At 61.7% G+C, this 57,671-nt stretch carries 38 protein-coding genes (2 of these 38 cut by a window edge); 16 read left to right on the forward strand and 22 right to left on the reverse strand.

The features are described 5' to 3' along the window. Together PSDT_RS05985 and PSDT_RS05990 are read right to left on the reverse strand one after the other, a co-directional pair. Window positions 1–604, reverse strand: the 5' portion of a protein-coding gene (locus PSDT_RS05985; protein ID WP_006288838.1) for a hypothetical protein. It extends 353 nt beyond the left edge of the window; the window shows 604 of its 957 coding nt (coding positions 1–604); it begins with the start codon at window positions 602–604; the stop codon falls past the left edge of the window. 76 nt (window positions 605–680) lie between these two features. Continuing rightward, window positions 681–1,700: an HhH-GPD family protein gene (locus PSDT_RS05990; protein ID WP_006288836.1), complete on the reverse strand. Its 1,020-nt coding sequence runs from the start codon at window positions 1,698–1,700 to the stop codon at window positions 681–683. Between PSDT_RS05990 and PSDT_RS05995 the strand changes: the two genes are divergently transcribed. From PSDT_RS05995 to PSDT_RS06015, 5 genes are all read left to right on the forward strand, one after another. Then, complete coding sequence (locus tag PSDT_RS05995; RefSeq protein ID WP_006288837.1) at window positions 1,651–2,346, forward strand: tRNA (cytidine(34)-2'-O)-methyltransferase; 696 nt, start codon at window positions 1,651–1,653, stop codon at window positions 2,344–2,346. The genes PSDT_RS05990 and PSDT_RS05995 overlap by 50 nt on opposite strands. 95 nt (window positions 2,347–2,441) lie before the next feature. Next, the gene (locus PSDT_RS06000) at window positions 2,442–2,714 is read left to right on the forward strand and encodes an ACT domain-containing protein (RefSeq protein ID WP_006288834.1); all 273 of its coding nucleotides are present in this window, start codon (window positions 2,442–2,444) and stop codon (window positions 2,712–2,714) included. Window positions 2,715–2,726: 12 nt separating this feature from the next. Further along, window positions 2,727–4,091, forward strand: a complete 1,365-nt coding sequence (locus PSDT_RS06005; protein WP_006288833.1) for a PFL family protein — start codon at window positions 2,727–2,729, stop codon at window positions 4,089–4,091. Between the two features lie 117 nt (window positions 4,092–4,208). Beyond that, a complete protein-coding gene (locus PSDT_RS06010; RefSeq protein WP_081442119.1) occupies window positions 4,209–5,639 on the forward strand; it encodes an amidohydrolase family protein in 1,431 nt (476 codons plus the stop codon). 118 nt (window positions 5,640–5,757) lie between these two features. After that, window positions 5,758–7,185: a metal-dependent hydrolase family protein gene (locus tag PSDT_RS06015; RefSeq protein WP_006290212.1), complete on the forward strand. Its 1,428-nt coding sequence runs from the start codon at window positions 5,758–5,760 to the stop codon at window positions 7,183–7,185. Window positions 7,186–7,243: 58 nt separating this feature from the next. Here the strand turns inward: PSDT_RS06015 and galK are convergent, their stop codons facing one another. The 4 genes from galK to PSDT_RS06035 form a co-directional block, all read right to left on the reverse strand. After that, the gene (gene galK / locus PSDT_RS06020) at window positions 7,244–8,515 is read right to left on the reverse strand and encodes a galactokinase (protein WP_006288830.1); all 1,272 of its coding nucleotides are present in this window, start codon (window positions 8,513–8,515) and stop codon (window positions 7,244–7,246) included. A 137-nt stretch (window positions 8,516–8,652) separates the two neighbouring features. Beyond that, a complete protein-coding gene (galT, locus tag PSDT_RS06025; protein WP_006288829.1) occupies window positions 8,653–9,906 on the reverse strand; it encodes a galactose-1-phosphate uridylyltransferase in 1,254 nt (417 codons plus the stop codon). 173 nt (window positions 9,907–10,079) lie between these two features. Then, a complete protein-coding gene (locus PSDT_RS06030; RefSeq protein ID WP_006290211.1) occupies window positions 10,080–10,874 on the reverse strand; it encodes a DeoR/GlpR family DNA-binding transcription regulator in 795 nt (264 codons plus the stop codon). 45 nt (window positions 10,875–10,919) lie between these two features. Further along, window positions 10,920–11,729, reverse strand: coding sequence for a polyprenol monophosphomannose synthase (locus tag PSDT_RS06035; protein WP_048349457.1), 810 nt, complete (start codon window positions 11,727–11,729; stop codon window positions 10,920–10,922). A gap of 203 nt (window positions 11,730–11,932) precedes the next feature. On the opposite strand from PSDT_RS06035, the gene PSDT_RS06040 reads away from it, so the two are divergent. The 4 genes from PSDT_RS06040 (at window position 11,933) to murI (ending at window position 16,801) form a co-directional block, all read left to right on the forward strand. Further along, the gene (locus PSDT_RS06040) at window positions 11,933–12,652 is read left to right on the forward strand and encodes a Crp/Fnr family transcriptional regulator (protein ID WP_006288826.1); all 720 of its coding nucleotides are present in this window, start codon (window positions 11,933–11,935) and stop codon (window positions 12,650–12,652) included. Window positions 12,653–12,748: 96 nt separating this feature from the next. Continuing rightward, the gene (locus tag PSDT_RS06045; protein ID WP_006288825.1) at window positions 12,749–14,863 is read left to right on the forward strand and encodes a transglycosylase domain-containing protein; all 2,115 of its coding nucleotides are present in this window, start codon (window positions 12,749–12,751) and stop codon (window positions 14,861–14,863) included. Between the two features lie 205 nt (window positions 14,864–15,068). Then, window positions 15,069–15,956 carry a patatin-like phospholipase family protein gene (locus PSDT_RS06050; protein WP_006290209.1) on the forward strand — a complete coding sequence of 296 codons (888 nt, stop codon included), beginning with the start codon at window positions 15,069–15,071 and terminating at the stop codon, window positions 15,954–15,956. A 23-nt stretch (window positions 15,957–15,979) separates the two neighbouring features. Further along, window positions 15,980–16,801, forward strand: coding sequence for a glutamate racemase (murI, locus tag PSDT_RS06055; RefSeq protein ID WP_006288823.1), 822 nt, complete (start codon window positions 15,980–15,982; stop codon window positions 16,799–16,801). A gap of 94 nt (window positions 16,802–16,895) precedes the next feature. On the opposite strand, the gene PSDT_RS06060 is transcribed toward murI, so the two are convergent. Continuing rightward, the gene (locus PSDT_RS06060) at window positions 16,896–17,267 is read right to left on the reverse strand and encodes a DUF488 domain-containing protein (protein WP_006288822.1); all 372 of its coding nucleotides are present in this window, start codon (window positions 17,265–17,267) and stop codon (window positions 16,896–16,898) included. A 257-nt stretch (window positions 17,268–17,524) separates the two neighbouring features. Between PSDT_RS06060 and PSDT_RS08655 the strand changes: the two genes are divergently transcribed. From PSDT_RS08655 to PSDT_RS08665, 3 genes are read left to right on the forward strand one after another with little or no spacing between them, the layout of a single operon-like run. Continuing rightward, on the forward strand, window positions 17,525–17,869 hold the full coding sequence (locus tag PSDT_RS08655; protein WP_006290205.1) for an MFS transporter: 345 nt from the start codon (window positions 17,525–17,527) through the stop codon (window positions 17,867–17,869). A 23-nt stretch (window positions 17,870–17,892) separates the two neighbouring features. Beyond that, a complete protein-coding gene (locus PSDT_RS08660; RefSeq protein WP_006290203.1) occupies window positions 17,893–18,246 on the forward strand; it encodes an MFS transporter in 354 nt (117 codons plus the stop codon). Then, window positions 18,239–19,054 (forward strand): MFS transporter, encoded by an 816-nt coding sequence (locus PSDT_RS08665; protein ID WP_006290201.1) that lies wholly within the window; start codon window positions 18,239–18,241, stop codon window positions 19,052–19,054. Before PSDT_RS08660 ends, PSDT_RS08665 begins: the two co-directional genes overlap by 8 nt. A gap of 757 nt (window positions 19,055–19,811) precedes the next feature. On the opposite strand, the gene ileS is transcribed toward PSDT_RS08665, so the two are convergent. Beyond that, window positions 19,812–23,168 carry an isoleucine--tRNA ligase gene (gene ileS, locus PSDT_RS06070; RefSeq protein ID WP_006288820.1) on the reverse strand — a complete coding sequence of 1,119 codons (3,357 nt, stop codon included), beginning with the start codon at window positions 23,166–23,168 and terminating at the stop codon, window positions 19,812–19,814. A 308-nt stretch (window positions 23,169–23,476) separates the two neighbouring features. Between ileS and brnQ the strand changes: the two genes are divergently transcribed. Then, entirely contained in the window at window positions 23,477–24,877 is a 1,401-nt protein-coding gene (gene brnQ, locus PSDT_RS06075) for a branched-chain amino acid transport system II carrier protein (protein ID WP_006288819.1), read from the forward strand. Between the two features lie 13 nt (window positions 24,878–24,890). Here the strand turns inward: brnQ and PSDT_RS06080 are convergent, their stop codons facing one another. Continuing rightward, window positions 24,891–27,770 (reverse strand): SCO7613 C-terminal domain-containing membrane protein, encoded by a 2,880-nt coding sequence (locus tag PSDT_RS06080; protein WP_036737377.1) that lies wholly within the window; start codon window positions 27,768–27,770, stop codon window positions 24,891–24,893. 386 nt (window positions 27,771–28,156) lie between these two features. Further along, window positions 28,157–29,863 carry a DUF2130 domain-containing protein gene (locus tag PSDT_RS06085; RefSeq protein ID WP_006288817.1) on the reverse strand — a complete coding sequence of 569 codons (1,707 nt, stop codon included), beginning with the start codon at window positions 29,861–29,863 and terminating at the stop codon, window positions 28,157–28,159. A 212-nt stretch (window positions 29,864–30,075) separates the two neighbouring features. Here PSDT_RS06085 and PSDT_RS06090 point away from each other — a divergent pair, with 212 nt between their 5' ends. Together PSDT_RS06090 and PSDT_RS06095 are read left to right on the forward strand one after the other, a co-directional pair. Beyond that, the gene (locus tag PSDT_RS06090) at window positions 30,076–30,978 is read left to right on the forward strand and encodes a hypothetical protein (RefSeq protein WP_006290188.1); all 903 of its coding nucleotides are present in this window, start codon (window positions 30,076–30,078) and stop codon (window positions 30,976–30,978) included. Window positions 30,979–31,044: 66 nt separating this feature from the next. Further along, a complete protein-coding gene (locus PSDT_RS06095) occupies window positions 31,045–33,057 on the forward strand; it encodes an aryl-sulfate sulfotransferase (RefSeq protein ID WP_006288815.1) in 2,013 nt (670 codons plus the stop codon). Window positions 33,058–33,156: 99 nt separating this feature from the next. Here the strand turns inward: PSDT_RS06095 and PSDT_RS06100 are convergent, their stop codons facing one another. The 9 genes from PSDT_RS06100 to PSDT_RS06140 all read right to left on the reverse strand — a co-directional run bounded on the left by PSDT_RS06100 (window position 33,157) and on the right by PSDT_RS06140 (window position 53,552). Continuing rightward, on the reverse strand, window positions 33,157–33,861 hold the full coding sequence (locus PSDT_RS06100; protein ID WP_006288814.1) for a peptide deformylase: 705 nt from the start codon (window positions 33,859–33,861) through the stop codon (window positions 33,157–33,159). 120 nt (window positions 33,862–33,981) lie between these two features. Beyond that, entirely contained in the window at window positions 33,982–35,376 is a 1,395-nt protein-coding gene (gene glmM / locus PSDT_RS06105; RefSeq protein WP_006288813.1) for a phosphoglucosamine mutase, read from the reverse strand. Window positions 35,377–35,460: 84 nt separating this feature from the next. After that, complete coding sequence (gene pepN / locus PSDT_RS06110; RefSeq protein ID WP_006288812.1) at window positions 35,461–38,097, reverse strand: aminopeptidase N; 2,637 nt, start codon at window positions 38,095–38,097, stop codon at window positions 35,461–35,463. Window positions 38,098–38,207: 110 nt separating this feature from the next. Next, complete coding sequence (locus PSDT_RS06115) at window positions 38,208–40,061, reverse strand: ribonuclease J (RefSeq protein WP_006288811.1); 1,854 nt, start codon at window positions 40,059–40,061, stop codon at window positions 38,208–38,210. 93 nt (window positions 40,062–40,154) lie between these two features. Next, window positions 40,155–41,501 (reverse strand): MFS transporter, encoded by a 1,347-nt coding sequence (locus PSDT_RS06120; protein WP_223293543.1) that lies wholly within the window; start codon window positions 41,499–41,501, stop codon window positions 40,155–40,157. 180 nt (window positions 41,502–41,681) lie between these two features. Next, on the reverse strand, window positions 41,682–42,488 hold the full coding sequence (locus PSDT_RS06125) for a GNAT family N-acetyltransferase (protein ID WP_006290185.1): 807 nt from the start codon (window positions 42,486–42,488) through the stop codon (window positions 41,682–41,684). Window positions 42,489–42,568: 80 nt separating this feature from the next. Beyond that, a complete protein-coding gene (locus PSDT_RS06130; protein ID WP_006288808.1) occupies window positions 42,569–43,609 on the reverse strand; it encodes an aldo/keto reductase in 1,041 nt (346 codons plus the stop codon). Window positions 43,610–43,697: 88 nt separating this feature from the next. Beyond that, window positions 43,698–48,722 carry an ATP-dependent DNA helicase gene (locus tag PSDT_RS06135; protein ID WP_006288807.1) on the reverse strand — a complete coding sequence of 1,675 codons (5,025 nt, stop codon included), beginning with the start codon at window positions 48,720–48,722 and terminating at the stop codon, window positions 43,698–43,700. Between the two features lie 12 nt (window positions 48,723–48,734). Further along, window positions 48,735–53,552 carry a PD-(D/E)XK nuclease family protein gene (locus PSDT_RS06140; protein ID WP_006288806.1) on the reverse strand — a complete coding sequence of 1,606 codons (4,818 nt, stop codon included), beginning with the start codon at window positions 53,550–53,552 and terminating at the stop codon, window positions 48,735–48,737. A gap of 311 nt (window positions 53,553–53,863) precedes the next feature. Between PSDT_RS06140 and PSDT_RS06145 the strand changes: the two genes are divergently transcribed. Further along, window positions 53,864–55,291: a PucR family transcriptional regulator gene (locus PSDT_RS06145; protein ID WP_006290183.1), complete on the forward strand. Its 1,428-nt coding sequence runs from the start codon at window positions 53,864–53,866 to the stop codon at window positions 55,289–55,291. A 12-nt stretch (window positions 55,292–55,303) separates the two neighbouring features. On the opposite strand, the gene gmk is transcribed toward PSDT_RS06145, so the two are convergent. The 3 genes from gmk to nusB all read right to left on the reverse strand — a co-directional run. Then, window positions 55,304–55,918: a guanylate kinase gene (gene gmk, locus PSDT_RS06150; protein WP_231859824.1), complete on the reverse strand. Its 615-nt coding sequence runs from the start codon at window positions 55,916–55,918 to the stop codon at window positions 55,304–55,306. Between the two features lie 85 nt (window positions 55,919–56,003). After that, the gene (gene pyrF, locus PSDT_RS06155) at window positions 56,004–56,969 is read right to left on the reverse strand and encodes an orotidine-5'-phosphate decarboxylase (RefSeq protein WP_006288803.1); all 966 of its coding nucleotides are present in this window, start codon (window positions 56,967–56,969) and stop codon (window positions 56,004–56,006) included. Window positions 56,970–57,119: 150 nt separating this feature from the next. Then, window positions 57,120–57,671: the 3' portion of a transcription antitermination factor NusB gene (nusB, locus tag PSDT_RS06160; RefSeq protein ID WP_006288802.1), read on the reverse strand. The gene runs 78 nt beyond the window's last position; the window shows 552 of its 630 coding nt (coding positions 79–630); its start codon lies off the right edge, out of view — the gene reads right to left on this strand; the stop codon is at window positions 57,120–57,122.

Consider the following 57,671-nt stretch of genomic DNA (forward strand, 5'->3'; position numbering starts at 1 on the left):
GGAGCATGCGGGCTTGGCTGTCGCATACATCGGTCCGGTAAACGACGGTGTCCCCCGAACTGATGACCAGGATGCGCGAGCCGTCGCTGGCGTCGATCAGGCAGTCCTTGGACCCTTTATGTGTCAGGTTCGCCCTGAAAACAAGGGTCTTGCCCGCCTCCACCGTGGTCGGGTCCGCGGTCAGGCCCAGGTCAAGGTTCTCGCTGGTGCAGTCGGGGATGCCGGAAAGCTTGCTTTTCTCCGACCGGGAGCTGGATTCGGCTTGTTGCCCCTTCCCCGCTTGTCCCCCTTGGGCTTGATTGCCCTGTTGGGAGGCTTTCCCCGATGGAGAAGCCGAAGCGGACGTCGTGGAGCCGGCCCCGGCCCCCGGACGGGCCTTCCCTTGGGAGCGGCGGGCCAGGCCGATAGCCAGGCCGACGATGAGGGCGACGGCCAGCAGGAGGATCAGGAGGGCGATCAAACGGCGACGCAGGTAGACCTTGCGCATGGTCGCCTTACCGCTCTTTTCCCTCGAGACACCCCGAGCGGACCGGGGGCTTGCCTTCCCGCGCCGGTCAGCCGAATCGGAGTCGAACGAAGAGGGTCTGTCTTTCCACTGAGCCATGGGACCAGTCTAACCTTCCGAAAAGAAAATGACCACGACGGCGCGAACGGCATATAAAGAAACGGACGAAAGAAGCTCAGACAGGCAGGCTGAGGGACTGATCCTGACCAATGACGATGAGGCCATCCTGATCCAGACCGATGACGCACTCGTCCAACTGCCCCTGGTCCTTCCACAAAGACCTGACTTGATCCGGCCCCAGCCGGTGATCGGGCGCCCGCCGCAAAGCGTCGATGATGATTCCCCTCACTTGCCGGTTGGTCCCGACGAAGGACTGCTTCGGCCTGGTCCTTGTGGACCCGAGGCCGGGACGGCCGACGGCCAGGAAGAGGCACTTCTCCTTGAGTGGGCATTGGTCGCAAGCGGGCTGGGAAGCGGTGCAAATCAAGGCCCCCAGCTCCATCACGGCCTGATTCCATCTGACCGACTGAGCGCGGTCGGCAGGCAGGAGGCTTTGGGCCAGGTCCCTCTCCCCCTTGGTCGTGGACCCGCCCCGGGATTCCTGGCCGGTGAAGGCCCGCACCAGGACGCGGCGAATGTTGGTATCCAGGACGACGACCCTGTCCCCATAGGCGAAAGAGAGGATGGCGGAGGCGGTGTAATCGCCGATGCCCGGCAAGGCGACCAAAGACTGGTAATCGTCCGGCAAGCGACCACCGAACTCCTGGCTGACCACCTGAGCGCATTCCTTCAGACGCAAAGCCCGCCGGGGGTAGCCCAACCGTCCCCAAGCGGCGATCAGGTCCCCGGTCGAGGCCTGGGCCAGGTCTTGCGGGGTCGGCCATAGGCCCATCCATTGGCGCCAGTAAGGAAGGACCCGGCTCATAGGGGTCTGCTGGCTCATCACTTCCGACAGGAGCACCCCCCAAGGGCTGGTCCGGCCGAAGCGCCAGGGGAAGTCCCGGGCCGCACTCCGCCACCAGGAAGACAGGCGGGAGAAGGCCCAGGCGGCTTCGTCGCCAGCCCCATCCCCTTTCCCGGTAGCCCTGAATCCTTGGTTCATCCGCTTTGGCGCCCTGTCGTTCATGCTCTTTATTGTTGCAAATATGAGCGATAATTCCTCCCAGAGCATCCCCACCAAGGCCTCCCGGAACACCCCTGCCGCCCCTTCCCCGCAGGACCCGGCCTCCCGGGTGCAATCAATGTTCGAATACGGCTACCGGAAGTCCTCCTACGGGCCGGACGAACTGGTCACCGACGCTCACGGCAACCCCATCTCCGTGACCGAAGCCATGCTTCAGCCGCAGGAGGCCCGGCTCCAGCAGACCTCCACCCCTCACCTGTGCTTCTGCTCCCCCAGGATCCCGGGCAACACGGGCTCAGCCATACGCCTGTGCGCCATCACCGGGTCCGTTCTCCATCTGGTGGAACCTTTGGGCTTCAACCTCAAAGACACCAAGCTGCGCCGGGCCGGCTTGGATTACCATGACATGACCCACGTGGTCATCCACCCGGATTTCGACAACCTGATCGAATCCATGCCCGACTCCCGCATCATCTCCTTCACCGCCCAGGCCACCACCCTTTACACGGAAGTCGAATACAGACCGACGGACATCCTCCTTTTCGGCCCCGAGCCAGGGGACATCCCCGACCCCATGGATATCATGGCCGGGCCTCATATCTACCAGCAGGTCCGCTTCCCCATGCGCCCCAGCCTGCGCAGCCTGAACCTGGCCAATTGCGCCTCCATCGCCCTCTATGAGGCCTGGCGGCAGATGGGCTTCCAAGGCGGAGTCTGACCTTCGAAACGGGTGGCGGAACCCGTAGAAGCGCTTCGGTACAATGGGCCACAAACATCAATGCCTGTATCGGCTTAAGGCTACGCAGGAGTACCATGCGCAAGGCAGTCATCACCGTCGTCGGTAAAGACGCTACCGGCATCATCGCCCGGGTCTGCATGGCTTTGGCAGGCAAAAAGGTGAACATCCTGGAGATTTCCCAGACCATCATCGACGGCTTCTTCAACATGATCATGATCGTGGATTATGCGGCCATGGAGGACGATTTCAGCGACATGGTCAGCCTTCTGGACTCTTTGGGCGAGGAGATCGGCGTTTCCATCCGCTGCCAGCGGGAGGAGATCTTCACCTCCATGCACCGGATTTAAGGAAGGCCAGCCATGACCGACAGTTTGGAAATCGACGAGACCATCTCCATGATCACCCAGGAGAAACTGGATGTGCGGACCATCACCATGGGCATCAGCCTTTTGGACTGCGTCAGCGACAACCTGGGGACTTTGAGGGACAAGATCCTCCGGAAGATCACCACCAAGGCCAAAGACCTGGTGGCGGTGGGCCGCCAGCTGGAAGTGGAATTCGGCATCCCCATCGTCAACAAACGGATCTCGGTCACCCCCATCTCCTTGGTGGCGGCCGGGGCGGCCAAGTCAATCGACGATTACGCGGCCATCTGCCGGACTTTGGACCAGGCCGCCGAGGAAACCGAGGTCAACTTCTTAGGCGGCTACTCGGCCCTGGTCTCCAAGTCCATGACTCCTGCCGACGAACTGCTCATCCGCTCCCTCCCCCAAGCCCTCTCCTCCACGGAAAGGGTGTGCGCTTCAGTCAATGTGGGCTCCACCAAGACCGGGATCGACATGGATGCGGTGGAGCTTCTGGGCCATGTGATCAAAAAGGTTTCAGTGGCCACGGCCGATCATGACAGTTTCGGCGACGCCAAGCTGGTCGTCTTCTGCAACGCCCCGGACGACAATCCCTTCATGGCCGGGGCCTTCCACGGGGTGACCGAGGGGGACGCGGTCATCAACGTGGGGGTGTCCGGGCCGGGGGTGGTCTCCCATGCTTTGGACCAGGCCCAGGGCAAGGATTTCGAGTTCCTTTGCGAGAGCATCAAGAAGACGGCTTTCAAGGTCACCCGGGTCGGCCAGCTGGTGGCCCAGGAGGCTTCGGCCCGCTTGGGGGCCCCCTTCGGAATCATCGACCTGTCCCTGGCCCCCACCCCGGCCCCAGGCGATTCCGTGGGCGAGATCCTGGAGAAGATCGGCCTGGCCCAGATGGGCGGGCCTGGTACCACGGCCGCCCTGGCCCTGCTCAACGACCAGGTGAAGAAGGGCGGGATCATGGCCTCGTCCTACGTCGGCGGCCTGTCCGGAGCCTTCATCCCCGTCTCGGAGGACAAAAACATGATCGAGGCGGCCGAGAAAGGCAACCTGACCATCGAAAAGCTGGAAGCCATGACCTGCGTCTGTTCCGTCGGTCTTGACATGATCGCCATCCCCGGGGACACGGCCGATTCCACCATTTCCGGAATCATCGCCGACGAGGCCGCCATCGGCATGGTCAATCAGAAGACCACGGCCGTGCGCATCATCCCAGTCATCGGCAAAGAGGTCGGAGACCAAGCCGAATTCGGCGGCTTATTGGGGCGGGCCCCCATCATGCCGGTCAACCAGACCGATTGCTCCGCTTTCGTCTCCCGCGGCGGACGGATTCCAGCGCCTATACGCAGTTTTAAGAACTAGATATACATATTTTTGAGAACCTTCGTGAGAATATTCTTGCCTCGCTCTAAGATGGTCCCCCACAGGGTGATTCGCCTTGACGACGAGTCCCCCAAGGGTCAATCTGAAAGGAACATCATGACAGAAGAGAAAACACAAGACCAGCGGACGGAAGGATTCGTCCAGGATGAGATCGACCCCGACCTGGTGGCCCAACAAGGTCCTTTCGCCCTCAACCACGCCCGGATCGTCCGCGCTTTCGCCGGAGAAGGCGGCCTGGGGCAGCAGGAGGGAGCGGTGGACGAGGACCAGACGGTCCTGGTCGACCCCGAAGGAAAGATCGAAGCCGTTTTCCCCTCATCCGAACAGGACAGGGTCTCCCGCATCCCGGCCGACTACCGCCAGGTGGACGTCCGAGGGCGATGCCTCATGCCCGGCCTGATTAACGTCCATGTCCATCTTTTCAACACAGGAGAAAGCCTCCCCTCCAGTTCCATGACCAAAGAGGCCCAGGCCGAGCAGAAGGCCTTCATGGACTCCCCCGAAGGCCATCAGATGCTGCGGTCCATGACCCGCAAGATGGCCCGCGAGCTTCTGCTGTCCGGCGTGACCAGCTTCCGGTCCGTCGGCGACGTGGCCTTCGACACGGTCGACCTGCGCGAAGACGTGGAGGCCGGCAAGGCCCTGGGAGGCCACATCTTGGCTTCCGGCCCCATGATCGCCGCCCCCAACGGCCATGGAGCCCCCCTGCTTTCCATGGAATGCTTTGACGCAGACAGCACCCGGGCCAACATCAACAGGCTGGTGAACCAGGGGGTGAACGCGGTCAAGATCGCTTCCACCGGCGGCGTGACCGACGCCCAGAAGGTGGGCGACGCCGGCCACCCCCAGATGACCGAAGAGAACATGCGGATCATCTGCCAGATCGCCCATGAGAACGGGATCATCGTGGCCGCCCACGCCCAAAGCCTGGAAGGGGTCAAACGGGCCTTGCGGGCCGGAGTGGACACGATCGAACACGGCTGCGACTTCGACCAGGAATGCATCGACCTCTTCCACGACAATCCCCACAGCCTACGCGGCTGGTCGGCCGTGGTCCCTACCCTGTCGGCCGTCCTGCCCCTGGTCAAGCTGGACCAGGAAGTGACCGAGCTGAGCGACGTGGTCCGCGCGAACGCCACGATCATCGGAGACCGTCTGATCGCCGGGGCGAAGAAGGCCGTGGAAGCCAAGCTCCATCTGGGGGTCGGCACCGATACGGCCATGCCATACGTCACCCAATACAACACCTGGCGCGAGCTGGACTACCTGGTCCGCTACGCCGGTCTGACCCCGGCCCAAGCCATCTACGCGGCCACCCAGGAGAACGCCTTGATCTTGGGCCTGGACCAGGTGACCGGAGACATCCAGCCCGGCCTGGACGCCGACCTCCTCCTGCTGGATAACAACCCCTTGGATGACCTACGAGCCTTGAGCAAGCCCGTCATGGTGGCCGCCGGCGGGATCGTCATCGACAACCCCCAGCCGCACCGGTTCGAACAGGTCGACAAGGCTTTGGATACCTTCTGAATTTCTCACTAGCGATTCTCGCCGTCTGATCGCGGTCAGACGGCCGCGATCAAAAAGATTCCAGCCAAACAATTCCGGCCTGAAGGGGAAGAGAACAACGACAAACCAAAGGAGCCATATGGAGATCACCAACAAGTTGGCGGACCTGTCCGCCCGGATCAAGGTCACCGCACCCGCCAAGCTGAGCACCGAACACGTGCCTTTCGTCATCCACCATGCCAATCTGGTGCGCACCCTCAAAGGCATCGACGGCTTGGGGCTCAGGGAGGGATCCATCGCCGAGGACCACAGCCTGGCCATTGACGCCCAAGGCCTCATCGAAGACATCTTCCCTTCCAGCGATCAAGCCCGGGCCCAGGCCCTGAGCGACGGCCACAAATCGATCGACGCCCAAGGCCGCTACATCCTGCCCGGCCTGATCAACGCCCACGCCCACGTTTTCGGCAGCGGCAAAGGCATCCCCTTGGGCATCAACACCAAGGACTCCCAAGCCATGGCCAAATCCTTCCTGCAGACGGTTCCTGGGCAGGCCTTCCTGAGGAAGATCACGGAAAGCAACATCCGCCAGGCCCTGCTGTCCGGGGTCACCACCCTGAGGACCGTGGGCGACATCGCTTACGACACCGTGGCCTTGAGAAACCGAATCAACGATGGCGAGACCGTAGGCCCACGGATCCTGGCCTCCGGCCCCCTGCTGGCCATCCACGGCGGACACGGGGCTCCCCTGATCGCCTTGGAAGGAGACAGCGAGGAGGAGATAATATCCAACGTCCATCAGCTCCTGGACCACGGGGTGGATGTGATCAAGATCGCGGCGACCGGTGGCGTGACCGATTCCCAAGTCCTGGGAGAGGCGGGGCAACCTCAGATGACCGAGGAGAACATGCGGCTCATCTGCCAGGAAGCCCATAAGGCCGGGGTCATGGTGGCCGCCCACGCCCAGAGCCTGGAAGGGACCAAACGGGCCCTGAAGGCCGGAGTGGACACGATCGAACATGGATCCACCCTGGACCAGGAGGTCACCGCCCTCTATCGCAAGAACCCCAACAGTCTGCGCGGCTGGTCGGCCGTGATTCCCACCCTGTCGGCCATGCTGCCGACCGTCTCTCTGGACCAGGATGGACTGGGCATGTCCGACGTCGCCCGGTCGAACTCGGCCCAGGTAGGGGAAAACCTGCTCACCGGCCTGAGGGAGGCCGTGGCCAAGAACCTCCATGTGGGGGTGGGCACCGATTCAGCCATGCCATACGTCACCCAATACAACACCTGGCGAGAGCTCGATTACCTGGTCCGCTACGCCGGCATGGCCCCGGCCCAGGCCATCTACGCGGCCACCGGGGCAAACGCCGAAATCCTGGGCCTGGATCAGGTGACCGGGTCGTTGACGATTGGTTTGGCGGCCGACCTGCTGGTGGTGGAAGGCAATCCTTTGGATGACCTGCGGGCCTTGGACAAGCCGGCTCTGGTGGTGGCGGGCGGGATCCCGGTCTGGAGACCGCACGCCAAGCATTTCCCGGCCGTGGACCAGGCTTTGGACACCATCTGAGGAATATGAAACGGCAGCCGTTACCTCGTCGTAACGGTTGTCGTTTTTTCCGGGCCGATCAAGCCACCCGTTCAGCCGGCTTGGCGGCGACAGCGGCCAAAGCGCGGGGCTGGTTGAATCCCTTCCGAGCAAAGCGATCGGCGATTTTCTGAGCGATTTCCCGGGACCGGCCGGCATCCACCAAGGCGATGATGGACCCGCCGAAACCGCCACCGGTCATTCGGGCCCCGTAAGCCCCTTCCTCCCGGGCGGTGTCCACGGCCAAGTCGAGCTCGGGGACGGTCACCTGATAATCGTCCCGCAACGAATCGTGGGAGGCGTTGAAAAGCCGGCCTGATTCGGCCATGTCTCCGGCGGCGAAGGCCCGGACGAAGTCGGTCACCCGCCAGATCTCGGTGACCACGTGGCGCACGCGCTTCACTTCCACAGGGTCGGGCAGACGGTCCAAGGCCTCCTGCAGTCCCTGCCGCCGGGCGGAGGGATCGTCGCCGGCCGAAGCCGCGATGGTATCCGCCACTTGCCGCAGGTTCTCCACGCCCAACTTGGCGGCGGCCTGCTCGCAGGTGGCGCGACGGGCAGCGTATTGGCCGTCGTTCAGCTGGTGGGGGGCGCAAGTATCCACCACCAGGAGTTCCAAGCCCCGGGCGGCCAGGTCGAAGTCCTGCTGGGAAACGTTCTCCAAGGGGGTCAGGCCCGGCTTGCAGTCCAGGAGCAGGGCCTTGCCCGCCTGGCACCGCATGGAGGCGTTCTGGTCGAGGCCGCCCGTGGAAGCGCCGGCCATGTCGTTCTCGGAGGCGATGGCCATGGAGATGAGGGTGACCCGGCCTTCGTCGCTGGACCCATACCCCAAGGAATAGACGTCATCCAAGGCCAAGACGGTGGAGCAGGTCATGGCGGCCGAAGAGCTCAAGCCCGATCCCAAAGGCACGCAGGAGACGAAGGCGGCGTCGAAGCCCTGGACCGGAAGCTCAGCCTGACGCATGGCCCAGGCCACTCCCACCGGATAGGCAGCCCATCCCTTGACCCCTCCGGCTTCCAGCCCTTCCAGTTCGGCCGTGGCTACGGAACCGGGGTTGATGGAGGAGACCACCCGCGCCTGGGCGTCCTGGCGGGGGGCCAGGGCGATGAAAGTGCGATGAGGCAGGGCGATGGGCAGGCAGAGGCCCGCGTTGTAATCGGTGTGTTCACCGATGAGGTTGACCCGGCCGGGGGCGTCCCAGACGCCAGCGGGCTGGTACCCGTAGGTTTTGGCGAAAAGCTCGGTCGCTCGCCTGGCTCCTTCGCCATCAGGGATGGAATCGATGAATTCCACGGCATTCTCGTCTGCCATTTTCCCACCTTTCTGTTGTATTCTGTTCCTTGTTCGTTTCCGATTGGCTTATTATCCCCGATCGGTTTGTTCGTTTCCGATCGATTCGTTTAGTTCCTGCCGGTTTGTTCGTTTCCGACCGGTTTCGTCGGTTTTTGTCAGTCGTCGATGTCGATCGGACCCAACTCGTGGAAGCGGGCGGCGATCTTCTCGGGGGTGGTGTCGGAGATCCAAGCGGCCATGCCCGACTCGGACCCGGCCAGGTACTTGACCTTGTTGGCCGCCCGACGGAAGGAGAAGAACTGGAGGTTGAGCCGGTAGTCCTCCCGGCGGGGGTCTTTGACCGGAGCCTGATGCCAGGCGGCAATGTAAGGCAGATCCATCCCCTTGCCATCCCCCTTGTCGAAGAAGGCGTTCCCCCGCTTGAGCAGGGTCGAGTACATCTGGGCCAGGCCCCAACGCTCGTCGTCGGTCAGCTGGTCCAGAGTCAGGACGTCGTCGCGGACCGGTTGCGCATGCACTTCCAAGGGCCAGCGGGCGGCGGCGGGCACATAGGCCATCCAGGTGGAGTTGCGCATGATCAGACGCTCGCCGGCCTCCACCTCGCCTTTGAGGATGTCGCGAAGGAGATTGCTTCCCGTCCGCTCGTGATAGGCCTCGCTTTGCCTCAGTTCCTGTTCCATGCGGGGGGCGATGAAAGGATAGCAGTAGATCTGCCCATGGGGGTGGGCCAAGGAGACGCCGATCTCCTGCCCATGGTTCTCGAAGGGGAAGACCTGTTCTATGCCGTTGATGGCGGAGAGTTCAGCGGTCCTGAAGGCCCAGGCCTCCACCACCGTCCGCAGGCGGGATACCGGCAGGTCCGCCGGCAGGGAGGTCTCGCCCGGGTCGAAGCAGACCACTTCGCAGCGACCGACGGCGGGGCGCTGCTCCCACAGGGGATTGCCGTCCACATAGGTCACCTGGTCAGGCACGCCGGGGATGCGGTTCATGGAGGGGAAACGGTTTTCGAAGACGACCACGTCGTAATCGCTGTCGGGCACTTCCCCATCCTGATAAGGGTCTCCCGGCTTGCGGGCGGCCAAGGGATTACCGGTCGCGGTGGCTCCAGGGCCGGCCGTGATCGGCCGGTTCATGCGGGCCGTGGCCATGGGTATCCAGTCCCCGGTCAAGGGGTCCCTCCTCATCTGCGGGGCCTGGACCGGCATGGGCTTGCCTTCCCCGTCAATCCCCAGCTCGAAGCGGTTGGCCAGATGGCGGGGGTCTTTCAATTCGCGTCGCTTTTCGCCTGACACATAGTCAGGGTCATCGTCCAGATAGAAGAATTGGCGGCCATCGGACAGCTCCGTTTCGGTGATCCTGATGTTTTCCCGGGCGTATTCGCCGGGGACATAATGGCTGAACTCAGTCATCGCGTTCCTCCTGTCGTTGACTTCTCTTGTTCTTGTCAACTGTCGATTGAATTATGAACCTATGCTGGCCATCCTAGCAGGCATGTTCGATTTTGTTCGTTTGTTCGTTTTTCTAACATTCGATGACAGGTCAGCTGCCAGACAAGCGTTCATCCTTATGCAATCATCCATCCTTATGCGAGCAAAAGCCTTTTGGCCACCTGTTCCGTTTCCCGACGCAGGTCCATCTCCAGCTCGGAATCGGTGATGATGGTGTCCACCTGGGAGAAATCGGCGAAAAGGGAAAGGGAGGCGCTCTCCCACTTGGTATGGTCAGCTAGGACGATGCAGGTCTCCGTGATGGAGATCAGGGCAGAGTTCGTGGCCGACTCCAGGGAATTCGGGGTCAGGAACCCCCGCGGGACCGAAACCGAATGGGCGCCCAGGAAGAGGGTGTTGACCCGCAGTCCGTCGATCACCTTATTGGCGATGGGGCCGACCAAGGAGTTGGACCGGGTGACCACTCCCCCGGTCATGATCACTTCCACGTCGTTGGCCGTATCCGCCATCTGGATGAGCTGGGCCACGGGGATGGAATTGGTGAGGATGGTGGCCCCTTGGCAGCGCGGGCTCTCCAACAGAAGCTGGGCGAAAGCGTAAGTGGTGCTGCCGCCCCCGATGGCGATCACATCCCCGGGGGAAACGAAATCCAAGGCCTTCTTGGCTATCTTCTCCTTCAAAGAGGTCTCCATGCGGGATTTGACCGAGAAAAGCGGCTCCACCAGAAGGGTGCTGGAGGAGACGGCACCCCCGTGCACGCGCCTGAGCAAGCCTTTGCCGGCCAAGTCCTCGATGTCCCGCCGGATGGTCATCGCCGACACATCCAGCTTCCGCGATAAATCGCTCACCCGGACCGCTCCCGTTTCCCTCACCTGCGAGAGAATGTACTGCTGTCTCTGAGTAGAAATCATATGAACATTATCGCACATGAACGTACATTTTTCAGGGACGACTCGCACATTCCCCTGAATTTTCTAGTCTTTTTCAGCCTCCTGCCCGTCGCGCAGATGGTCCGCGGTCGCTTTCCTCTTTCCTCCCAGGATCCTTCTGATCCCCCAATCGGTGACCCGCCACATGGCTTCCAGGACGATCCCCGTACCCATCTTTGATTCGCCCTGGGTCCGCTCCACGAAAAGGATGGGGACTTCGGTCACTTGTCCGCCGGCGTACTCCACCCTGCGGGTCATATCGACCTGAAAGACGTAACCATTGGCGTGGATGCTGTCCACATGCAGGCGGCGCAGGGCCTGACTGCGGTAGGCCCGGAAGCCGGCGGTCACGTCATGCGTGGCCAAACCCAAGGCATGCCGGGCGTAGCCGGACCCGCAACGGGAGATCAGGTCCCGGTACCAGGGCCAATTCTCCGTTCCCCCGCCGGGGACCCGTCTCGAGCCGATGACCACGTCGCAAGCCGGGTCCGCTTCCAAGGCGTCCAAGATCCTCTTCAAGTCGGCCGGCCGATGGGACCCGTCCATATCCATTTCGCAAATCACCTGGTAGCCGTGCAGGAGGGCCCATTCGAACCCGGCCACGTAAGCCGGTCCCAGGCCGCGTTTGATGGACCGGTGGATGACGAAAACCCGGGGGTCGGCGGCGGCCATCTCTTCGGCCAGGTCCCCGGTCCCGTCCGGGGAGGAATCGTCCACCACGAGCACGTTCACCTGGGGGCAGTAGGAGAAGATCCCCGATAAGGTCGTCTCCAGATTGTCCTTCTCGTTATAAGTGGGCATGACGATCAGGGTCCCGCCGTCGCCGCCATCTTTCCCTTCGCCACTGTCAGCCATGAAAGCTTCTTCATCCCGAGTGTCGATCATGGGTCATCATTATAGACATGCTGGCAGAGGAAAGAAGGAGGGAAGAGGGAAATCCGCCCTCCCCCTGGTCAGGCCTGGGCTTATGATGAAGGATAAGCTGCGCTTTCCGAAGAACGACCTTCGGGGGCCATGTCACGTACACGACCAGATGAGTACCAGATAGGACAGCAAGGATGTCAGCACCGCAAAAGCACAGGGAGATAGACCCTGAGACGATCTTGCTCCACACGGCTCTTTTCCGCCAGGTCAAGCCTTCCGACGCCGACCAGCTCATCCCCCACCTGCACCAGCATTTCGTAGACAAAGGCGAGGTCATCTTCCGCGAAGGGGATGACGACACCCGCATGTTCATCCTGGAGGAAGGCCGGGTCAAACTGACCAGGACGGCCGGGGATGGCCGGGTCCAGCTGCTGAGCATCCACGGCCCCGGGGAAGTGCTGGGGGAGATACCGGTCTTCGACCCGCGGGGAGGACCGCGGACCGCCTCGGCCATAGCCATGCGCAACGGCACCATGGTGGTCTCCCTTTCCCACGAAGCCCTTATGTCCTGGCTGGACGGCCACCCCACCGTGGCCGTCAGCATGCTCCAGGTCCTGGCCAGACGCATGAGGCGGAACAACGAACGGATCGGCGACCTGGTCTTCACTGACGTGCCCGGCCGCCTGGCCAAGACCCTCATCGATCTGGGCCGCCGTTTCGGGGAGCCGACCGAGCGGGGCCTCATGGTCCCCCATGACCTGACCCAGGAGGAACTGGCCCAGCTGGTGGGGACCTCGCGGGAGACGGTCAACAAGGCCCTCATGGATTTCACCAACCGCGGGTGGATAGCCCGCGAAGGCCGTTCCATCCTCATTTATCGGCCCGGCAAGCTGATTTTGCGCTCACAGCATTAAAGGGCCCGCTCCTTCCAGACTCTCCTGGACTCCCCTCCCCTAAGCGCCGATGGCCCGGATGGGCATCGGTAGACGCTTGACTCTAAAATAGGGAACATGTCTGGTGAGAAAGCAAAAAAAAGCGCAGGTAAGGTCTTCACGCTGATTTTGGCCTACATCGTCTTCTGTCTGGCCGGCGGGATCGTCGTGTCCGGCTTCCTCCTGCCTGGGGCCCTGGCGACCTCCAAGGCGGCGAGCAAGGCCATCCCCTCCTTGTCCACGACGGAGAACATCGATTTCAACCTGTCCGACCTGCCGCAACAATCCCGCATGTACGCCTCGGACGGCAAGACCCTCATCGCCACTTTCTATGACCAGAACCGGATCAACGTGCCCCTGAGCAAGGTGTCCAGGTATATGCAGCAGGCCGTGGTCGCCAGTGAAGACCGCCGCTTCTTCCAGCACAACGGCGTGGACCCCCAGGGGGTCCTGCGCGCCTTCCTGCGGACTTACGTCTCCCGCGGAGATACCCAGGGCGGATCCACTCTGACCCAGCAGTACGTGAAGAACATGCTCATCAACCAGGCAGAGGATTCCAACGACCCCATCGAGGCTTACCACGCCAAGGAAGACACCATCGCCCGCAAGTTCCGCGAGATGCTCCTGGCCCTCCAGATCGAGAAGAAATATTCCAAGGCCGACATCCTGCAAGGCTACCTCAACATCGCCCAGTTCGGCCCCAACACCTTTGGGGTGGAGACGGCAGCCCAGCATTACTTCTCCAAGAGCGCTGCGGACCTGACCCCGGGTGAAGCGGCCACCATCGCGGCGGTCACCAAGAACCCCGCCCGCTTCGACCCCACGGTGAACGTGAAGGACTCCCAGACCCAGCGCAACGTGGTCCTAGGCCTCATGGCCGACGTCAACTTCATCAGCAAGGACCAGGCGGCCAAAGAGAAGGCCATCCCCCTGGAGAAGGAGCTCAAGATCAAGGACGTGCAGGTGGGCTGTCAGGCGGCCGGTTCCGCCGCCTATTTCTGCGACTTCGTCGTCCGAAAGATCCTCAATTCCTCGACTTTCGGCAAGACCAGCGCCGACCGCAAGAAGCTCCTTTACGAAGGCGGCCTCACCATCACCACCACCATGGATGTCAACGCCACCAAGGCCGCATGGGAATCCGTCCGCCGGGTGATTCCCGAGAACGACCCGTCCGGCTTCGAGTCCGTCCTGGTGGCCATCCAACCGGGGACCGGCCATGTGCTGGCCCTGGCCCAGAACCGCACTTACGACGCCACCGCTCAGGCAGGGGCTACAGCCACCTCCATCAATTACGCCGTCGACCAAGCCGATGGCGGCGGGTCCGGCGTGCAGCCCGGCTCCACCTTCAAAGCGATCAACATGGTCTCCTGGCTCTCCAACGGACACACCGCCCTGGAACCCCTGCAGACTTCCACCGCCTACCCGACAGCCTCCTTCGCCTGCAACCTCACCCGGGGCGGTGTCTGGCAGGTGAAAAACGCCGAAGGGGGCACGGTCAATCCGGAAACCCCTTACCACGGCTTGATCATGTCCCACAACACCACCCAGGGGGCCATGGCCCAGAAGATCGGCCTGTGCGCCATCGCCAAATCCGCCATCTCCCTCGGGTACCACAACTCGCTGATCTCCCAGAGCAATCTCTACAATCAGCTGGAAGCCCCTATGGTCATCGGCGCTTTGAACGCCTCCCCCCTGACCATGGCCAACGTCTACGCCACCATCGCGGCGAACGGCACCCATTGCGAACCCATCGCCATCACCAAGGTGGTCAAGAACGGCAAAGAGATGACCGTCCCCTCCGCCAACTGCAAGCAGGTGATCTCCAAGGAAGTGGCCCAGACCACGGCTTTCATCCTCAACAAGGACGTGACGGCCGGCATCGCCCGGTCCGCCCAGCTGAACAACAACCGTAAGACCTTCGCCAAGACCGGTACGGCCGAAAGCTACTACATGAACGCCGAGATCTTCACCAACGGGGTCTCCGCCTTCGCCACCATGGGCAACATGGAAGGCCTGACCACCTTCAACGGCCGCACCATCAACGGCCGCACCAAGGCTACCTGGTATGGCGACGACTGCGTACCCATCGTCCGCGACTTCGTCAACGACTATGTGAGCGCGGCCAAGATCCCTGACAATCCCGACTATGGAAAGGCCGATGAGGCCCTGATGGGCGGGACCTTCCTCCACTGATCGGACGAGGGCAAACTGTGGCGCCTATCGGACCTGTAAGGATTAAGCTGGATTGAGCCGATTGCGATGGATTAAGCTGGATTATGGATTAAGCCGGGCTTCGCTGAGCGGATTCGGCTGGCAACTGGCAAGGATGGACAGACTGAAATAGATTCATGGGGAAAAACGGATTCATTGGAAACGATGGAAGCTGGTTGAAAGACAAATGACGACACTGGGTGTGATCGACGTCGGCGGAGGGTTTCGGGCCATTTTCGCGGCCGGGGTCCTGGACGCCTGCATGAAGGCTGATATCCACTTCGACCGTTGCTACGGCGTCTCCGCCGGCAGCGCCGACTTGGTGGGCTACATGGCCGGGCAATACCGCAGGACTTTGCGCTTCTACACGGAGTATTCCTTCCGCCCCCGCTACGCCAGCATGCACAACATGATCCATAACCGGGATTACATCAACTTGGACTACATCTACGGCGACCTGTCCAAGCACGACGGCGAGTATCCCCTGGATTACCCAGCCTTCCGGGACAACCCCGCCAGCCTGACCGTCGTCGCCTGCGACGCCAACACCGGTCAGCCAAAGTATTTCACCAAAGATGACATCAGCCAGGACCAGTACGACGTCTTCAAGGCTTCCTCCTGCGTCCCCGCCGCCAACTCCCCCTATGTGATCGATGGAGTCCCCTATTTCGACGGCGGCATCGCCGATCCCATCCCCGTACAGAAGGCCATCGATGACGGCTGCGACAAAGTGGTGATCATCCTGACCAGGCAGAAGGACATCCCCCGCCAGGCCTCCCATGACCGTTTGCCGGGGAAGCTCCTGGAACGCAAATACCCGGCCGCGGCGGAGAGGATCCTCAACCGCTACCAGACCTACAACGACGAGATCGACCTGGCCAAGGAGTACGAAGCCCAGGGGAAGGCGGTCATCATCGCCCCCGAGGACCTCCACGGCTTGGACACCCTGAAAAAGACCAGGCAAGGTCTCTTGGACATGTATCAGGAAGGCTTCGATCAAGTCGGGAAGATCAAGGAGTTCTTAGGCCTTGCGGCCTCCGGGACCGAACCCGAGGGGCGGGACCAAGATCGATGAGCGGGAAAGCAGGCGATTCCGGTATGGAACAAGAGCAAGGGAAGGGCCCATCCGCAGCGTCATCGACCCCGATCGGCGTCTTCGACTCGGGCATGGGGGGCATCTCTGTGGTCCGGCAGCTACGGCGAGACATGCCCGACCAAGACATCATCTTCTTCGGAGACAGCGCCAACGCCCCCTACGGGACCCGGCCGATCAACGAAGTGACCGACCTCAGTTTCGCCGTGGCCGACCGCCTGGTAAAGCAAGGGGTCAAGGCCATCGTCATCGCCTGCAACACGGCCACCTCCGCCTGCGCTCCCCTGCTGCGCAGGCATTATGACATCCCCATCATCGGCATGGAGCCGGCCCTGAAAGTGGCCATCGACCGCGGGCAAGGCAAGAGCCAGCATGTCCTGGTGACGGCCACCAAACTGACTTTGGAGGGGAGGAAGTTCGCCGCCCTCATGGACCGGGAGCGGGGCAACAACATCATCGAGACTCAACCCTGCCCTGACTTGGTGACCCTGGTCGAAGCCGACGACTTAGGCGACCGGGAGCTCGTCCTGAGCACCATCGAACGCTATCTGCGGCCTTTCGACTTGGATTCCCTGGACTCCATCGTCCTCGGTTGCACGCATTTCGTCTTCTATCGCCGCTATTTCCGCGAAATCCTGCCTGATTATGCGGCCATCATCGACGGCAACCAAGGGACCTCCCGCCATGTCCAGGAGGTCTTGGGCTACCAGGGGAAGTCGGCGGAGCGGGCCGCCGGAAAAGGGACCGTCATCCTGCAGAATTCCAAGACGGACCCCCAAACGGCCGCCCTCATGCAAGCCCTGTTGACGGAGGACCTGCCCAGCTGACGACCGGCTGGCTCACCGCATACCTTCACTGGTCTCAGCAGCTCGAGCTTACGCCCGCCTTTCAGCTTCTCCGGCTGGCTGCAGCCTCTCCTACCTACTCCAATTTCTCCCGCAGATAGGCCTTCAAGACTTGGGCGTGGTTGATCTGCGGGTCCTTCGCCCCATAAACCAAGGTGACCCGGCCAGCCCCCTCCTGTTCGGCCTCATGAATCCGCGCGCAAAGGTCGTCCACAGCCTGAGGGTTCTGATCCAACTCGGCCCGGTAGGAAGCGGCGAACTGTTCGAACGTGGCGGGATTGTGATTCCATGCCTTCCGAAGATCAGGGCTGGGGGCAGTGCTTTTCGACCATAAATCGATGGCCGCCCGCTCTTTGGACACCCCTCGCGGCCAAAGACGGTCCACAAGGATCCTGTACCCATCCGACCCATCCGCCGGTTCATACACCCGTTTCACTTCGATTTCCATGATGCCGCCCTCCTTGGTCTTAATCAGGAATCATCATCCCTTCCCATTATAATCACTGAATCATATTCACCCTCCTTCCAACCGGGTAGGCCGGCTCAGAATCCTCGTTATCGTTACTAGTAGCGTATTTACCAAACTCAGTAATGAACCGGTCGGGCGAACGCAGGACAGGGGATGGCCGGGAAGTAACGACACTCGTGTATTCTGGTCTTTGTTCATTGTGCCAGCGTAGCTTCAATGAATCTGAAGGAGTAAAAATGACCCAGAAAAATGAAAAAAAGCTAGCCAGTCCGAAAATCATCTGGCTTTTCGCGATCGGCCAGCTCGGTTGGGCGATTCTATCGGGCATCGTGTCGAATTGGCTCGTCTACTATTACCAGCCCAGCCCCAAAATGCGCAACAGCGGCATGACCCTTTTCGTCACCCAAGGAGCCCTCTTCGCCGGCATCACCCTGCTGGGACTGATCGCCGCATCCGGCCGCCTGATCGACGCCTTCCTCGACCCCTGGATCGGCTCCAAGTCCGACTCCTGCAAACATCCCCTGGGTCGGCGCATGCCTTTCATGCGGTACGCAGCCATCCCCTTCGGCATCATACCCTAGTCTTCGTCTCCCCGGTCAACCACGTGTCGACCGTCAACAACGTGATCCTCTTCATCCTGGTCCTGGCCTTCTACTTCTGCATGACCTGCTACTGCACGCCTTTCAACGCCTTGATCCCTGAGCTGGGCCGCACCCAGGAGCTGAGGGTCAACGTGTCCGCCACCATCTCCATCACCTTCTTCTTCGGCACCGCCTTCGCCTACCTGGTCCCCAACATCGCCGGACTCTTCGAAAAGGCCGTGGGCGTGCCCAACAGTTTCCGCATCGCCATCGGCCTTCTCTCGGTGATCGCCATCGTCTGCATGCTGATCCCCACCTTCACCATCAAGGAAGAGGAGTACGCGGAAACCACCCCCCTCCACCTCCAGGATGGGTGAAAGCCTGTCCAAGACCTTCAAAAACAAGAACTTCCAAGTCTTCATCGGCTCCGACATCCTTTATTGGATCGCCTTGACCGTCTTCCAGACCGGCATGCCCTATTATGTGACCGTCCTCATGGGATTCGACACCGGCAAGACCTCCATCTTCTTCGTCGGCATGACCATCCTCTCTCTCTGCTTCTACGCCCCTGTGAACATCCTGGCCAAGAAGATAGGGAAGAAGAAGCTGGTCGCCTTCGCTTTCTTTTTCTTCTGCCTGGCCTTCTTCGCCACCGCCTTCTCCGGGACCCTGGGCATCCCCAGCATGGTTTGGGCCGTGGTTCTGGCGGTCCTGGCCTCCATCCCCATGGCCATCCTGGGCATCCTGCCGCAGGCTGTCCTGGCCGACATCGCCGAGGCCGACTCCATCACCAGCGACGAGAACCGCAGCGGCATGTTTTATGCGGCTCGCACTTTCAGCATGAAGCTGGGCCAATCCCTGGCCATGATCATCTTCACCTCCGTGGCCTTGATCGGGACCAAGGGCTTCGGCTACCGCGCCACCGCCATCGTGGCCACCGTCCTCTGCCTGATCGGCGGCCTGATTTTCCTGGCCTATCGCGAGAACCGGGTGCTGGGCGTCATCGGCTCGCATGGCGGGGACGGGCAGCTTCAGACGGTCGCTGGGATGGATGCGGTCGAAGTCACCCAGGCGACTGAAATCGCTGAGATGACTGAGGCACAGGCTGGGGCTGGCCATGTGGTTGAGGCTCAGGCTCAGACTCAGGCTGATCATGGGGCTCAGGCCGGCCAAATGGCTGAATAGATGGACATCAGACCCCACAAAGTCTGAAGACCCAATAAGGTGTGAATAGAAATGGCGCCGATTCCTCGATTCGGCGCCATTTTTTGATCCTTTTGAATGGGTTGGGCGGATGAGGGGGTGGGTTTGATGGATGGGAGGGTTGGTTGGGTTTTAATTTGGGCTAACCGGGTTGGGATTAATTGGATTTTCAACATGGTTTCGATTGGTTTTGGTTGTTATTGATTGGAAATTTGGATTTTGAGTGGGATTTTTGATTGGGATTGAGGTTATTTTGGCCCCCAGCCCAGTCGGCGTATACGAAACGAGGTTACAAAATAAGACCCTTGCAAATGGCGGCCTGTTTTTTGTAACCTCGTTTCGTATATGCCCACATGGATGGGTGATGCCTGGCACAAATGGTGTCTGGTATGGGTGATGCCTGGCATAGGTGAAGCCTGGCACAAATGGTGTCTGGCATGAGGGGAAGAATATGGACATGCCCGGCCATTGCCGGGCATTGTCAGATATGGATGGAGGCCATGGCGATGTCGCCATGGCCTCCGTTCCTTCTCAAATTGCAGGTTTCAAGACCTGTAAGACCTTTAGACCTGTAAGCCTTTAAAACCTGCAACCTTTTGGTCTTTCCAACCATAAGGACTCATAAGGACTCAAGCGCTTTCAGATCTTGGCCTCTTTCCTTTTCAGACCTTCAGGCCACCAGACCCTTAGGCCATCAAGCATTACCCCATCAGACTTTTATGCCTTCAGGTTTCAGCCTTCAGGCCTTGGTAACCTGAGCGCTCACACTGGCACCGGCGGCCGCAAATCGGACCTCCAAACTGGTAGCCAAAGTCTCCGAGCAAATCAAATCCTTGAACTGGTCCACCTGAGCCTGATGCTCCTGAGGAACCAGCAAGGTCAGGGAAATACGGTCGGAGATGTTGAGACCGGCCTCCTTACGGGCGTCCTGAACCACGCGGATGGTATCGCGAGCGTAGCCTTCGGCGACCAGATCGTCGGTCAGGGCCGTATCCAGGAGGACGAAGCCGCCGGTCGGCAAAGCCGAGGAAACATAAGAGCCGCCGGCACTACCAGCGGCCCCGGTAGCCCCGGCAGCGGCCTCTTCCACCCGGCTGTCGAGCTCATACTCCCCCTCTTGCAGGACCAGGTCGCCGGTCGGGGTCTCCACGAACACGGTCCCTTCCGCATCCTGATGCCAGGCACCGGTCTTGGAGGCCTTGATGGCGAACTGCACCTGCTTGCCCAGACGAGGGCCGGCGGCGCGGGCGTTCACCTTCAGCTCGTTGATCAGGCGCAGGCCATGCTTGCCGGCGTCATCCACGGTGGTGAACTCCACGGCCTTCACATTGAGCTCGGACTTGAGCAGACCCTCATAAGGCTGCACGGCGGCGACATCATTCACCACGGTCAGCTGGGACAAAGGCTGACGGACGCGAATCTTCTGAGCCTTGCGCAAAGACAGGGTGGAGGAAACGACTTCGCGGACCTTCTCCATGGCCGCCACCAGCTTGTCATCAGCCAGCAGGACCGCCCCCAGCTCGGTGTCAGCCGTCTGGGCGCAACCGTCCTCAGTCAGGAAGGGCCAATCAGCCAGGTGAACGGACTCGCCGCCGGTCAAGCCGCGCCACATGGTCTCCGTCTCCATGGGAGCCAGAGGAGCCATGACCCGGCTCAGCACTTCCAAAGCCGTGTAAAGGGTGTTGAAGGCGTTTGGATCCTCATCCCAGAAGCGGTCGCGGGAGTTGCGGACGTACCAGTTGGTCAGCATGTCGATGTAGTCGGACACGGCTTCGCAAGCGTCGGAGATGGCGAAGGCGTCCAAGGAAGTCTCCACATCCTTGACCAGCTTGCGGGTGCGGGCCAGCAGGTAACGGTCCATCTGGGGCAGGCCTTTGACCTCGGCGGGCTTCACTTGCCGGGCCGCATAGCCCTGGCCCTGGTTGGCGGCGTTGGCGTAGAGGGTGAAGAAATAATAGGTGGACCACAAAGGCAGCATGATCTGACGGACCGTGTCGCGGATCCCGTCGGCGGTCACGACCAGGTTGCCCCCACGCAGGATGGGCGAGCTCATGAGAAACCAGCGCATGGCGTCGGACCCGTACTTGTTGAAGACCCCGTTCACATCCGGATAGTTGCGCAGGTGCTTGCTCATCTTCTGCCCGTCGTTGCCAAGGACGATGCCGTGGCAGATGACGTTCTTGAAAGCGGCCGAGTCGAAGAGGGCCGAAGCCATGACGTGCAGGGTGTAGAACCAGCCGCGGGTCTGGCCAATGTACTCCACCACATAGTCGCCGGGGAAATGCTGCTCGAAGTATTCCTTGTTCTCGAAAGGATAATGGAACTGGGCGAAAGGCATGGAGCCGGACTCGAACCAGCAGTCCAGCACGTCGGGGATACGGCGCATGGTGGATTTGCCGGTCGGATCGTCGGGGTTCGGTCGGGTCAGCTCATCGATCCAGGGCCGATGCAGATTGACTTCGCCCTTGTCATCAGTGGGATAACGGCCAAAATCAGCCTTGAGCTCGTCCAAGGACCCATAGACGTCCACCCGAGGATGGGCGGGGTCATCGGAGACCCAGACCGGGATAGGAGAACCCCAGTAACGGTTGCGGGAGATGGACCAATCGCGGGCGTTGGACAGCCACTTGCCGAACTGTCCGTCTTTGACGTTCTCCGGAATCCAGTTGATCTCCTGATTATGCTTGAGCAGGCGGTCCTTGATCTTGGTCACGGACACGAACCAGCTGGATACCGGCTTGTAGATGAGCGGGGTGCCGCAACGCCAGCAATGAGGATAGCTGTGCACATAAGACTTATCCCGGACCAGGAAGCCTCGCTGATCTTCAGGCACGGAAGCCATGACCCCGGTCTGGTTGCGCAGGTCGCGGACAATCCGGCTGTTGGCGTCAAAGACCATAGTCCCCTGATATTCAGGGATCAGGGAGGTGAAACGGCAGCCTTCATCCAGGTAATCCACGGTCCGAATCTGGTGCTTGTTGAGGGTGTTGATATCATCCTCGCCGTAAACGGCCTGATGGACCAGACCGGTGCCTTCCGTCGTGTCCACGTAATCGGCCGTATAAATGGTGAAGGCGTTGGGGTCCTCGGAGGCCTTGCCATCAGGACTGGTCAGGGAGCCGTCCAGGAAATAAGGGAGGACGGGCCAGTAACGGCGACCTTCCAGGTCAGAGCCTTTGAGGGTGCGCAGGACCTGATAGTCCTCCCCTAGCTCCTTGGCGAAATCACCCAGCAAAGCGGTGGCGAAGTACATCTTCTTCCCGGCGAAAGGACCATTGACGGGCTGGACCAGGGAGTAGTCGATGTCAGGACCGACCACGATGGCCATGTTACCGGGAACAGTCCAAGGGGTGGTGGTCCAGAAGACGGCGTAGGCGTCTTCATCCCGCATCTTCACGGCCACGGCCACGGACAGGTCCTGCCGATCCTGGTAGACGTCGGCGTCCATACGGAGCTCATGATTGCTCAGAGGGGTCTCGTCCTTGGGGCAGTAAGGCAGGACCCGATAGCCCTGATAGGCCAGGCCCTTCTGGTAAAGCTGCTTGAAAGCCCAGATCACCGACTCCATGTAAGTGGTGTTGAGGGTCTTGTAGCCGTTCTCGAAGTCGACCCACCGGCCCTGACGGTGAACGTATTCCTTCCACTCATTGGTGTACTTGAGCACGGACGTGCGGCAGGCGGCGTTGAAGGCGGCCAGACCCATCTCGTCGATCTGGCTCTTGTTCTCGATGCCCAGCTCCTTCTCCGCTTCCAGCTCGGCGGGTAGGCCATGGGTGTCCCAACCGAAGACACGGTTGACCCGACGGCCCTTCATGGTCTGGTAACGGGGAATCACATCCTTGGCGTATCCGGTCAGCAGGTGACCGTAATGAGGCAGGCCGTTGGCGAAAGGAGGGCCGTCGAAGAAGACGAATTCGTTGTCGGAATGGTCGCCGGAAGGATTGCGCTCCACCGACTTGTTGAAGGTGTCGTCCACATCCCAATACTTGAGGACGGCCTCTTCTATGTCTGGGAAGCTGGGATTGGGGGTGATGGCCCCCTGACCCGGTTCGACTTCGCGGGTGACGACCTTGGGGTAAACGCGCTTGCTGTTCACATGCACTCCTCGTTCAAACGGCTGCGTACTACGAGGACGATGCATGATCTCAAATGCGGATCATGACCGCGGTACCACCTCGTTTGGCGGAATCGGCTTACGCGGATCCCGTCCACTCGTGGCTGGCTGTGTCGGGCCATCCCGTCGGTTCTAATAAGAGCAGGCTGAAATCCTGCCTCCGTTCTTCCGAAAGCTCCCCGCTGATGACGGATCAAAGCTTGATGCCCTTACTATAGCACTGACCGAGAGACCTTCGGCGCACCTTGCTATAGTGTTCAACCACAGCAAAACAGGCGAAAGGAGAAGCCATGGCCAAATCCACCCACAACCCGGATTCCACCCTGTCCATCCCCCCCAGCGGGCGCTTGCGGCTACGCGATTACCTGGCCGTCGCCTCCATGCTTTTCGCCCTCTTCTTCGGGGCCGGCAACCTCATCTTCCCCCTTCATCTGGGCCAGCTCTCCGGCAGCAACTGGCTCCAGGCCGGCCTGGGCTTCCTCATCACCGCCGTGGTCCTCCCCCTCCTGTCGGTCCTGGCCATCGCCATCACCCGGGCCGACGGGGTCTATGGGATCGGCCTGCCTCTGGGGCCGGCCTTCGCCACCGTCTTCATGGTCCTCATCCACGCCACCATCGGGCCTCTCTTCGGGACGCCCCGCACGGCCACGGTTTCCTTCACCGTCGGCTTGGCCCCTCTGATTCCGGCCCAGCATCAGAAGACCGGCCTGCTGATCTTCACCACCGTCTTCTTCATAGCCGCCTTCGCCTTGGCTTACAAGGAGAATGACATCCTGTCCAACCTGGGCAAGATCCTCAACCCCCTCTTCCTGGTCCTGCTTTTCATCTTCTTCCTGGTCGCCTTCCTGAGCCCTCTGGGATCAGCCGCCGCCCACGGCCCACAGAACGCGGCCTATCTGGCCTCCTCCGGGGCCTTGGCCAGGGGGTTCCTGGAAGGTTACAACACCATGGACGCCCTGGCCGGGCTGGCTTTCGGCGTGACCATCGTCACCACGATCAAACTCATGGGGATGGAGGAAGAGAGGAAGGTGGCCGGGGTGACGGCCCAATCCGGCTTCCTCGCCATGGGCGCCGTGGGGGTCATCTACATCCTCCTGATCATCATCGGAGCCATGTCCCTCAATCGCTTCCCCCTATCCGAAAACGGAGGGGTCGCCTTCTCCCAAATCGTCCAAGCCTATGCCGGGACCGTCGGGCAAGCCTTCCTGGCGACTCTGATCACCCTGACCTGCCTGACCACGGCCGTGGGCCTGGTGGCCGCCTTCGGCCAGGACTTCCACAAACGCTTCCCCAAGGTCAGCTACCACGTCTGGCTGGCTTTGAGTTGCCTTCTGTCTTTTACCGTGGCGAATTTCGGCCTGGATACGATCATCTCCTGGTCCACGCCCGTCCTCATGCTTCTTTACCCCTACTGCATCGCGCTCATCCTGCTTTCGGTCTTCTCCCCCCTTTTCGAGAAAGACGGCACGGTCTATTTCTGGGTGGTTCTTTTCATCACCCTTCCGGCCCTTTTGGACATGGTGACCACGGCTCCCGCGGTCATCAGCCAGTCGGCCTTCGGCCTCTTCTGCTCCGGACTGCGTTCCCACTTGCCCCTGGCTTCTTTGGGACTGACTTGGCTGATCCCCGCCCTGGCCGGCCTGTTCATCGGTCCGATCGCCCACCTGAGGGAGCGGGCGATCAGGCGATAGAAGGATGGATGTTTCAGCGGAAGTTGTCGAAGGCTTTCTTCACCCCTTTCAAGGCTTCGGCCCTGGCCGATACGAAGATGAGGACGGCGCCGGCCAGGATGAGCCAGACCCACCAATAGGTCTGGGAGAACATAATCACATAGCTCCAGGTACTGGCCAGCACATGGATGACCAGCCCCACTCCACCGAGGACCAAAGGCGCTTTCAGGCGGCTGACCGAGCCTGAGACGATCAGGACGATGCAGACCGCCATCACGTAAACCACCCGGGCCAGGGGGCCAACGGTATGGCTGAGAATGAAGGAGGGGACGATCAGGCAGAGGGCGGGCAGCCAGCAGGCGCGCCAGGATGAGATGCTCTTCTGGGCTTGCATGACCCCCATGGCGTTCAGATAGAGGATCACCCCCGTCAGGATGAGGGGGAGGTCGAAGCCGTAATCCCAGCGCGGATGGATGGCGCCGTAAATCAGGATGAAAGAGCCGTAAAGGCCGCAGAACCATAAGGAGGCGGTCTCCAAGGGGGAAGCCATGACTTTGATCGACCCGCGGTAGGGCGAAGGAGCGAAGCCTTGGCTGACCGGATTGGTGCTCATCGGCTGCTGGAAAAGCACCGGTCCCCGACGGTTCCTGCGGATGGTCTGAGCCAGGCAGAGGGCGGCCGCGAGGAAGAAAGTCACCTGCAGGGTCCGGACGACGAATGGGGAGGAAAGCTCCGTGCTCCCTCCCTGGAAACAGGTGGGGATAAGGAGGATCGGGACCGCCATGAACACGAGGGCGAAGCGTTCGGTCTGGGTCGAGGCCTTCGTTTTCAGTCCCTCCTTGCCTTCCGCCTTATCCCTTGCGAGCGCCCTCTTCAGGAAGGTCGACGCCCCCCTCAAAGACAAGGGGGCGATCATGACCGGTTCGCGCCATTCTCTGATGGTCACCGTCAGGAAGATGCTGGCCCCCAGAAGCAGGGTCAAGATCGCGGGAATCGTCTTGATGGGAAGGGAGCCGAGGAAGGAAGGCTCATGGGGGGCGAGGTTCACAGGCAAGGCTGAAATGGCCGGGCAGAGGGCTAGGAGAAGGCAGGCATCGCCAAGGATCCGGAGTCTCGGCTTGAGTTTCAGGACGGGAATGGTCACCAGCCTCAGGAGGAGAACGACCAGGGAGAAAGCCAACAAGAAGAGCATGTTGACCAGGAGGGTCGAGCGGACGATCGAAAGGGTGGGCAGCAGAAGAACCAGAACGACCAAGAGGGTCACTGGTTGCCGTCTGCCTAGGAAAACCCACCCAAGGGCGACCAGGAGGGTGATCACACGGAAGAGCGGGCCGGAGCCGAAGAAGACGCAGGCGTTCAGAAGGATGAGGGTGGCCATGATGCCGAAGATGGGGACGAAGGCCTTGCGTACCCGGGTCTGTCCCCTGGACGGTTCGCCGCCCTGGCCTCCGCCACCCTCGAGCAGAAGAAGATGGGTCCGCAGGACATACAAGGCGATCGTGAGGAGGACGGCACCGATGAGAGGAAGCCAGGTGGCCAGGCGTCCCAGGTCACGGGAGCCGAAGCCATCTGTCCATAGGGGACCAAGAAGGGCGGTGATGAAGGCCCCATCGCTGCCGTCCGTGGGACGGTACCACTTCCCCAGATCTCCCCAAAACGTCTGGGCGAGGGTGGAGTCCCCTCCTCCGATGGGCAGCGCGGCCATCAGCGCTTCCAGACCGACGGCAAGGTAAAGGATGGTGCGGGAGATGGAAGACAGGGACTTCGCATGGGGGGAGGACCGGAAGGTGGACCGGACCACCAGGAGGAAGATGACGGCCATGGCAAGGTAGGCCAGTTCCCGGATCAGGAAGGCGACGCTGATCCCCTTGACTGCGATGTCCGCCACAGCGGCAGGATAGCCTCGCTTGATGAAGACTTCCGGCAGGAGGATAAGGGATAGCCCAAGGGTCACTAGGCAGGAGGCGGAGAAGCTGAGCAGAGGGTGCTTCAGGCGGTAGGAAAGCCAGGAAGCGAAGGCGAGGACGCCGGCCACGATCAGCAGGTAGACCCCCATATCCATGCCGCCGAAAAGGGAACTTTGAGCGGCGGTCGTCTGGATGAAGACGGCGTCGAAGGAGAGGATGACCGCCGACAGCCAACCGAGGCCTTCCGCCGTGATGGTCAGACGCGGGGCCGCCGACAGGCCGAGAAGAAGGGACAGGACTCCGAGGAGGCCGATCAGCAAAGCTCGCGGGCCACTTGTCAGATTCGAAATGGGCGCCGCGGCGAAGACGATGGTCGACATGGCGATGAGGCCGATGCCTAAGGCCAGGATGAAGATCTGGGTCCCGTTCGTCCCCTTGCCGGTCTTCTGGGCGGCCGCGGGGTTCACCGGCATTGCTATGGGCGGCGCCGGCGCTGGGAAGGCGGCCATCGGCCCTTGCCGCCATTGTCGCATTCCGACGGGTGGTTGGACTGAGGCCACCGGCTGCATTGGTGGGGCTGGGACGACCGACTGGGCCGGAGCCGGGGCTCTCATCGGTTGGACTGGAGCTATCGGTTGGGCTGGGGCGGCTAGCTGGGCGGGAGCCGCTGGCGGCGCCGGCATAGCAGGCGCTTCATTCCTCATATGGCCCATCAAAGCAGCCCTCTGGTCGAAGAGGTCAGCCGCCTGACGCGAGAGGTCCATCACCCGCCCCGCTTCCGGCAGGGTCAGATTCAAGCCCAAGCCGGTCTGAGCCAAATTGGCGATGGGGGTGAAAGTATCCGGGGAGAGTTTGCGGTCGCGCAGTTGATCGGCCGATTCAGGCCAGGAATAATGCACTTGCGATACCCCATACGGGCCACGGTCCTCCCGGATGGCGTCCATGGCCTTCTCCCGGGCATCCATCAGGTCGGCCAGTCTCATGTTCACCGCCCGAAGCCTCGACATCCTGGGGTCATCGATCCTCAAACCGCTAGGGGTGCTGCCTGCACCGGAAACGATGGGGGTGAAAGAGTCCGGACAAAGGGTGGAGTCCCGCAGCTCTCGAGCCGAACGCGGCCAGGCCGCAGCTCCCCTGTCGGGGGACCGGTACGACGCTGAACCTGGTGATGTTTGGCCTGAAACCTGGTTTGAAGGTTGGTTCACGACGAGCCCTTCCGCTTGAGCGGCCTCTCTTGGATCAGTCATGGGGCAATTGTACAGCAAGGCATGTTCTTCGGGCAAACGACTTCCCCTCAGATGGTAGACGCCCCAACGGCAGGCGCCCCCAGGACCCGGTCTTCCCGGAGCCAACCCCCAGCACCAAGCGTCCCCAGCGGCGGATGCTCCGGCGTCTAGTCCTCCCCGCCCGGTTCCAACTGTCGCCGGTCATCATCCTTCCGCTGGCGGGCCTGCTCGAACTTGGCCCGCATGGTCGGATTGCCCCGGATCAGCTTCTTCACTTCCACCTTGTCCAGCTTGTTGTTCGCCAGACGGAGCTGGTTCTCGCTGGTGTTGAGCGCCCGCTTGACCGCCTCCAGCCGGTTGATGGCGTTGTCGATCTGTTTGATGGCCTCGTCGTGGTTTCGCTTGTAAGACAGGTAATTCTTGCCGAAGGCCTCTTTGAAATCGTCCAGCTCCTCTTCGAAGTTGGTGATGTCGATGTTCTGGTTTTGGGCTTCGGCCAGCTGCCTCTTCAGCTCGATGGACCGGTAGGCCGCCTGCCGCAGGAGGGAGATGATGGTGATGAAGAACTGGGGACGGACCGCGTACATCTTCTGGTAGGAAGCGTTCAGATAGCTGACGTCCGCGATGCCGGAATTATAGAATTCGTTATCAGGTTCCAGCATGGAGACCAGCACCGCGTACTCGCACTTCTTCTCCCGCCGGTCTTTGTCCAGCTCTTTGAGGAAATCGGCGTTCTTGTGCTTCTGCGACTGGGCGGTCGTTTCCATCTCGTTCTTCATCTCGAACATGATGGAGAGAATCTCCTTGCCTTCGGAATCCGTCTCCCGGTAGATGAAGTCGCCTTTGGACCCGGTCTGGGAAATCTGGTTGTCCTTCTCGAAGTAGACGCCGGGGAAGGCGGTAGCCCGGATTTTATTGAACTCGTTATAGCAGTATTGCTCCAAATCCTCGCCTATGGCCTTGGTGGATTGGGAGGCCTTGAAATCCTTATAGAATTCCACCTGTTCCTGAGCGGCTTTGAGCCGGGCTTCATAAGAGGACTCCTGTTCGACCAGCTGGCTGTGCTGTTTGGACAGTTCCGCCTCCCGTTTCTGCTTCTCCATGGCCAGGTCATTGTGGGCTTGGTCCAGCTTGCGGATCAGCTCGTTCTCCTTCTCCTGGGCCTCCTTGTCTTTCTCCAGGCCCAGCTTGTCCAGTTTGGCCCGCAGATCCGCCAGTTCCTTGTCCTTGTCGCTGGTGACACCCGCGACCGCAATCTTCTGCTTTTCATCCGCTTGAGCAAGCTGGTCGTTCAGCTTATCAATCCGCTCCTTCCACTGGACAGTATCCAACTCCTCCTGGTGCTTTCTCTGTTCCAGCTTGCGTTCGGCCTCTTCGAGTCGTTGCCTGATCGCTTCAACCTTTTCCTGGTTTTCCTTGTCCTTTTGGAGACCCAGCTTGTCCAGCTGGGACTGCAGGGCGGCGAGTTCCTTGTCTTTGTCGCTGATGACCTTCGCCAAAGCGATTTTCTGCTGGTCCTGGGCCTGGCTTAATTGAGTCTGGAGGTTGAATACCTCCTTATCCTTCTGCCCCAGCCGCTTCTCGAATTCGGATTGTTCCGAATGCAGGCGCTTTTCCATCTCCAGCTGATGCTGGCTTTCCAGACGGGCCTTCTCCTGCTCCAGGCTTTTATGGAGCTCCCGCTCGAATTCCTTGGACCGGACCTGGGCCAGGAGCTTTTGGTATTCATCCTCGTTGACCGTGAAAACATGACCGCAGTGAGGGCACACGATCTGATGGCCGGCCAGGTCTTCGGCCTGATCCGCCCACCGCCGTCCGGCGGCCTCCAGTCCGCTTCGGCCCGCCTGATCCTTGCTTATGCTTGATTGCGCCATGGTCGTTCCGGCTCCTTATCCTTCGGCGTTCCCGCCATCATCGGTTTATGCCGATCCCTTACCTTTATGCCTTTTCCTCTGTCTATTGTAGGCGGGGCGAGCGAGACCGGGAAGAGCCCGGTCATACGGTTCCCCTCCCCTCAGCCATGACGTATAATCGTCTTATACGACCGCGGGACCCGCCTCGGTCAGACAAACGAAGAGAGGCACCGATGCCGGAACGAAGAAAATCGACCGCACCCAGGAAATCAAGAAGCTCCCATCTGAAATGGCTGATCATCATCCCCCTGCTGATCGCCCTCGTCCTCGCGATCGTCATCCCTTCCCTCCGCTCCATAGGGGGCAGGGGAATCGGCGGCGCCAGGGAGGAAGCCCATGCCCTAGATCTTTTCAAAAACCTTGAACGGTTCCAGGATTACGATTACGATATGGAAAAGGCCTTCCACCTTTCCGCCACCCGTCTGCCCGGAACCGTCACGGCCCAATACCTCGATCTGCAATCCCGCTATGACCAGGCCCTGTCCGCCTGGTTGGAGGGACAGCTCGGAATCGCCTCCCTGGATGCCGACCTGGCAAGCAGGAAAGTCGCCGGATACCGGCGCCTTCCTCTTCAGCGGGTGAGGAAAGACGGGAGCCACGAAACCTACTTCCGCAGCAAATCCCATCTTCTCTCCCCTTACCTGTATCTGAGAAGCAATATCCGTCTTGAGAGGCTGAGCCCGGCCGACCTGGCCACGCTGAAAAACAACACCATGGATCAGGCCGACGGTCGTAAGATCCTCATCTCCCTCGCCGGGCGCACTTTCCGGGACACCACCCATTACGAGAGCCCGCGTCGCTATAAATTCCCCATCACCGACCTGGCTTATAACTGGACTTCGCGTTGCTGCGCCGCCGACCCCAAATCCTATTCCTCCAACTTCGCCCCAGCCAGATCCCTCGTCTTCTGGCTTAGCTATACCGACTCAGAGAACGCTGAAGGCTGGAATGAGTACCAGTACGTGAAGGAAGCGGCCGCCCGGTCGGAGAAGGCCTACAGCGCCGTTCTCGGATACCCGGCCAGGATCTTCGTCCATCCGATGGGGGCGGATGGACAGGCTCACCCCGCTTTTTAGGCGAAATAGTCTCCTCTGGCTAAAATCGGGGGAGGATAAGCGTCAACCAGCGATTCAGGAGGATCCATGGCCCATCGTCGTCGCAAGACCGCCGCCTCCTGCCCTGAGGCAGTATCCGAACGAGCCGGGAAAAGCGGCGGAAAGAAACCGCTGGCTTACTCCAAATCCGGGGCCATCGTCGTCCCTCCCAGCCGGGCGACGACCCGCTCCCACGGGGCGAATCAGGCCTTCCAAAAGGCCCAAAGCGCCCGGGCCCGGCAGAAGGCCCTCCTGTCCGGCCGGCCGCGCAGGGCCAGGGCCAAGTGGATCATCACCCTCCTGGTCATCGCCCTGGTCATCGGCCTCAGTCTATGGACCGGACGCATCTATTACCAGGCCAAGAACTCCTACGATACGACGACCATCCTCTCCCGAAGGATCCAGGAAATCTACACCAGCGATTACCAGGAGCAGGTCCAGGCCCGTTTGAATACGGAGAAGTCCAGGCGAGCGCATGGCACACGCAACATGCTCATCGAGCCGAACCCGTTCGGCACCAACACCACATCCCTCTACGTCTACTTCACCACCCCCTCTCCGGCCTCGGTCTCCTACACCGTGACCACGCCCGACGACCCCGCCATCCCCTCCTTCACCCGGGCCGCCCATCAAGGCCGGCTTTACCAGACCAGCCATGAATTCAACGTCGTGGGCCTGGTCCCTTCCACGAAGAACAAGGTCACTTTCACCGTCGCATACGAGGACGGCTACAAGCAAACCCAGGATTATACCTACGTCATGGGGGACAAATGGGGGACGGAACCAATCAAGCTCTCCAAAAAGACGACGGCCAAAGGGCAGGCGGTCAACGCCGGCATCGAAAACGAGCTGGGCCAAAGCCTGTACGCCGTCCTGGGAACCGGCAGACAGGACCGGGATTACGTCTCCTTCTACGACGACAAAGGAATCCTGCGGGCGGAGCTGCCCATGTCCCCCAACCACGGGCGGACCATGATCCAGCGGGGCGGCCTCCTGTATTTCGTCAGCGATTATCATCAGATCTGCGCCATGAACAGCCTGGGCAGGCTGGTGACCATCGTCAACGTGCCCCGGGTCTATCAGGTCAACAACACCTTCACCTTCGACAACCGGGGGCGCCTCCTGCTCATCGCTTCGGATACCTCCCAGAAGGACACCAACAACATCATCCTCACCGTGGACCCGGCCACCGGTTCCAGCCGCGAATACCTGAATTTCAGCCAAATCCTGGCCGACTACCGCCGAAGCACCAGGCAGACCTCCCTCGCCCAGGCCAGCAAACAATGGGGGTGGCTCCAGCTGGACTCCATCCAATACCTGCCCGGAGGCAGCCTCCTGCTCAGTTCCCGGGAGACCTCAACCATCCTGAAAGTGACCGGCCCGACCATCGACTACCTCGCCGGCCCGGCCTCCTTGTGGGAGACCACGGTCTACTCCTCCTCCCTCCTGAACAAGGACGGGAATTTCGCCCTGGTCGCCGGGCAACACAGCGTCGAGCAGATGGACAACGGCCTGGCCAACGCTTGGATAGCCCAGGATTCGGCCCTCCCCAGAAAGAAGGATTCCGCGAACGAGGACGACCGATCCAGCCCTCAAGCCGGAACGGTCCCGGACAAGAACCGCCAGACGACGGCTTTGACCAAAGACCAGCATTACCTGACCATGTTCAACAACAACTATGGTTACAGCCCCACCAATCCGGACATGTCCTGGTCGCAAGCCATCCCCGGGGTCAACAAGGCGACCCGGGGGGATCTGACCGACTACCGGTCCTATTTCGCCGCCTACCGGGTGGATGAGAAAGCGAAGACCTTCACCCTGGTCTCCTCCTTCCCCCTGCCTTACTCCCCTCTGTATTCCAACAGCCAGGTCATCCCCCTCTCCCAGCCGCCGACGAGTCGGTCCGCCCCTTTGCTGATTCTGGCGAATTCGGCTCAGCAGAGGACCTGGGGGATTTACGATCCCCAGGGGAACCTCTTGGAGTCCTTCAGCATGGGCTCAGGCGTGATCTATACGACGGCCGTCCATCGGTATGATTTCACCGGGTTCTACTTCCAGTGACCGAAATTCTCACTACCCGAAATTCCTGGTGACTGGTATTTCCAGTGACCGAAATCTGACCAAAGTCTCCAGTGACCGCAGGAGCGAAGCGGAAGATCGTCACAGGTCGAAGCCCAGGACTTCGGCCGCCTCTTCAGGGACAGGGTCATAAGACCAATACTCATCCAGGTTGTCGTAAGAGGACAGGCTCCTCAGCTCGGCCTTGTCGATGTAGACTTCCCCGGACAGGTGGTCGGTCTCATGCTGGAAGATGCGGGCGGGCCACTTATGCAGCTCGGCCGCATGTTCCACCCCGGCCTCATCGAACCAATGGGCCCTGATGTTCAGCCACCGTTTGCGCACGGCCTGGTAGCCGTCGAAGGAGAGGCAGCCTTCGTAAAAACTGGCGGTTTCGTCATCCAAAGGCTCATAGGACGGGTTGATGATCATGTGGAAAGGGAAGTCGGAGATGCCACGGGGGTCGTCGGCGTCGTCGAAGTCGCCCGCCGCCTCATCGGTAGGCGAAGCGGCTTCGGAGGCGACGGTCCTCACATGGTCTTCGACCACGGCGATGGCCAGGCCCAGACCGATCTGGGGGCCGGCCAGACCCACGCCCGGGGCGGCCAGCATGGTCTTGCGCATCCGCTTTTTGAGCAGATCCAAGGTGGAGGCGGTCAACTGACCCTGGTAAGGGACGGTCTTCAGGCGAAGGACGGGCTCCCCCATCTGCACGATGGGCAGGGTCCCATCGCCATCCGCCTCGTCCAGAAGGTCGCGAACCTCCTTATCCAGGTCCTTATCGATGTTCGCTTGATTCCAAGCCATGACTGCATCCTTTCCTATGAGGCTGGTCATAACCGGGCCGGTCGAAAATCAAACCGGCTGAAGTGGAGTCTGATTGAAGTGGAGTCTGAGGAAACCGGGTCTGGTGAAACCGGACCGGATTTACAAAGCCAGCTCGGAAGCGACCACGTCCGCCAGGCGCTGGCAGACCTGGTCGGCCTGCTCCTGAGTGGCGGCCTCCACCATGACCCGGACCAGGGGTTCGGTTCCGGAAGCGCGCAGGAGGACCCGGCCGGTATCGCCCAGGACCTTCTCCTCCCGGGCCACGGCTTCCTGTACTGTGGCGTTGGTGGAAGCGGCCAGCTTATCCACGTTGCGGACGTTGATCAGCCGCTGAGGCAGCTGAGGGAAGTCGGCGGCCAGCTCCTTCAGGCTCTTGCCGGATTTGACCACTTCCAGACAGAGTCGCAGGGCGGTCAGGGTGCCGTCGCCGGTCGTGGCGAATTCGCGGTTGATCACATGGCCGGACTGTTCGCCGCCCAAAGTGTAATCGCCTTTCAGCATCTCTTCCAGGACGTATCGGTCGCCCACGCTGGTCTGCACGGTCTTGATGCCCATCTCTTTCAGGGCCAGGATCAGGCCCAGGTTGCTCATGACGGTGATGACCAGGGTGTCGTTTTTCAGCTTGCCTTCGCGCTTGCAGGCCCGGGCCAGGATGCCCATGATCTGGTCTCCGTTCACCATGTGCCCGTCTTCGTCCACGGCCAGGCAGCGGTCGGCGTCGCCGTCGAAGGCCACCCCCATCTGGGCGTCGGAGGCCCTGACCATGGCCTGCAACTGCTCGGGATGGGTGGAGCCGGCGTGATCATTGATGTTGTAACCATCGGGGGAAGCGTTGATGACCACCACATCGGCCCCGGCCCGGCGCAAGGCCTCGGGGGCGACCACGGAAGTGGCCCCGTTGGCGCAGTCCATGACCAGGCGCAGGCCGCGCAAAGGCTGGGGACGGTTGTTGTGCTCATCCACAGGGGCGATGGCGTTGACCAGGTGGTCTATGTACATGTTGGTGGCGGTGGCGGAATCATGGGAGATGCGGCCGACCCCCGCCCCGGTGGGACGGTCCCAGTCGCTGCCCATGATGGCTTCGATCTCGTCTTCCTTGGAATCGGGAAGCTTGAAGCCGCCGCGGGCGAAGAACTTGATGCCATTGTCGGGCATGGGGTTGTGGGAGGCGGAGATGACCGCCCCCATCTCCACGTTGAGGACGGAAGTCAGATAGGCCACGCCCGGGGTGGGGATGATGCCCACATCCAAGACGTCGAAGCCGGCCGAGCTCATGCCGGCGGACAAGGCGGCGGCCAGGAAGTCGCCGGACACGCGGGTGTCACGCCCCACCAAGGCCCGGCGGCGGGAACTGGAGCTCCCCACCTCCTCCTGATCGTCCGGGGTCGAGCCAAGCACGCGGGCGGCCGCGTCGCCCATGTCCAAGGCCAGCTTGGGGGTCAGGAAGTCATTCGCGAGCCCCCGAGCGCCGTCAGTACCAAACAATCGTGGCATATCTGCCTCCTTCTGGCTGGCCCAGTGCCGGCCATATTGCGATCAGCGCGCTCCCCCGCAGTCTGTCTGTGAGGGGAACCGCCCCTAATCCTGATTCTCTTGGATCTCCTCATTGTATTTCTGCACGCGTAGGACGCGTTCCGACCCGTCCAGATTCTGCTGGACCATGCCCCGCAAGGCCTTGGGCGCCTCCGGATGGGACTCCAGCCAAGCCTGGCCGGCCTGGACCAGATCAGCGGCGTGAGCGAAGACCGGGTAAAGGCCATAACCATTGAGCGGGCAGATCAGGCCTTCGCTCATGTGGAAGGTCTTGTGGTCCCAGATCCAATCGATGCCGTCGAAGAAGCGGGACACATAGCCGGCGTAAAGCTCCGGATTGTTGGCGTTGGCCCCGAAACCGTTGGCCACTGCCTCCAGCTGGGAGTTGGTCAGTTGGTCGTTGTGCAAGGCCTGATCGAAGGCCCAGGCCTTGGCTTCGGCCGTGGGGACGGCAGCCTTGGCGAAGTAAGCGTGCTCACGGTTTTCCGTGGTGTCCTTCTTGGCCAGCTCGGCTTCGATTCCGGCCGTGTCGATGGCTCCGGCCTTGGCTTGGGCGAAGATGATGCTCCACCGCAGGTCGTTGTCGATCTCCAGGCCAGGCAGCACCAAGCTCCCGTCCAGGAAGCCAACCGCGCGGCGGGCGAATTCAGGCCCGGCCGCCATGCTCAGGTAAGAGGTCAGAAGCTGGAACTGCTCGTCGGAGCCTGCTGCGGCCGCCTGAGCCAGGTGCCAGATTTCTCCGGCCACCCGTTCGGTGACCTGGGAACGCCGGGCCGGAGCCACGTAGAAAAGACGGGCGGTGGCGATGGTGCCAAGGATCTTGCGGAAAGTGGTGGATTCATGCTCGGTGACCAAGGCCTTGAGCATGGTGGAGATGAAGGATTCGGCCGGTAGCTCGGCGTTGCGGACCATGTCCCACAGGCTGAGAAAGATGATGGCCCGGGGCAGGGAGTCCACCAGGCGGTCCATATAGCGCAAGGCGAAGGACAAGGACTTGCCGTCCAGGCGGATCTTGGTGTAGGTCAGATCGTCATCGTTGATGAGGATCAGGTCGGGGCGCTTCTTGCCGGCGGCCTCGGCCACGATCGTCCGCTCGCCGTCCACATCCAGCTCGATCCGGTCGGTGCGGACCACTTTGCCGTTTTCGTCCGTGTTATAGAAACCGATGGCCAGACGATGGGGACGCACGATGGGGTTCTTCGCAGGAGCGGTCTGGGTCAGGGCCAGCTCCTTGATGGTCCCGTCCTCGTTCTCTTCGACGCAGGCGGCGATGGTGTTGATGCCGGATTTCTCCAGCCAGAGGTTGGACCAGGCCTTCATATCGCGGCCGGAGGTGGCCTCCAGCTCGATCAGGAGGTCGTTGAGGGTGGCGTTGGAATACTGGTGCTTCTGCAGGTAATTATGGATGCCCTGGAAGAATTCCTTCCGGCCCGCATATGCCACCAGCTGTTTGAGTACGGAAGCGCCTTTGGCGTAAGTGATGCCGTCGAAGGCCACCTCGGTGTCGTGGATGTCGTTGATCTCGCCGGTGATGGGGTGGGTGGTCGGCTTTTCGTCCTCGGCCTGGCCCCAGCTCTTCTCGCCGGAGGTGAAGGTGGCCCAGGCGTCCTTCCATTCGGTGGCCTCGGCCGTGGCCAAGGTGGAGGTGAACTCGGCGAAGGATTCGTTCAGCCACAGGTCGTTCCACCACTTCATGGTGACCAGGTCGCCGAACCACATGTGGGCCAGCTCGTGCAGGACGGTCACCACCCGGCGCTCGCGGTTGGCGTCCGTGGTCTGGGACTGGTAGATGTAGGAATCGCGCAGGGTCACGCAACCGATGTTCTCCATGGCCCCGGCGTTGTACTCGGGTACGAAGACCTGATCATACTTGGCGTAAGGGTATTCCACCCCCCAGGTCTCGTTGTAGAAGTCCATGCCTTTGGCGGTGACATCGAAGAGGTAATCGACATCGGGGGCGGCGGCCTCTTTCAAGGCCTGACGGCAGTAAATGCCCATGGGGACCACCCGACCGGAGGCCAGGGTGTGCTCGCTGGTCCACTGGGCGTAGCGGCCGGCGCAGAAGGCGGTCAGGTAGGAGGACATGACCGGGGTGGACCTAAAGGTCCAGAAGCGGACGGTCTCGTCGTTGGCCGGGGACTCGGGCTCGAAGGCCACCGGCTGATTGGAGATGACGGTCCAATCGGCGGGGGCGGCCACGGTGAAGTCGAAGACGGCCTTGATGTCAGGCTGGTCGAAGACGGCGTAGACGCGGCGGGCGTCCGGCACTTCGAACTGGGAATAAAGGTAGACGTTGCCGTCGGAAGGGTCCACGCTGCGGTGGAGGCCTTCGCCCGTACGGGAATACTGGCACTTGGCCACCACGGTCACCGAGTTGTGCTCTTGCAGGTCGGTCAGCAGGATCCGGGAATCCTGGAAGACCTGGGCGGGGTCCAGTTGGGTCCCGTTGAGGGTGACCACGCGGACTTGGTCGGCGATCAGGTCCAGGAAAGTGCTGGAATCGGGCTGGGCGTCGAAGTCGATGGTGGAGGTGGAGATGAAGTTCCCGCTGTCGCCCGTTTCGTCGGACTCATGGCCGGGGATGTTTCCGGTCAGGTCCAGATGGACCCGGTAGCGGATTTCCCCGGCCACCACCTGACGACGTTCTTCTGCTTCCTGACGAGTGAGGTTTGCTCCTGGCATTGTTCTCCTTTTTTATTGAATTATCGAACGCCCCGATCGCCGGGGCTTATCTGTGACGGGCGGATGACCCGGGACGCGGCCAGAGATCCTAGGACGTCCCGGTTTCCCGATCAACGGTTCCGGGGGATCAGGTCCTTAGCCAAATCAGCCACCACGGGCACCACCATAGGCCGGCGGCGGCGGAAGGTGCGGCCAATCCATGATCCCAGGGTCCGGCGCATCTTCTGCTGCAGCTGGTAGGTGTCGGTGGTCCCCTGCAACATGGCGTCGTTCAGGGCGGTGACGATCTGGGACTGGACGTCCTGGAAATCGCTCACGTCTTCGGCCATGGCGTTGATGAAGATCTTGGGCCCGGAGACGACTTCCTTCTTGTCCGTATCGACCACCACGAAGGAGGAGACGAAGCCTTCCTCTGACAGGATCCGGCGCTTCTCCAGCTCGTCTTCGGTGATCTCGCCCACGGAATCGCCGTCCACATAGACGTAACCGCAGGGGACGGAGCCGACGATGGCCGCCTGACCGTGGTAGAGGTCCACCACGTCCCCGTCTTCGGCCAGGATCACGTTGTTGGGGTCCACCCCGGTCTTGACGGCGATGAGGCCGTTGGCGATCAGGTGGCGGTTCTCCCCATGGATGGGCATGGCGCACTTGGGCTGGACGATGTTGTAGAAGTACAGGAGCTCGCCTTCGTTGCTGTGGCCGGAGACGTGGATGGCCGCGTTGTCGCGGTTGACCACCCGGGCCCCCAGACGGGCCAGCTTGTTGATGACCTTGTAGACCTCATGCTCGTTGCCGGGGATGAGGGAGGAGGCCAGGATGACGGTATCGAACTCGTTGATGGCGATGTCCGGATGGTTGCCGTCGGCGATCCGGCCCAAAGCGGCCATAGGTTCGCCTTGGGAGCCGGTGCACATGTAGACCAGCTTATCGTCCTGGATGTCGCGGGATTCCTTCAGGTCCACCACCGTGTTCTCCGGCAGATGCAGATAGCCCAGGTCGGCCGCGATCCCCATGTTGCGGATCATGGAACGGCCCACGAAGACCACCTTGCGGCCGTACTTGTGGGCGGTGTCCACCACCTGCTGCACGCGGTGCACGTGGGAGGAGAAGGAGGCGACGATGATCTTGCGCTTGGCGTCGGAGAAGGCCTTGTCCAAGGCCGGCCCGATGGAGGTCTCCGGCTTGACGAAGCCCGGCACTTCGGCGTTGGTGGAATCGGCCATGAGCAGGTCCACCCCTTGTTCGCCGAGGCGGGCGAATTCACGCAGGTCGGTGATCTTGTGGTCCAAAGGCAGCTGGTCCAGCTTCATATCGCCGGTGTCGATCAGGTGCCCGGCCGGGGTCTTGACGGACACGGCCAGGGCGTCCGGGATGGAATGGGTGACGGTGATGAACTCCAGGTTGAAAGGACCCACCTTCATCTTGTCCCGGCCGGAGACCGGATGCATGATGGGGTCGATGTGATGCTCCCGGCATTTGGCTTCGACGAAGGCCAGGGTCAGCTTGGACCCGATCAGGGGGATGTCAGGGCGTTCGCGCAGAAGGTAAGGGACGCCGCCGATATGGTCCTCGTGGCCGTGGGTCAGGACCAGGGCTTCCACCTTATCCAGGCGGGGACGGATATAAGAGAAATCGGGGAGGATCAGGTCCACGCCCGGCTGCTCTTCTTCAGGGAAGAGGACGCCGCAGTCGATGAGGAGGATATGGCCGTTGTATTCGACCACGTTCATGTTACGGCCGATCTCCCCCAGGCCGCCCAAAGGGACGATCCTCATGGAACCCTTGCGGTACTTGGGAGGAGGGACGATCCTCCCTTCCTGAATGTCTTGAGCCACCTGGGAGGGGCTGCCTTGGCCCTTCCTCCCCCGGCGGGCCTGGTTCTGACGGCCGCCGGCCTTGCCGTTGCCGCCTTTGCCCCTGCCATCGCTTTTCGTCTGATTGGAATTATTCGTGTTTCTCACCATATCTTAGCTTCATGTGTAATCGGTCTACCAACGCCCCCGCCACCCTCCTCAAGAAGAGTGGAATCAGGCGTCGCACAAAGTACGGTACCTATTCTATCGTGACCCCTGGCGGTTCAGCCGGCGGCCATGGCGCGCGTACCCGAGGATGATGAGGAGGAAAGCGGCCAGAAGAAGAATCCACAGGCTGGACAGGCCGAAGACTGGGCCGAAGGAATCCAGAAGACGGCCGCAGAAGGCGGACCCTAGGGCGGACCCGATGGTGTTGGCCGTCGAAAGCCAGGAAAGGCCTTCAGTCAGGGAGGAATCGGGCACGATCTCCTTGATCATGAGGTTGCCGGTGGCGAAGATGGGGGCGATGGACAGGCCGAAGACCACTTCGATCAGGCCGATGACCAGGAAGTCATGGGAGTGGGCGAAGACGGCGATTCCCATGAATCCCGCCATGAGGAAACCCATAAGCAGGAGGAGGCGGGTCCAAGGATTGCCCTGATGTTTGCGCGAGCCGAAAATCAAAGCGCCGGCGCAGGAACCGACGGCGAACATGGCCAGCTGGACCCCCAGGAAGCGGGATTGGCCGGACGAACGCATAAGGGCGGTCATGGCTTCGTCGAAAGCGGAAAAAGAGGAGTTGAAGACCATGAAAACGAAGCATAGGATGAGGATGCCCGGGTAGAGGAAGGCCAGTTTCTTGGGATGAGCGTCCTTCAGGGGCCCTTCCGGGGCGGATCCGGCCTCGGGAGGAAGGGCCGCAGACCCCTCTCCCGGCTCCGCCCGATCCTGGCCCAGATCGGCTTCCTTGATCTCCGTCAGCGTGCCGATGGCCCTATGGCTCGCCGACGGCAGGAGGAAAAAGATGAGACCGCCGATCCCGTTGGCGGCGGCGCAGACATAGAAGGGCAAGGTGGGGGAAACTGCCGTGGCCAAGGCGGCCACCAGGATGGGACCGATGATGAAGGCGGTCTCGTCGATGGCAGATTCCAAGGAATAGGCCGTATCCAGCAGGGAGTCCGTGCTTTCCCGGGCCGTGGCCCAAGCCCAGCGGGTCCTCACCAAGGCACCGACGGAGAAGGAGGTCAGTCCCAGGAGGACGGCCAGAAGGTAGAGGAGGGGCAAGGGGGCCCGGGCCTGGGCGGCCAGGGCGAAGGAGACGTAGAAGAGGACCTGGAGGAGGGTGAGGGCCAGACCCAGCTTCTTTTGCCCCCACCGGTCGAAAAGACGGGCGTAAATCGGGGTGACCAAGGCCGCGGAAAGCACGTAGACGGCGGTCATGACCCCAGCCGTGGTCCAGTTGTCATAAAGCTGGTTCAACATCAGGATGATGCCCAGGGAAACCATGGCCATGGGCATGCGGGTCAAAGCCCCGGTTGAGGAAAAGGCCACAGCCCCAGGCAAGGCGAAAATCCGCCGGTAGGGGGATACCTCCGTCTTCCTGGCCGTCATCGTCATCACAATCTTTCGTCACGGGGGTAGTAGATGAAAAGCGATGTATAATTATCGTTTTTATACCGTATACCCTTCGATTTTCAAATGAATAAAATGATGATGCCCGATTCCAGGGACAAGAGCGGGAGGAGGCTGGTCACAGGGCAAAACGACCAGGAAGCTCACTTGGGCACAGGCTTAATCCGACAAATCCTCCGAAGGCGACCCCAGATAGGTGAACTTATCCAGGGGCTCCCCCAGAGGACCGGCCACGCCGATCCTTTCCTCGATGCGGAGCATCCCCCGGTATTCGTAGAACATGTAATTGCAATCCGTATCCGTATACAGGAAGTAGCGCTTCACCCCGGCCTGATCCAAAAGGTCCAGCATGGCCAGCCACAGGCTCTTGCCCACGCCTTGGCCGCGGACGGATTTGTCGACGATGAAAAGGACCACCTCCGCCTCGGTATGGGATCGATGCTGGTCGTAAAGACGACGGGTGTCGCGGTCGTCCTTCATGATGCTGTCCGCGTAACGGCCCCCGTCCGGCACCCAGGAACGCAGGAAGGCGACGTGATCGCGGTAAAGCCGGTCCTGACCCGCAAGGGCGGGGTGGGCATGGGGATCCAGGACGAAGACGTCGGCCAGGATGACCCCCACCGGCCGGCCCGCGACCTGGGCCACCAGACCGTGGGTCGATTTGAGCAGGTAAAAGAGGAAGTCGAACTTCGCCGCCTGGAGCCTGCGCTGGGCGCGGGATTCCTCCCAGGCCTGGTCTCCCCGACCGGCGGGGTCCCCCCTTTCTGGGTCGGAAGGCAGGTCGGCCTTGAACCAGGTCTTTTGGACGATCCGGGCCAAGGGATCCACGTCCTCCTCTTTCAAAGGACGTAGGACCAGACCGGGGAAGGGCGGAAGCCCCGAAGCCAGGTCCGGGGTCGGGCCCAAGGTCGGGTCCGAAGTCGGGCACGGATCCGAAGATGGTTCTTCATTCTTGATATCGGTCATGATCCTCCTTATCGGCGAGGGATGAGGGACAGACGAAGGAATCCGCGCCGGGTTTGACGCAGGTGGGCGGAGGGGAATCATCAGTTGGCGGGGGCGATCCGGTCAATGGCGGCCAGCTCCTCCGGGCTGAAGGAGGTCTTCTGCACGGCCTGGGCGCAATCCAGGATCTGAGCCGGTTTGGAGGCCCCGATGATGACGGTGGAAATCGGCCCATCCACCCCGTTGCGCAGGATCCAGGACAGGGCCATTTGAGCCAGGCTTTGCCCGCGGGAGGCGGCCAGGTCGTTCAAGTGGAGGATCTGCTCGTGCCGGGAGGCCACATCGGACCGGTGGAGGAAGCGGGGATCGTGGCCCACCCGGCTGTCGGAGGGGATGCCGTCCAGATAGCGGTCGGTCAGCAGGCCTTGAGCCAAAGGCGAATAAATCGCCAGGCCAATCCCGGCCTCTTGAGCCACGGACTTGAGGCCGCCGGACTTCTCCCCGGTCTCATCGGACTCGATGTGACGGTCGAAGATGTTGTAGCGGACCTGGTTGATGACGAAGGGGGTCCCCTGTTCATGCAGGATCTGCGCCGCCCGGGCGGTAGTGACGGCGTCGTAATTGGAAATGCCGGCGTAAAGGGCCTTGCCGGAGCGGACCGCCTGGGTCAAAGCCCCCATGGTCTCCTCCAAAGGGGTGTCCGGGTCCATGCGGTGGCTGTAGAAGATGTCCACGTAATCCAGGCCAAGCCGCCCCAAAGACTGGTCCAGACTGGCCAGCAGATACTTGCGGGACCCGAAATCCCCATAAGGACCAGGCCACATATCGAAGCCGGCCTTGGTGGTGATGAGCAGCTGGTCGCGGTAAGGCTTGAGGTCCATGGCCAGGATCCGGCCGAAATTGCGCTCGGCAGCCCCATAATCAGGCCCGTAATTGTTGGCGATGTCGAATTGGGTGATGCCGGCGTCGAAGGCGGTCCGGCACATGGCCCTCATGATGGAGAAGGAGGAGATGTCTCCGAAGTTATGCCACAGGCCCAAGGAGATCTGGGGCATCTTCAAGCCGGAGCGGCCACATCGCGAATAAGGCATCCGACCGTCATAACGATTCTTGTCAGCCACATAGGCAGGCGTCAGATCCATACCAGCTCCTTTGCTCGAAAACCTCATGAGTGATAAACATTTTAGCGCCGGCCGTTCCGAAGTCGTCAGGAATCGCCGGCAGGCGGCCTTATTCGTCCTCGACCTGAGGAAAGGCGGCCGTATCGGGGTCGGCCTGCGCCTCGTCATCGTCCAGGAGCCCTTGACGGATGCGGGCGACCAAGGCCGCGGTCAAGGCCTCCTCGATCCGTCGGCGGCTGCGATGGGGGCAGACGATAGCCCGGTCCTCCTTCCGTTTTTCCCCGACGTAGTAGAGTTCGGCGTCGATGGAGTCGATGTCGATCCCCATAAGGTCGGAGAACATGAGCCGGTAGATGTCCAGCTGGGCCAGCTTCTCCTTGACCTGACCGGGGTCGGTCGGCTTGTGGCCGGTCTTCCAGTCCACGATGGTGAAGGTCTCCGGCTTGTCCGGATCATCCAAAGAGCCGTAGAAGACGGCGTCCAAAGAGCCTCGGAAATGATGGCGGCCCCCCCGCCCGTCCTCGATGGTGTCCGTGATGGACTGTTCCACGGCGAAGGCCGGGCGGCTGGCCCAGACGGAATGAATCAGGTTCTTCTTCCAAGCGGTCATGCGGGGGGAGGGTGACAGGTCCGCCACCTCCTCGGCCCCTTCTCCCCTACCGGTCTGGGCGGCGCATTCCAGCTCCACCTCCTCTTTTTGCCGCTGACGCAGGGTGAGGATTTCGCCGAAATCCACCCGGCGGCCGGCGGAGGAGGACAGCGAGGCGGGGAGGATGAATTCCTGGGCCCAGGCATGGAAATCGGTCCCGGCTTGGGCCAGGTCTGAGGTGGCCTGGGGCATGGGACGATAATAGGCTTCGGCCGCGGGGGCGGATGCGGAAGATGCCGCCTTGCCTATGGCCATCTTGGTCTTGTCCGCTTTGCCCTTGGTCTTTTTGCTCTTTCCGTCCTCCTGCGATTCCTCCTCCAATTGATGGCTGAATTCCTTCTGGATGGCTGTCACATTGACCAGGCCATTCGTCAGATAGTCGGCGAAAGAAGAGGAGGCAAGGGAAGAGAAAGAGGACTCCCCGGAGCCTCTCCCCTCCTGCCCGGGGACGAAGGAGGAAGACCGGCGCCAGGCCCTGGTCCGCAAGGCGGCCTGGGCCAGGGGACCATCAGTCAGGGTGCCACCAGTCAAAGGGACAGAATCAGCAACCAGCCCGCTTCCGGCCTCCCCCGGAGAGGAATCCGGCTGATCGGCGGATGCGGAAAGACCCATCTCCTGGACCCGGCCCCGGGCCGCGCGCACCATCCGGGCGCTTGACTCCAGCACGTAATCGGTCAGGGAATCCTGCCTCATGGGCCACAAGAGGGGCCGGTCCACCACTTGGGAGCGCAGGGAATCCTGCAGAGCCTCCCCAACCACTTGGTCGCGGAAACGGGGACCTTCCAAACCCAGGAAGAAGCCCACCGGCCGGACGCAGGCGTCCTGCTGGGGAAGGCTCAGGGACGAGGTGTCGGCCACGACCAGGACCGGATCCTCCTGCTCCAAACGGGAGTAGGCCCCGAAGAGTTCCAGCCAGAAATCCGAGGCGAAACGGCGCAAGTCCATGGCCTGGGAATCCAGCCAAGCCCGCTTCCGGCCGGGGTCGACGGCCGGGACCCGCCCTTCCTCTTGAGCCCTGGCTCCACCACCGGCGGCGGGAGGATCGATGAGGCCCAACTGCAAAGCGTCACTCACCGTGGTGAAGTGGACGGAGTCATAAAGGCGGTCATCCACCTTATTGACCGCGCTTTCATATGTGGTCAGGAAAAGGTCGTACTCGGCCCGAGTGAAAGCCACATAGGCCAGACGGCGTTCGTCGTCCAAAAGGGCTTGTCCGGTTTGGGAACGCAGACTCATGGGTCGCTTGGAGACCGGCTCCAAGCCTGGGGAGTAAAGCTCCCCGAGGGCGAGGCTGATCTTCTTCTTGATTTGGATGAGATTGCCGGTCGCTGATTTCTCTTTGCCGGTCTTGGTCCTCTGAGGGGTCAGGAGCCGGTCCAGCTCCTTCTGATCGCCTTCGGCGGCGGCCCGCAGGAGATAATCAAGGGCGGTCTCCTGGCGGTCTGAGGCGCCTTTCTTGCGCAGACGGATGCGAGTCTCCGCGGTCGAGACGGCTTGGGAGGTCTCGTCATCGGTCAAGGCCTTTTCCAAGGAATCCACGTCGGCGAAGGCCCCTGCCAAATGGGAAGCGTCGGGGAAGGCCGGGAGCAGGCTCTTATCCGCCCTGACCGGGGTGGGGACGGCGGTCGGGGTGAAGACCCAGGACTGGGCTTCGGCCGAATACACAGGGTCCTTATATTGACGCACCGCTTTGATCCGGCCCCATTCGGCCCCGTCGCGGGCCAGGGCCTGGCGACCGGCCGGGTCCTCCCTCAGACGGTAGCCGTCGTCGGCGTCGGCTTGGACCAGGTCGGCCAAGAAATCCTCATCCAACAATCCCCAGGCAGCTGCACTTGCATCTGAACCTGCATCCACAGCCATACCTGCATTCGTATTCGTCCGAGGCAGGACGGTGGCCTTCAGATGGTCCCCCTGATTTGAGGGGAAGACCCCTTCCACCATCCCGCCGACGGCCACGGCGTCCCATTGCAGCCCTTTGGCCTGATGGATGGTCATGACGACCACGTCCGGCTGAGGTCCGTCCTCCTGCTCGAGGGAGACCGGGGAATCCACCCCCGGATTCTCCTTGTTGGCGTTGAGCCAGGCGACGAAGCCCTGGATGCTGGCCGTCTGCCCTTCGGCGATCTCCTGATGGTAGGTCTGGGCCAGGGAAAGGAAGGCGGGCAGACAGGAGACGGGGACGAAGCCAGGCTCCCAGGAGGCCTGATCATCAGTCTCCCTCTTCCCCGCCCGGATCCCGGCTTTGATGGCCTGGCCGACGGCGGAATCCACATCCAAGGTCAGGGCCCGGGCCGCCGTCTGCAGGATCTCCTCCATGGGTTGGTCGAGACGATTCTTGACGGTCATGATCACGACCGAGGCCTTCCGCAGGCGGCTCAGGGCTTGCGGGCTCAGACCGGACCGGAAGGGCGAAGACGATTCCAGCAGATCCCCGTCGGTCAGAAGGTCCGTCAGATAAACGCCTGTGGGCAGGCAGGCCTTCAATTCCTCGACCCGGGTCCGGACCTGCGGGGGAAGATCTCCGTCGCCTTCAAGACCGAGCAGGGTCCTCACCGCCGAATCCTTGTATTTCTGGTCGGCTTTCTTGGCCAGAGCCGCCAAGACGATCAGATCCTTCTTGGCCAGGCCGAAACGGGGGGTAGCCAATAGGCGCAGAAGTGCTGAGCTGTCGGTATGGTCGGTGACCACGGTCAACAGGGCCAGAAGGTCCTGGGCGCCAGGGCTCTCCCAGAGCGACTGGTCCCCCACCACTTGGTAGGTCAGCCCCTGCCGGGTCAGGCCTTGCAGGTATGAGTCCATATGCCTCTTCGAACGCAGAAGCAGGGCTACATGGGTCTTGTTCAGCTCCCGCTGATAATCGGTCTGGCTCATGGGCTCACCGGACGACTCCGCAGTCCGCTTCCGGCGCTGGACGCGATCGCGGGCCCGAGCGATGGCTTCTTTGGCGAACCGGGCGATCCCATCGGCCTCCTGGTCCATGGTCTTGTAGGCCATCAGACCCAGGACGGCCTCCTCCTTCGGGTCGGTCGGTTCGAGCTTTTCGACCGGGACCTCTTTCCTGACCGAAGTGGCCGTCCTGCCCAAGGGGTCGGGGGCCGGCCGCCGCATGCCGGCCGTCAACCGGTTGGCCGCATCCAGGATGATGGCCGGGTTGCGCCTGGTGTAGGTCATCTTATGGATTTGGCTTTCCTCCATCCCGTAATCGTCCAAGAACATGGCGAAAGCCCCGGGACTGGCCCCTCGCCAGGCGTAGATTGATTGGAAGGGATCCCCGACGGCGGTCACGAAACTGACCAGATCTTGGGCTCCGGCAGGCCTGGTCCCCTCCCCCGGCCTGAGGGGCTTATGGAAGAGGGCGTTGAGGAGCTTGGCCTGCGTGGTGGAGGTGTCCTGGTATTCGTCCAGGAAGACATGCGAGTATTTCTGCCGGAATTCCTGGCAGATCCAGGGGTAATGGGCGACCAGGCGGAAGGCGCCGATGGTGAAATCGCTGAATTCCACCAGGCCCTGGTCCTTCTTGGCTTGATCATAGGCGAGGACGAAATCCACCAGCATCTCCCGCCGGCGGGTGACCTTGAGCAGACAGTCGCACAGATTGGCCTTGTCCGTCAAGGCCTTCAGCCGTTCCTTATATCCCTTGACTTCCTCGGTCCTCTTGCTGAGGTCCTCAGGTTTGGTCTGGTCCAAATCGGCCAAGGCCTGGTCGACCTTCTCCTTCATGGGACCCACAAGGCGGGAGAACTCCTGATCCCAGGCCCGGATCCGACCGATGGCCGCCTCCACGGTATCGCACTCAGGTCCGATCATGGAATTGCCGATTTCAGCGTTCAAAGCCAGGGTGTCTTTGACCAGGCCGGGGAATTTGCCGATTTCGGAACTGGTGGAATCATTGCCGTCCGACCCGCCAGACCGCCCGTCCTGCCCGGGCCGTCCGAAGGAATCGGCTGGGCCGGAGAAATCGAAGGAGGCGCCGGACGAGGCGGAATCCGTCCCGGATCCGAAGTCCTGCGCATCGGACGAAAAAAGATCCTGGGCGTACTGGGCCACATGCTCTCCCACCACTTCGGAGGCCAACTGATAGGCCCCGGCCTGGCTGAGGGGGGCGGCCGACCCATCCAAGCCGACCAAGGCCCCGTATTGGCGGACGATGGATTGGAAGAAGGCGTCGTAGGTGGAGACGGTCGGGTGAAGGAAGCCGGCGTAGCTCAAGCCCGGCCGGCCGGCAGATTGGTCGGGGGAAAGGGAGGAGGTCTCTTTGGTCACCCGGTCCAGGAGTTCCCCGGCCGCCTTGCGGGTGAAGGTCAGGCCAAGGATCTTATGAGGGGCCACCCCATCGTCTGTGATGAGTTTGGCTATCCGCTTCGTCATCACATAGGTCTTGCCCGATCCGGCCCCGGCTACGATGAGCAGGTCCTGGTCGGCGGGAGCCTGGATGATGTCTTCCTGCTGTTCGTTGGCTTGCTCAGCCGCTGTCCTTTCGCTCATGACAGCCCCCTTTTAGTCCTCGTTCCTTTGATGCCTTCGGATCCTTTGATTCCTTTGGGCCCTTTGGCCCCCTTGATTCCTTCGTCTGCGCGAGTCGTCCCTCTCCCGCTCCTGCATGACGGTGGGGATGAAGCCGGAACAGGCAGGACAAATGTCCTGATGACCAGGGTCCCCGCCCCGGTAGGAGCAGTAGGTCAGATGCCTGCTGCGGGGAGGATGGTTGGACAGGTCCAGCTTATCGGCCAGATCAAGGCTGGCGGCGTAGAAGACCCGCCCGATCATGGCCAAGGCCCAGGTGGTCGCCGGCCCGTGGATCTCATCGGCGCTCATCGACTGGTCAGCCAGGATCCGCTTCCATTCCTCCTGCCTCGTCCCATCGGGCCGGGGCAGGCGGGACAGGTCGGGCAAGGCCTCTTCCCCATAAAGGATGCTCCCCCAGTTCTTGTAATAGGGCCGGGGCAGGAGGGCTCCCTTGGAGGCCGGCCCATGGGCGATGGCCCCGTCTTCGAAGATCGCCGGCTGGTAAGTCAACTCAGGATAGAAGGAGGAGGCGTGGCGGGTGGCGTCCAGGTCGATGCTTCCGTCCTCTTTCAGGACCTCATGACCTCGGCAGGCGGGCAGGGGGGACAGGGCCAGGGGGAAGAGGTCGGCCTGGGCCAAAGGCAGGGCGGACGAAAGGAGGGCCGACCTGTCTTCATCGCTGCGACCTTGGGCCTTCCGGACCAGGTCCTTTTCATTCAGGCTTTTCTGGGGATTCCGGTCTTCAAAGACCAGACCCAGTTGGTAGCAGATGAGCTGGAGGTCGTTGAAGGTGTCTTTGGAGACCAGGGAATGACCGGTCTTGTAATCGATGATGCGGACCACCTTCCGCTCCAAAGGGCCGGCTGGTCCATCCTCCGCCACCAAACGGGTCTCCAGCCGGTCGATGCTCCCCTTCAGGCAGATCACGGTCTGGTAGAAAGTCTCCATGAGGGCTTCTTCGTAGGGGACCCCGTCAACCGAGTTCCGACGGGCGAAGGGGAAGCCTCCGACCAAGGCGTCCAGCAGATGGAGGAAGGTCCGCCGGCTGACCGGGGTCAGCTGTGGACCGCCGTCGACGTCCGGAATCCGGTTATAGGCATAGCGGATGTCTTCCATGGTGAAATGGGCGGTGAAGGTCCTTTCCGTCTCCGTCTCCAGCAGCTTGCCGATCCGGGGTTGGAAGCCGTCATGGTCCCGGGCGTAAGAGCTCAGCTGGGATTCCAGGAAGTAGAAGGCCATCCTTTGCAGGAGGGTCCGGGTTCCGGCGTCATTGGATAATGCCCGGTAGACCTCTTCGGTGACGTGGGTGTCGTCGATTTCGGCCTTCTCCTCTTGGTAGATGGCCATAAGCCGATTGGTCAGCTGGGTCAGGATCTCCTCTTGCCCGCCGACGGCCGCCTGCCGGTATTCCTGGCCATAGTCCTTATCCAGACCTTGCTCGGTGGCGATCTGAGCGACTTTATGGATGAGGGTCCCGTAGGAAGTGGCCACCGACGAGTCGGAAGGCCCGTGCATCTTGCGGTCCAGCAAATAGCAGACCGGGCAGGACCAAGCGGAATCCACGGCAGATGGGGACAGATAGACGGTACGGGGTTCGTTCGCGACTTCCTCCCCGGCCATCTGGGAGGGCCCTCCCCCGCTTGCATCGGACGGACCCGGGGCCTGGAGGAGCTCCTCCTCCTGCGGCTCCTGATCATCCTGGTAGTAGAAAGACCAGGAGGAGGGGTCGGCCTCTTCTTCGTCAGCCAAAAGGGCCATGGCCTGGGCCGCGTCCGTCAGTCCCTGGTCCTGGGCGACGGCTGGGATGGCGCTGTCTTCGCCGTTGGAATCGGAATCGGCTTCATAGGCGCGGGCCAACCGATAGGCCATCCGGCTGCGGGCCTGCAAGAGGATTTCATGGGGGCTGACCGGCTCCTGATCCGAGGAAAGCCCTTCCCCGCCACGGCGGCCTTCCTCCTGTCCGGTCCCTCCTTCCGGCGATGCCGGGGACTCCAGACCGACCTTCCCCGGCAGGAAGACGGAGAAGAAATCGGACGGCCCTTCGTCCTCGCTTTTGATCGCCGTCAGGAAAACCTCTTTCCTGGCCCGGGTCACGGCGAGCAGAAAACTCTTCTTCTCGTTCTGCAGGAGGTCGAGCATGTGGGTGGAATAGCGGTCCTGGGGGTCGAGGATCTTCCCCTGGAACATGACGTCGGCCAGATCGTCGGCGGCGAAAAGCTGGTCGCGCAAGGCCAGGTTCGGCCAAATCCCGTCCTGGACCCGGGGCAGGAAGACATAATCCCAATGTCCTCCGGCCGCCCCGGCAGGGGTGAGCAGGGTGACGGCGTTGTTCACCGGGGCCTTCCTGGCCAACGAATCAGCCGCTATGTCTTGGCTGCGGACATGACGGATGAAGTCGTCGATCCGCCGGATGGAGGTCCGCGTGCTCTGGGCCTCGGAGAAGAGACGGACGACCGTATCCAGCCATTCGTTCGCCTGGGCCCGCACGGTCTCCTCCTTACTGTGCAAGGCCAGATCCCTCCACTGGGCCTGACGACCGGTCAGGGCGAAGGCCCGATCCAAAAGGGCGACCGGCTGGTCCTGCAGAGCCCCGCTTCCTTCGCCGCCTGCCGCCTTGCCTGTGGCCGTCTTACCCCTGGTCCGGCTTTGACAGGAACGGATGTCGATCAGAAGGCGGAGGCAGTCCCGCCATGTCTTTTTGTCCTTCCGGGGGGCCAGACGGGTGAGGAAGCCGCCTAAGGCCTGAGCCTGCTTTTCCGGGGTCATCAAAAGCTGAAGGAAGATGGTCTGCTGGCTGGAGCCGGCGAAAGCGTCAGGCTCGGGTCGGGCCTGGCCGGATTCGGCCGGGTCGGGACCCCCATCCTCCTGTTCGCGACGGGCTTGCAGGCGATCGCCTTTCCTGGAGTCGGATTCCTTCACGGCCTCTTCCAGCCAGGAACGCACGGCCTCCACTTCCGCCGGAAGCGGGCCTGAATCGGCGGAGGGGCCCCGGTCGACCTGGTTGACGATGGAGGCCAGGGCCTTCAAGACGGAATCGGCCGATTCGGCCCCGTGGACCATCCCATAAGGCCCACGCAGGTAATCCAGGAAGGTTCGATAAGCGGAAAGGGCGAGCTCATCCAAGGATCGGAGGGAAAACAGCTGGCCCAGATCGCCTTGGCTCAGTTGGGACAGTTCCAGGAAGTCGAACAGCCCTTCCACCGCCGGGCTTTGGGAGAGGGGCAGGCCTACCTGGGCCAGGCGGACGGCCACGTTCTCCTGCCGCAGGGCGGAAGCGTAGGTGGACAGCTTCGAGCGGTCATGGCAGATGATGGCCATGGAGTCGTACGACTCGCCTTGGACCAGGTGCAAAGAGAGGATCCGCCGGACCAAGGCCGCGGTCTCCTCCCTGTCCGACCCGTAAAAACGCGCCTGGGCCGGGGTCGCATCCCCTTTGATCTTCCAAGGCCGGCTGCCGATGCCTGCGTCCCTTTCCTGGGATGAGGCGATGGACAGGCTGATCCGGGAGGCCAGGGAAGGGTCCTCCGGCTGGGAGTCGGCCCCCTGGTCACAGGCCGGCTGGGGCAGGGTCACCTCTTGTGCCCCGAAACGCCCCAAGCGGCCGGAGATGAAGCCTTGGCCAGGGATCGGGGAGGATTCCTTGGGGCTTTGGGGCAAACGGACGCTGAGGAATTCGGGGAAGGACCCGCGGAAGGTCTGGACGGCCTCATCCGGGCAGGTGATGAGGACCAGGTTCACCCCGCAATCCTGCAGCTGGCCCAAAAAGGCGGCCCCGGCCAAGGTCGTCTCCTGATAATCGTCCACGACCACCAGGCGGGGCAAGGCCCGCCCGATGGAGGACAAACGTCCTTCCTCCTTGATCCGGGCCAGGGACCGCTGGGTCTGCCCGTACAGGTAGGACGAATCCACGTTGAAGGTCCCCCTGCTGGCGTTGAGGTCTTTCATGGCCAGGGCATACTCCCGCCGCAATTCGAAGGCCACCGACCAGGCCTCCTTCAGCCTCAGGTTGATCCCGTTCCCGGCCACCCGCCCGATCTCCTCCTTCAGGTCGTGCCGGACGCCCAGCTCATTCATCCGGGCGAAAATGGACCGCAAGGAAGCGGCGAAATCGTCGTTGAGCTGCCGGTCGAACAGCTGGCTGGCCTCGGCCGCGGTCAGGTCCGAACCCCGGGCGGCGGGTCTTTCATCCTCTCCGCTCCCCTGCCGCCTTTGATACGAATCCTCCTGGAAGAAATCCCTCAGGCTCCGGCAGGTCTCGCACAGCTCCCCCTGGCGGGCATGGTCCTGATGCCTCTTCAAGACCTGGTGGATGAGGGCATCCTGGTCGGCCGCATTGAGATAGCGGGGGAAAGCCTTCCCCTCCGCCGCCTGGAGGGCCACCAGGATGGAATAGGCCAAGGCGGGCAGGGTCTGGGAGACACGGGGTTGGGCCGAAACGTCGATCTTCCCCAAAAGATAATGGCTGGATTCCTTGGCCTGCCTGCCGCTGGCCGCCACCAGGGCGACCGCGTGGTCATTATCCGGCCCGACCACCAGCCTACCGGTCCTGGCTTGGTCGGAAGCCATGATTCTCAAGGCCTGCAGTGCCGCATCACGGGCCAGGGTCGTTTTTCCGCTGTTGGGCGGGCCGTAGACGGCCAGAGCACGGCCGATCTCCCCCTGAGAGGTCTCCGCTGGGCCCTCCCCCGTCCCGTCGAAATCAGCGGCCCGACCAGCCTCAGAGCAGTCGCCGGCATGGGGGCCCAAGCAAGCCTGCAGAAAGTCGAAAACGCGCGCTTCCTCCTGGTCGAATACGTCGTCTCTTGCCATATCAACCCTTTCCTATGCCTGTCCTGCTTACAGCCTACTCAACCCGAGGCACCAATCGACGGCCCCACGACTTTTGTCGGTCACCTACAAAAGTCCTTGGAAAGCCCTTCCTTCGCCTGAATCATCTCTGACCGGTCCGGGGCTTGATTTCGCACCGCTTGCCTCTATAATGGAAGACGCGGGAGTGATAGCCCGGGATTCCTTTTGGAGTTTCCCTCAAATCCCCCGTTCCGAGAGGCGGGGGAAGACCATAAACGGGGAAGAAGGGACACGGACAGTATCTCTTGATTGCCACTTGACGAGGTTTGAGGATGACGAACACCGAACGGGATGATAAGGAAGCCGCAGGCGGATCGATGATGGACCGGCTGGCGCATAAGGTTGAGAATCCCAGCCTCAGCCCGGACATGGCGGCCAAAGCCCGCCAGCTCTTCAGCATATCCGAGGAAAGGATGATTAAGAACCTGCGCTGGTACCGGAACCTGAACACGGAGGAACGGGAGTTCCTGAACCTGATCACCCTGACCGCCATCGAAGACTACCTGGCCTGGGCCACCCAGCCGGAACCGGTCAAAAGCAGGGAAGAGATCAACGCCGACCATCTTTTCTCCATCGCCCCCATCGAGACGGCCCGGGCCATCAGCTTGTCCAACGTCCTGGAAGACACCCGGACCGTGGTCAAAGTGATTTCGGAGAACATCTCCCTGATCGCCCCCGAAGGCAAAGAGCGGGACTACTATGAGGCCGTCCTCTACTATTCCCGGGAAGTGGCCTTCTCGGCGGCCAGCGTCTACGCGGAAGTGGCGGAGACCCGCAGCCGCTGGATGGCCCGCGAAGAAGGGCTGGTCATCAACTCCCTCCTGGACCACAACCTGGACCTCTCCCTCCAATCCCGCATGAGCATCTACGGGTGGGACAACGGCACCCGCTTCTTCTCCGTGGTCGGCCGCTTCCGCTCGGACGTGCATTCGGAGATCATGGCCGGCTTCTACCAGACCCAAGCTCAGGCGGCCATCCGCAAACTGGGGGTGGAAGCCCTCATGGGGACCCACACCAACTCCTTGTTCATGGTCTTGGTCGGAGGGAACAGCGACGACCATTTCCACGAAATCCTCGACATTTTGGAGACCCTGTTCAGTAGGGAGGCCTGCATGTGCGTAGGGCCGCGGTCCTACGGCTACGAAGGCGCCTCCCACAGCATCCGAGCCGCCTATAACGGCTATTTCGCCTCCGCCGCCGTCATGAACCCTTCGCGTCCCATCTACGCCGACGACCTGATCGCCGAAAGGGCCCTGTTCGGGGACGTCGTGGCCTTCCGCCAGCTTTACGACGTCTATCAATCCATCAGGGACGCTTCAAAAAACGGGGATCTGATCGAGACTTTGGAGTATTACCTCCTGGAAGGCTCCTCTTTCGAGCGGACGGCCGAGGCCATGGTCATCCATCCCAATACGGCCCGGTATAGGCTGAGGAAGGTGACCGAGTTGACCGGCTGGGACCCGACCGATCCTTTAGACGCCTACGCCCTGCGGTATGCGGTCAAAATCGGCCGTTACGAGGATTCCCTGAAGAACCAGGGGCCTTTGATGGTCCCCCACCAAAGCAGCCGGTCCGGCCGGTCCTGGGAGGAGAACGAGAATTTCACCGGGGCGATCAGCTCGATCCTGCAAGCCCAGTCCCAGGATTCTCCCGCTTTGGACGTGCATATCCACCATCCGGCGGAAGCGAGCGCCGCTTAAGTTCGCAGAGCCTCAGGCTTGGTCGAGGATCTCCCAGAGCTGGGAGGCCGCCTTCTCCACCTGGTCGTTGACGATGACCCGGTCGAATTCCCCCTCCAGGGCCAATTCCTGACGGGCGGTCCGCAGCCGCCTTTCCTGCTGCTGCGGAGTCTCGGTGTGACGGCCGGCCAAGCGCTTGCGTAAATCTTCGAAGCTGGGAGGGGCCAGGAAAACGTAGATCGGATCCAGGCCCAGCTCGGCGGACCGGACCTTCACCTGATGCACCCCCTGCACATCGATCTCCAGCATGGACGGCAGGTCGGCGTTCAGGTGGTCCAAGACCGGACGCAAGGGGGTCCCGTAATAATCGCTCCTGTGCACGATGGCGTGTTCCAAAAGCTCGCCTTGATCGATCATCCTTTCGAATTCAGCCTTGCTGACGAAGTGGTAGTCCTTTCCGTCCACTTCGCCCGGGCGGGGAGGGCGGGAAGTGGCGGAGACCGAGATCCACAGCTCCGGATGCCGGGCCTTCACCGCCTTCTCCACCGTCCCTTTACCGACCGCGGTGGGGCCGGCCAGGACCACGAGCCGGCGCTTCCTCTTCCCGCCGGCTCGCTTGCCGGTCTGGGCCGCCTTTTGGTCTGCCATGGTCGCCTCTGTCATGATTCCTGCTTTCTTATGCTTGATCGATACCGATGCCGACACCTGATTGAACCCCTTCTTGGCCTTGGAGTCAGCCTTCCTTCATATCTTGGGCAATCTGGGCCGGGGTCTGGCCCCCGGCGATCCGCTTCTCCATGTCGTCGAAGGCCGTCTGAATGTCGTCACGGTATTCGGTGATCTTCTTCTGGAGGCTGGGTATATCCGGCCCGTAAGCGGCGATGGCTCGGGCCACGGTGACCAGGACGTTCCCGTGCGTCCCGGCGAAGACCATCTCCAAGTCTTTGGAATTGGCCCCTTGCCAGCCGTAGCCGGGGGAAAGGATGGGGCCGGTGAAGCTGGCCGTGCTCATGCCGTTCAGGTTCATCTGATGTCCGATGGTGGCCCCGACGACCAGGCCGACCGAGCCCATCCCCTGGAAACCGTCATTGTAGTCCTGGGCGGCCCGAGCGATGCCGTAGGCCACGGTCTCCCCCTTGTATTCCCCTTGCTGCCGCAGGGAGGTCTGCAAGTCGATGGCTTCGGGGTTGGAAGTCAAGGAGGCGATGAAAACCCCATGCCCTTCGTTGAGGGCGTCTTCGATCAGACCGTTGAGGGAATGGAAACCGTAATAGGGGATCAGAGTGATGGCATCGGCGTACAAGGGCCCGTTGGGCTTCAGATAGGCGTCGGCAATGGAGGAGAGGGTGGTGGACAGACCTCCGCGCATGCAGTCCACGATGGTGATGAGACCCAGCTGACGGGCGGCGTACAAGGCCCGTTCCAAGGCGGCGATGCCTTTGGACCCGTAGCGTTCGAACATGGGCATCATGAATTTCACGGCCGCGCAACGGCCGACCACGGCCTGGAGCATGCGCATGGCGAAGAGTTCGGCCCCTTCGGCGCTCACCTGGTAACCCCAATCCCGCAGGTTCCTGCGGTGGGGGTCGATCCCCACGCAGATGGGGCCGTGCTCTTTCATGGAATCGCTGAGACGGAGGCCGAATTCCTGCCGTCTGGCGCGGTTGCCTCGCGTCGTCTGCCTGCCTGTCCCGTCCATAGCGGGCCGGGAAGGAGCGGATGAAGAAAGAGGGGTCATAGTATCGGTATCCTGCGCCATAGTTCTATTGTACAAAGGTGGAAAACGAAGGAAGGCCGATGGGGGGAAGGGGACGCGCCCCGTTCATCGGCCTTCATGCCAAGGATTCGTTTAGTTCCGGTTTTCCGGTTCGCCTTCCTCGCCGGCGAGTTCCCCGGCTTCTTCGGCCGGTTCGTCTTGCCCGTCCTGCTCAGCCCGATTGGCTTGATCGGCTTCCTGAGTCGATTCGCCTTCCTCGACGGTCTCAACGGTCTCGGTCTCTGCGGCTTCTTCGGCCTTTTGGGCGGCCAAACGGGCCTGTTCCTGTTCCCAATCGGCTTCTTCCAGACGGATCTGCTCGGCGTCCCGTTCGATGGCGGACAGCAGTCCGTGCAGGAAGTGGGGGGCCTCGTCATCCGAATAGGCTTTGGCCAAGGTCAAGGCTTCGTCGATGGCCACCTTGGCGGGGACATCATCGTTGTAGATGATCTCCCAGGCGGCCATCCGGGCTATGTTGCGGTCCAGGACGTGCATGCGTTTCACGTCCCAGCCTTCGGAATGCTCTTCCAAGGCCTTATCCACCGTCCGTCGGTGGGAAGCCACTCCCCGGACGATTTCCTGGGCGTAAGGAGGCAGAGGAGTCTGGGCCCCGGGATAGGCCAAACGCTCATCCAATAAATCGAC

The sequence above is a fragment of the Parascardovia denticolens DSM 10105 = JCM 12538 genome (assembly GCF_001042675.1).
GTDB lineage: Bacteria > Actinomycetota > Actinomycetes > Actinomycetales > Bifidobacteriaceae > Scardovia > Scardovia denticolens.

Coding starts and splice junctions, on each gene's coding strand:
- PSDT_RS06000 (WP_006288834.1), top strand. CDS start 2,442: ATGCGCAAGGCAGTCATCACCGTCGTCGGTAAAGACGCTACCGGCATC.
- PSDT_RS06120 (WP_223293543.1), bottom strand. CDS start 41,501: ATGACGGCCAGGAAGACGGAGGTATCCCCCTACCGGCGGATTTTCGCC.
- PSDT_RS06040 (WP_006288826.1), top strand. CDS start 11,933: ATGTCAGCACCGCAAAAGCACAGGGAGATAGACCCTGAGACGATCTTG.
- gmk (WP_231859824.1), bottom strand. CDS start 55,918: ATGGCAGACCAAAAGGCGGCCCAGACCGGCAAGCGAGCCGGCGGGAAG.
- PSDT_RS06050 (WP_006290209.1), top strand. CDS start 15,069: ATGACGACACTGGGTGTGATCGACGTCGGCGGAGGGTTTCGGGCCATT.
- murI (WP_006288823.1), top strand. CDS start 15,980: ATGGAACAAGAGCAAGGGAAGGGCCCATCCGCAGCGTCATCGACCCCG.
- pepN (WP_006288812.1), bottom strand. CDS start 38,097: ATGCCAGGAGCAAACCTCACTCGTCAGGAAGCAGAAGAACGTCGTCAG.
- PSDT_RS08655 (WP_006290205.1), top strand. CDS start 17,525: ATGACCCAGAAAAATGAAAAAAAGCTAGCCAGTCCGAAAATCATCTGG.
- PSDT_RS06005 (WP_006288833.1), top strand. CDS start 2,727: ATGACCGACAGTTTGGAAATCGACGAGACCATCTCCATGATCACCCAG.
- glmM (WP_006288813.1), bottom strand. CDS start 35,376: ATGCCACGATTGTTTGGTACTGACGGCGCTCGGGGGCTCGCGAATGAC.
- PSDT_RS06080 (WP_036737377.1), bottom strand. CDS start 27,770: ATGTCGAGGCTTCGGGCGGTGAACATGAGACTGGCCGACCTGATGGAT.
- PSDT_RS06130 (WP_006288808.1), bottom strand. CDS start 43,609: ATGGATCTGACGCCTGCCTATGTGGCTGACAAGAATCGTTATGACGGT.
- PSDT_RS06100 (WP_006288814.1), bottom strand. CDS start 33,861: ATGGCTTGGAATCAAGCGAACATCGATAAGGACCTGGATAAGGAGGTT.
- PSDT_RS06085 (WP_006288817.1), bottom strand. CDS start 29,863: ATGGCGCAATCAAGCATAAGCAAGGATCAGGCGGGCCGAAGCGGACTG.
- galK (WP_006288830.1), bottom strand. CDS start 8,515: ATGGCAGACGAGAATGCCGTGGAATTCATCGATTCCATCCCTGATGGC.
- PSDT_RS06035 (WP_048349457.1), bottom strand. CDS start 11,729: ATGGCTGACAGTGGCGAAGGGAAAGATGGCGGCGACGGCGGGACCCTG.
- PSDT_RS06140 (WP_006288806.1), bottom strand. CDS start 53,552: ATGGCAAGAGACGACGTATTCGACCAGGAGGAAGCGCGCGTTTTCGAC.
- PSDT_RS06090 (WP_006290188.1), top strand. CDS start 30,076: ATGCCGGAACGAAGAAAATCGACCGCACCCAGGAAATCAAGAAGCTCC.
- galT (WP_006288829.1), bottom strand. CDS start 9,906: ATGACTGAGTTCAGCCATTATGTCCCCGGCGAATACGCCCGGGAAAAC.
- PSDT_RS06115 (WP_006288811.1), bottom strand. CDS start 40,061: ATGGTGAGAAACACGAATAATTCCAATCAGACGAAAAGCGATGGCAGG.
- pyrF (WP_006288803.1), bottom strand. CDS start 56,969: ATGGACGGGACAGGCAGGCAGACGACGCGAGGCAACCGCGCCAGACGG.
- PSDT_RS06060 (WP_006288822.1), bottom strand. CDS start 17,267: ATGGAAATCGAAGTGAAACGGGTGTATGAACCGGCGGATGGGTCGGAT.
- PSDT_RS06125 (WP_006290185.1), bottom strand. CDS start 42,488: ATGACCGATATCAAGAATGAAGAACCATCTTCGGATCCGTGCCCGACT.
- PSDT_RS08665 (WP_006290201.1), top strand. CDS start 18,239: ATGGGTGAAAGCCTGTCCAAGACCTTCAAAAACAAGAACTTCCAAGTC.
- PSDT_RS06145 (WP_006290183.1), top strand. CDS start 53,864: ATGACGAACACCGAACGGGATGATAAGGAAGCCGCAGGCGGATCGATG.
- PSDT_RS06095 (WP_006288815.1), top strand. CDS start 31,045: ATGGCCCATCGTCGTCGCAAGACCGCCGCCTCCTGCCCTGAGGCAGTA.
- PSDT_RS05995 (WP_006288837.1), top strand. CDS start 1,651: ATGAGCGATAATTCCTCCCAGAGCATCCCCACCAAGGCCTCCCGGAAC.
- PSDT_RS06135 (WP_006288807.1), bottom strand. CDS start 48,722: ATGAGCGAAAGGACAGCGGCTGAGCAAGCCAACGAACAGCAGGAAGAC.
- PSDT_RS06015 (WP_006290212.1), top strand. CDS start 5,758: ATGGAGATCACCAACAAGTTGGCGGACCTGTCCGCCCGGATCAAGGTC.
- PSDT_RS06030 (WP_006290211.1), bottom strand. CDS start 10,874: ATGTGCGATAATGTTCATATGATTTCTACTCAGAGACAGCAGTACATT.
- brnQ (WP_006288819.1), top strand. CDS start 23,477: ATGGCCAAATCCACCCACAACCCGGATTCCACCCTGTCCATCCCCCCC.
- PSDT_RS06045 (WP_006288825.1), top strand. CDS start 12,749: ATGTCTGGTGAGAAAGCAAAAAAAAGCGCAGGTAAGGTCTTCACGCTG.
- PSDT_RS06010 (WP_081442119.1), top strand. CDS start 4,209: ATGACAGAAGAGAAAACACAAGACCAGCGGACGGAAGGATTCGTCCAG.